Annotated in this window: 61 protein-coding genes and 3 pseudogenes (1 of these 64 running past the window's edge); 31 read left to right on the top strand and 33 right to left on the bottom strand. The window is 59.7% G+C overall.

Going from position 1 to position 54416, the window contains the following annotated elements; all coding sequences use genetic code 11:
* The 4 genes from B7G53_RS14100 to B7G53_RS23025 form a co-directional block, all read left to right on the top strand.
* A protein-coding gene (locus B7G53_RS14100) for an AAA family ATPase (protein WP_096668725.1) crosses the window boundary here: on the top strand, positions 1–669 show its 3' portion. Its footprint begins 843 nt before the window's first position; the window shows 669 of its 1512 coding nt (coding positions 844–1512); its start codon lies beyond the left edge, outside the window; its stop codon occupies positions 667–669.
* A 179-nt stretch (positions 670–848) separates the two neighbouring features.
* Positions 849–1355, top strand: coding sequence for an HAD domain-containing protein (locus B7G53_RS14095; protein WP_096668723.1), 507 nt, complete (start codon positions 849–851; stop codon positions 1353–1355).
* Positions 1352–1690: an HAD domain-containing protein gene (locus B7G53_RS14090; protein WP_096668721.1), complete on the top strand. Its 339-nt coding sequence runs from the start codon at positions 1352–1354 to the stop codon at positions 1688–1690. The genes B7G53_RS14095 and B7G53_RS14090 overlap by 4 nt, the downstream gene beginning before the upstream one ends.
* A complete protein-coding gene (locus tag B7G53_RS23025) occupies positions 1687–2031 on the top strand; it encodes an MbcA/ParS/Xre antitoxin family protein (protein ID WP_217992618.1) in 345 nt (114 codons plus the stop codon). The genes B7G53_RS14090 and B7G53_RS23025 overlap by 4 nt, the downstream gene beginning before the upstream one ends.
* 95 nt (positions 2032–2126) lie before the next feature.
* On the opposite strand, the pseudogene B7G53_RS14080 reads toward B7G53_RS23025, so the two are convergent.
* The 3 genes and pseudogenes from B7G53_RS14080 to B7G53_RS14070 all read right to left on the bottom strand — a co-directional run.
* Positions 2127–2357: pseudogene (locus tag B7G53_RS14080) on the bottom strand (transposase); the annotation flags it as partial.
* Positions 2358–2526: 169 nt separating this feature from the next.
* Positions 2527–2772: a zf-HC2 domain-containing protein gene (locus tag B7G53_RS23385; protein ID WP_096668717.1), complete on the bottom strand. Its 246-nt coding sequence runs from the start codon at positions 2770–2772 to the stop codon at positions 2527–2529.
* A 5-nt stretch (positions 2773–2777) separates the two neighbouring features.
* A complete protein-coding gene (locus tag B7G53_RS14070; protein ID WP_141396342.1) occupies positions 2778–3416 on the bottom strand; it encodes a sigma-70 family RNA polymerase sigma factor in 639 nt (212 codons plus the stop codon).
* A gap of 203 nt (positions 3417–3619) precedes the next feature.
* Between B7G53_RS14070 and B7G53_RS14065 the strand changes: the two genes are divergently transcribed.
* Positions 3620–3964: a DUF4148 domain-containing protein gene (locus tag B7G53_RS14065; protein ID WP_369680283.1), complete on the top strand. Its 345-nt coding sequence runs from the start codon at positions 3620–3622 to the stop codon at positions 3962–3964.
* Between the two features lie 137 nt (positions 3965–4101).
* On the opposite strand, the gene B7G53_RS14060 is transcribed toward B7G53_RS14065, so the two are convergent.
* The 6 genes from B7G53_RS14060 to B7G53_RS14040 are packed head-to-tail and all read right to left on the bottom strand — an operon-like array spanning position 4102 to position 10272.
* The gene (locus B7G53_RS14060; RefSeq protein ID WP_096668711.1) at positions 4102–5217 is read right to left on the bottom strand and encodes an FAD-dependent oxidoreductase; all 1116 of its coding nucleotides are present in this window, start codon (positions 5215–5217) and stop codon (positions 4102–4104) included.
* Positions 5214–5396 (bottom strand): hypothetical protein, encoded by a 183-nt coding sequence (locus B7G53_RS22530; protein WP_141396341.1) that lies wholly within the window; start codon positions 5394–5396, stop codon positions 5214–5216. The genes B7G53_RS14060 and B7G53_RS22530 overlap by 4 nt, the downstream gene beginning before the upstream one ends.
* On the bottom strand, positions 5393–6184 hold the full coding sequence (locus B7G53_RS14055; RefSeq protein ID WP_096668709.1) for a YiiX/YebB-like N1pC/P60 family cysteine hydrolase: 792 nt from the start codon (positions 6182–6184) through the stop codon (positions 5393–5395). The genes B7G53_RS22530 and B7G53_RS14055 overlap by 4 nt, the downstream gene beginning before the upstream one ends.
* Positions 6185–6205: 21 nt before the next feature.
* Entirely contained in the window at positions 6206–7048 is an 843-nt protein-coding gene (locus B7G53_RS14050; protein ID WP_217992617.1) for a DUF547 domain-containing protein, read from the bottom strand.
* Positions 7045–8115: a hypothetical protein gene (locus tag B7G53_RS14045; protein ID WP_096668706.1), complete on the bottom strand. Its 1071-nt coding sequence runs from the start codon at positions 8113–8115 to the stop codon at positions 7045–7047. Before B7G53_RS14045 ends, B7G53_RS14050 begins: the two co-directional genes overlap by 4 nt.
* A 9-nt stretch (positions 8116–8124) precedes the next feature.
* Positions 8125–10272 (bottom strand): FAD-dependent oxidoreductase, encoded by a 2148-nt coding sequence (locus B7G53_RS14040; RefSeq protein ID WP_096668704.1) that lies wholly within the window; start codon positions 10270–10272, stop codon positions 8125–8127.
* Between the two features lie 324 nt (positions 10273–10596).
* On the opposite strand from B7G53_RS14040, the gene B7G53_RS14035 reads away from it, so the two are divergent.
* The 4 genes from B7G53_RS14035 (at position 10597) to B7G53_RS14020 (ending at position 13082) form a co-directional block, all read left to right on the top strand.
* On the top strand, positions 10597–11145 hold the full coding sequence (locus B7G53_RS14035; protein ID WP_096668702.1) for a DoxX family protein: 549 nt from the start codon (positions 10597–10599) through the stop codon (positions 11143–11145).
* A 163-nt stretch (positions 11146–11308) separates the two neighbouring features.
* A complete protein-coding gene (locus tag B7G53_RS14030; RefSeq protein ID WP_141396340.1) occupies positions 11309–11560 on the top strand; it encodes a hypothetical protein in 252 nt (83 codons plus the stop codon).
* Between the two features lie 287 nt (positions 11561–11847).
* Positions 11848–12555 (top strand): DUF6969 family protein, encoded by a 708-nt coding sequence (locus B7G53_RS14025; RefSeq protein WP_141396339.1) that lies wholly within the window; start codon positions 11848–11850, stop codon positions 12553–12555.
* Positions 12556–12782: 227 nt separating this feature from the next.
* Positions 12783–13082, top strand: coding sequence for a DUF302 domain-containing protein (locus tag B7G53_RS14020; RefSeq protein ID WP_255250017.1), 300 nt, complete (start codon positions 12783–12785; stop codon positions 13080–13082).
* Between the two features lie 141 nt (positions 13083–13223).
* Here B7G53_RS14020 and B7G53_RS14015 read toward each other — a convergent pair whose 3' ends face one another.
* The 5 genes from B7G53_RS14015 to arsS form a co-directional block, all read right to left on the bottom strand.
* Complete coding sequence (locus B7G53_RS14015) at positions 13224–13586, bottom strand: thioredoxin domain-containing protein (protein ID WP_096668694.1); 363 nt, start codon at positions 13584–13586, stop codon at positions 13224–13226.
* Positions 13587–13708: 122 nt separating this feature from the next.
* On the bottom strand, positions 13709–14410 hold the full coding sequence (locus B7G53_RS14010) for a haloacid dehalogenase type II (protein WP_176491368.1): 702 nt from the start codon (positions 14408–14410) through the stop codon (positions 13709–13711).
* Positions 14410–15390, bottom strand: coding sequence for a hypothetical protein (locus tag B7G53_RS14005; RefSeq protein ID WP_096668690.1), 981 nt, complete (start codon positions 15388–15390; stop codon positions 14410–14412). Before B7G53_RS14005 ends, B7G53_RS14010 begins: the two co-directional genes overlap by 1 nt.
* Positions 15387–16784, bottom strand: coding sequence for a hypothetical protein (locus tag B7G53_RS14000; protein WP_217992616.1), 1398 nt, complete (start codon positions 16782–16784; stop codon positions 15387–15389). The genes B7G53_RS14005 and B7G53_RS14000 overlap by 4 nt, the downstream gene beginning before the upstream one ends.
* A gap of 14 nt (positions 16785–16798) precedes the next feature.
* Positions 16799–17812: an arsenosugar biosynthesis radical SAM (seleno)protein ArsS gene (gene arsS / locus B7G53_RS13995; RefSeq protein ID WP_096668688.1), complete on the bottom strand. Its 1014-nt coding sequence runs from the start codon at positions 17810–17812 to the stop codon at positions 16799–16801.
* Positions 17813–18013: 201 nt separating this feature from the next.
* On the opposite strand from arsS, the gene B7G53_RS13990 reads away from it, so the two are divergent.
* From B7G53_RS13990 to B7G53_RS13980, 3 genes are read left to right on the top strand one after another with little or no spacing between them, the layout of a single operon-like run.
* Positions 18014–18475: a hypothetical protein gene (locus B7G53_RS13990; RefSeq protein ID WP_141396338.1), complete on the top strand. Its 462-nt coding sequence runs from the start codon at positions 18014–18016 to the stop codon at positions 18473–18475.
* A gap of 11 nt (positions 18476–18486) precedes the next feature.
* Positions 18487–18765 (top strand): nitrate/nitrite transporter NrtS, encoded by a 279-nt coding sequence (gene nrtS, locus B7G53_RS13985; RefSeq protein WP_176491367.1) that lies wholly within the window; start codon positions 18487–18489, stop codon positions 18763–18765.
* Positions 18766–19395, top strand: a complete 630-nt coding sequence (locus B7G53_RS13980) for a sigma-70 family RNA polymerase sigma factor (protein ID WP_096668684.1) — start codon at positions 18766–18768, stop codon at positions 19393–19395.
* A gap of 289 nt (positions 19396–19684) precedes the next feature.
* Here B7G53_RS13980 and B7G53_RS13970 read toward each other — a convergent pair whose 3' ends face one another.
* From B7G53_RS13970 to B7G53_RS13960, 3 genes are all read right to left on the bottom strand, one after another.
* Positions 19685–20242, bottom strand: coding sequence for a carboxymuconolactone decarboxylase family protein (locus B7G53_RS13970; RefSeq protein ID WP_096668680.1), 558 nt, complete (start codon positions 20240–20242; stop codon positions 19685–19687).
* Positions 20243–20574: 332 nt separating this feature from the next.
* The gene (locus B7G53_RS13965; RefSeq protein ID WP_255250016.1) at positions 20575–21249 is read right to left on the bottom strand and encodes a carboxymuconolactone decarboxylase family protein; all 675 of its coding nucleotides are present in this window, start codon (positions 21247–21249) and stop codon (positions 20575–20577) included.
* Positions 21250–21357: 108 nt separating this feature from the next.
* Positions 21358–22200 carry an AraC family transcriptional regulator gene (locus tag B7G53_RS13960; RefSeq protein WP_096668675.1) on the bottom strand — a complete coding sequence of 281 codons (843 nt, stop codon included), beginning with the start codon at positions 22198–22200 and terminating at the stop codon, positions 21358–21360.
* Positions 22201–22499: 299 nt separating this feature from the next.
* Between B7G53_RS13960 and B7G53_RS22525 the strand changes: the two genes are divergently transcribed.
* On the top strand, positions 22500–22967 hold the full coding sequence (locus tag B7G53_RS22525; protein WP_141396337.1) for a hypothetical protein: 468 nt from the start codon (positions 22500–22502) through the stop codon (positions 22965–22967).
* 304 nt (positions 22968–23271) lie between these two features.
* Here B7G53_RS22525 and B7G53_RS13955 read toward each other — a convergent pair whose 3' ends face one another.
* The 6 genes from B7G53_RS13955 to merR all read right to left on the bottom strand — a co-directional run bounded on the left by B7G53_RS13955 (position 23272) and on the right by merR (position 30536).
* The gene (locus B7G53_RS13955) at positions 23272–26400 is read right to left on the bottom strand and encodes an efflux RND transporter permease subunit (protein WP_096668673.1); all 3129 of its coding nucleotides are present in this window, start codon (positions 26398–26400) and stop codon (positions 23272–23274) included.
* On the bottom strand, positions 26397–28064 hold the full coding sequence (locus B7G53_RS13950) for an efflux RND transporter periplasmic adaptor subunit (protein ID WP_096668671.1): 1668 nt from the start codon (positions 28062–28064) through the stop codon (positions 26397–26399). The genes B7G53_RS13955 and B7G53_RS13950 overlap by 4 nt, the downstream gene beginning before the upstream one ends.
* Positions 28061–29347 (bottom strand): TolC family protein, encoded by a 1287-nt coding sequence (locus B7G53_RS13945; protein WP_096668669.1) that lies wholly within the window; start codon positions 29345–29347, stop codon positions 28061–28063. The genes B7G53_RS13950 and B7G53_RS13945 overlap by 4 nt, the downstream gene beginning before the upstream one ends.
* Positions 29348–29423: 76 nt before the next feature.
* Positions 29424–29822 carry a hypothetical protein gene (locus tag B7G53_RS13940; protein ID WP_096668667.1) on the bottom strand — a complete coding sequence of 133 codons (399 nt, stop codon included), beginning with the start codon at positions 29820–29822 and terminating at the stop codon, positions 29424–29426.
* Between the two features lie 46 nt (positions 29823–29868).
* Positions 29869–30015: a GDCCVxC domain-containing (seleno)protein gene (locus B7G53_RS23330; RefSeq protein ID WP_303621656.1), complete on the bottom strand. Its 147-nt coding sequence runs from the start codon at positions 30013–30015 to the stop codon at positions 29869–29871.
* Positions 30016–30083: 68 nt separating this feature from the next.
* Entirely contained in the window at positions 30084–30536 is a 453-nt protein-coding gene (gene merR / locus B7G53_RS13935) for an Hg(II)-responsive transcriptional regulator (protein WP_096668665.1), read from the bottom strand.
* A 71-nt stretch (positions 30537–30607) separates the two neighbouring features.
* Between merR and merT the strand changes: the two genes are divergently transcribed.
* From merT to merA, 4 genes are read left to right on the top strand one after another with little or no spacing between them, the layout of a single operon-like run.
* Positions 30608–30958 (top strand): mercuric ion transporter MerT, encoded by a 351-nt coding sequence (merT, locus tag B7G53_RS13930; RefSeq protein WP_096668663.1) that lies wholly within the window; start codon positions 30608–30610, stop codon positions 30956–30958.
* Between the two features lie 15 nt (positions 30959–30973).
* Positions 30974–31249: a mercury resistance system periplasmic binding protein MerP gene (merP, locus tag B7G53_RS13925; RefSeq protein WP_096668661.1), complete on the top strand. Its 276-nt coding sequence runs from the start codon at positions 30974–30976 to the stop codon at positions 31247–31249.
* 28 nt (positions 31250–31277) lie between these two features.
* On the top strand, positions 31278–31703 hold the full coding sequence (gene merC, locus B7G53_RS13920) for an organomercurial transporter MerC (protein ID WP_096668659.1): 426 nt from the start codon (positions 31278–31280) through the stop codon (positions 31701–31703).
* Between the two features lie 25 nt (positions 31704–31728).
* Entirely contained in the window at positions 31729–33375 is a 1647-nt protein-coding gene (merA, locus tag B7G53_RS13915) for a mercury(II) reductase (RefSeq protein ID WP_096668657.1), read from the top strand.
* 118 nt (positions 33376–33493) lie between these two features.
* On the opposite strand, the gene B7G53_RS13910 is transcribed toward merA, so the two are convergent.
* Genes B7G53_RS13910 through B7G53_RS13895 form a run of 4 tightly spaced genes read right to left on the bottom strand, consistent with a single transcriptional unit; the run spans position 33494 to position 35930 of the window.
* Positions 33494–33979, bottom strand: a complete 486-nt coding sequence (locus B7G53_RS13910) for a DoxX family protein (RefSeq protein WP_096668655.1) — start codon at positions 33977–33979, stop codon at positions 33494–33496.
* Positions 33980–33998: 19 nt separating this feature from the next.
* Positions 33999–34775 (bottom strand): HvfC/BufC N-terminal domain-containing protein, encoded by a 777-nt coding sequence (locus tag B7G53_RS13905; RefSeq protein ID WP_096668653.1) that lies wholly within the window; start codon positions 34773–34775, stop codon positions 33999–34001.
* The gene (gene bufB, locus B7G53_RS13900; RefSeq protein ID WP_096668651.1) at positions 34772–35614 is read right to left on the bottom strand and encodes an MNIO family bufferin maturase; all 843 of its coding nucleotides are present in this window, start codon (positions 35612–35614) and stop codon (positions 34772–34774) included. The genes B7G53_RS13905 and bufB overlap by 4 nt, the downstream gene beginning before the upstream one ends.
* Positions 35615–35642: 28 nt before the next feature.
* Entirely contained in the window at positions 35643–35930 is a 288-nt protein-coding gene (locus B7G53_RS13895) for a BufA1 family periplasmic bufferin-type metallophore (RefSeq protein WP_096668649.1), read from the bottom strand.
* Positions 35931–36078: 148 nt separating this feature from the next.
* Here B7G53_RS13895 and B7G53_RS13890 point away from each other — a divergent pair, with 148 nt between their 5' ends.
* Together B7G53_RS13890 and B7G53_RS13885 are read left to right on the top strand one after the other, a co-directional pair.
* A complete protein-coding gene (locus tag B7G53_RS13890; protein ID WP_096668647.1) occupies positions 36079–36648 on the top strand; it encodes a sigma-70 family RNA polymerase sigma factor in 570 nt (189 codons plus the stop codon).
* On the top strand, positions 36645–37286 hold the full coding sequence (locus tag B7G53_RS13885; RefSeq protein WP_096668645.1) for a DUF1109 domain-containing protein: 642 nt from the start codon (positions 36645–36647) through the stop codon (positions 37284–37286). Before B7G53_RS13890 ends, B7G53_RS13885 begins: the two co-directional genes overlap by 4 nt.
* A gap of 261 nt (positions 37287–37547) precedes the next feature.
* Here the strand turns inward: B7G53_RS13885 and B7G53_RS13880 are convergent, their stop codons facing one another.
* Complete coding sequence (locus tag B7G53_RS13880) at positions 37548–39074, bottom strand: CoA-acylating methylmalonate-semialdehyde dehydrogenase (RefSeq protein ID WP_096668643.1); 1527 nt, start codon at positions 39072–39074, stop codon at positions 37548–37550.
* A 118-nt stretch (positions 39075–39192) separates the two neighbouring features.
* Between B7G53_RS13880 and B7G53_RS13875 the strand changes: the two genes are divergently transcribed.
* Positions 39193–40134, top strand: a complete 942-nt coding sequence (locus B7G53_RS13875; protein WP_096668821.1) for a LysR family transcriptional regulator — start codon at positions 39193–39195, stop codon at positions 40132–40134.
* A gap of 265 nt (positions 40135–40399) precedes the next feature.
* Here B7G53_RS13875 and B7G53_RS13870 read toward each other — a convergent pair.
* Positions 40400–40577: pseudogene (locus B7G53_RS13870) on the bottom strand (IS1380 family transposase); the annotation flags it as partial.
* On the opposite strand from B7G53_RS13870, the gene B7G53_RS22520 reads away from it, so the two are divergent.
* The 5 genes from B7G53_RS22520 (at position 40558) to B7G53_RS13850 (ending at position 45518) form a co-directional block, all read left to right on the top strand.
* A complete protein-coding gene (locus B7G53_RS22520) occupies positions 40558–40902 on the top strand; it encodes a hypothetical protein (RefSeq protein WP_141396336.1) in 345 nt (114 codons plus the stop codon). The pseudogene B7G53_RS13870 and the gene B7G53_RS22520 sit on opposite strands and share 20 nt — an antisense overlap.
* A 423-nt stretch (positions 40903–41325) precedes the next feature.
* Positions 41326–41847 carry a TRAP transporter small permease gene (locus tag B7G53_RS13865; RefSeq protein ID WP_176491366.1) on the top strand — a complete coding sequence of 174 codons (522 nt, stop codon included), beginning with the start codon at positions 41326–41328 and terminating at the stop codon, positions 41845–41847.
* A complete protein-coding gene (locus B7G53_RS13860) occupies positions 41840–43183 on the top strand; it encodes a TRAP transporter large permease (RefSeq protein ID WP_096668819.1) in 1344 nt (447 codons plus the stop codon). Before B7G53_RS13865 ends, B7G53_RS13860 begins: the two co-directional genes overlap by 8 nt.
* Positions 43184–43211: 28 nt before the next feature.
* Positions 43212–44285 carry a C4-dicarboxylate TRAP transporter substrate-binding protein gene (locus B7G53_RS13855; RefSeq protein ID WP_096668639.1) on the top strand — a complete coding sequence of 358 codons (1074 nt, stop codon included), beginning with the start codon at positions 43212–43214 and terminating at the stop codon, positions 44283–44285.
* Between the two features lie 39 nt (positions 44286–44324).
* The gene (locus B7G53_RS13850) at positions 44325–45518 is read left to right on the top strand and encodes a hypothetical protein (protein WP_096668637.1); all 1194 of its coding nucleotides are present in this window, start codon (positions 44325–44327) and stop codon (positions 45516–45518) included.
* A gap of 60 nt (positions 45519–45578) precedes the next feature.
* Here the strand turns inward: B7G53_RS13850 and B7G53_RS13845 are convergent, their stop codons facing one another.
* From B7G53_RS13845 to B7G53_RS13835, 3 genes are read right to left on the bottom strand one after another with little or no spacing between them, the layout of a single operon-like run.
* Positions 45579–46796, bottom strand: coding sequence for an FAD binding domain-containing protein (locus tag B7G53_RS13845; protein ID WP_096668635.1), 1218 nt, complete (start codon positions 46794–46796; stop codon positions 45579–45581).
* A 9-nt stretch (positions 46797–46805) separates the two neighbouring features.
* Complete coding sequence (locus B7G53_RS13840) at positions 46806–47252, bottom strand: VOC family protein (protein ID WP_096668633.1); 447 nt, start codon at positions 47250–47252, stop codon at positions 46806–46808.
* A gap of 16 nt (positions 47253–47268) precedes the next feature.
* Positions 47269–47898, bottom strand: a complete 630-nt coding sequence (locus B7G53_RS13835) for a TetR/AcrR family transcriptional regulator (protein WP_255250015.1) — start codon at positions 47896–47898, stop codon at positions 47269–47271.
* A gap of 201 nt (positions 47899–48099) precedes the next feature.
* Between B7G53_RS13835 and B7G53_RS13830 the strand changes: the two genes are divergently transcribed.
* The 6 genes and pseudogenes from B7G53_RS13830 to B7G53_RS13805 form a co-directional block, all read left to right on the top strand.
* A complete protein-coding gene (locus B7G53_RS13830) occupies positions 48100–48756 on the top strand; it encodes a CoxG family protein (RefSeq protein WP_096668629.1) in 657 nt (218 codons plus the stop codon).
* Between the two features lie 36 nt (positions 48757–48792).
* On the top strand, positions 48793–49668 hold the full coding sequence (locus B7G53_RS13825; RefSeq protein WP_096668627.1) for an FAD binding domain-containing protein: 876 nt from the start codon (positions 48793–48795) through the stop codon (positions 49666–49668).
* Between the two features lie 32 nt (positions 49669–49700).
* Positions 49701–50201, top strand: coding sequence for a (2Fe-2S)-binding protein (locus B7G53_RS13820; protein WP_096668625.1), 501 nt, complete (start codon positions 49701–49703; stop codon positions 50199–50201).
* The gene (locus B7G53_RS13815; RefSeq protein ID WP_096668624.1) at positions 50198–52642 is read left to right on the top strand and encodes a xanthine dehydrogenase family protein molybdopterin-binding subunit; all 2445 of its coding nucleotides are present in this window, start codon (positions 50198–50200) and stop codon (positions 52640–52642) included. Before B7G53_RS13820 ends, B7G53_RS13815 begins: the two co-directional genes overlap by 4 nt.
* Before the next feature lie 120 nt (positions 52643–52762).
* Positions 52763–53404, top strand: coding sequence for a glutathione S-transferase family protein (locus B7G53_RS13810; protein ID WP_096668622.1), 642 nt, complete (start codon positions 52763–52765; stop codon positions 53402–53404).
* A gap of 57 nt (positions 53405–53461) precedes the next feature.
* Positions 53462–54268, top strand: a pseudogene (locus tag B7G53_RS13805) (IS701 family transposase); the annotation flags it as partial.
* A gap of 42 nt (positions 54269–54310) precedes the next feature.
* On the opposite strand, the gene B7G53_RS13800 reads toward B7G53_RS13805, so the two are convergent.
* Positions 54311–54416, bottom strand: a 106-nt coding sequence (locus tag B7G53_RS13800; RefSeq protein ID WP_141396335.1) for a transposase domain-containing protein, incomplete at its 5' end; no start/stop codon positions are given.

The following is a 54416-nucleotide window of genomic DNA, read 5'->3' as shown; positions in this document are numbered from 1 at the left end:
TTTTGCGAGGCCTTGGCCTCCGTGCTTCATGTTCCGGTGCGCCGACATCCCATGGACCAGGCAGAAACCTCCTCGGCGTTGCTGGGATCCGAAATTACTTGGAGCAACACCCGCTACGGGCTGGTGTTCGAGCTCCTGGCGATGGGGGATTACGCCAATCCGGTTGTGATTCTGGACGAACTAGACAAAGCCAGCCGGGGTCAAGGCTCCAGCGGAAGTATGGCTTCCCCCACTGCGGTGCTGCACTCCTTGCTGGAACCGGTTTCAGCGGTCGGGGTGCGCGACCTCAGTGTGGACATCGAACTCGACGCCAGCTTCATTACCTGGATTGCCACCGCCAACTACCCCTGGCTGATAGCTCCCACGCTCAGATCCCGGATGAAGGAGTTCCTGATCACCATGCCCACGGCGGAGCAGGCGATGCTGGTGGCCATTTCGGTGGTGGCACAGGCGATGAAAGATTCGGGAAGCGCCTGGAGAACACCACCAGACCGGCGCTTCATCGCGGCAGTGGCGCACCTCAGTGCGCGGGAGATATATCAGGCCACCGCATCGGCGGCGGCATCGGCCGTCAGGCGGGGAGGGCGCAGCGTGGACGTGATGGACTTGCCGCGAGACGTCCTGCTGGCAGACGAAGCATTGGCAACGCCACTGACTTTGTTGCACTGAAGCGATCAATTAGAAGCAGGGCAAGAAATGCAGAGCAAACATCAGAACATTCAATTATTTGTACGAAAACCTCCACGAGCATCAGTCCATATGAAAACCGACGACCTCATTCTTTTGTGCGGTGATCCGCAAGGCCCGCTCAGGCAAATTCCCAAAGCTTGGTTAAAGGATGTAGCGCCATGAACCCGGTTCTCTTCCTTGACTTCGATGGCGTGCTGCACGCCGAGCCTTCCTTGCCCAAGGAGGCCTTCACTCAATTGCCGCTTATTGAAGCCGTCCTTCGGGATTTCCCCGCTGTAGATATTGTCATTTCTTCCACCTGGCGCCTGGACTGGATGGGAGACGCCGACGCGGTCGCGGTAGCGCAACTGCGGCGCCATTTTTCTCCGGACATTGCTCCGCGAGTTGTTGGCGTAACACCATTTTTAGGGCGTCTTCAGGAAAATGGGCTTGATGCTCTTCCTTACACGCGCGAGCTCGAATGCTGCGCCTGGCTCAGGTCGAACCGACCGCCCCACACGCCCTGGCTGGCTCTGGATGATCGGGATGAATGGTTCTTGCCCGGTTGCCCAAACCTCATGAAGGTGGACGGTGGCGATGGCTTCATGCCTTCCGACGAAGATTTGTTCCGCCAACACCTGACGCGCATGACGACGGGGCGACCGAATATCGGGAAAACTGAATGACTCTTTTTCTTGACTTCGATGGTGCGCTCCATCCTCATCCCTGCGTCGTCCAGTTCAAGTTTTGCCTGTGCAACCCGATCGAAGGAATTCTGCGCGAATTTCCGCAGGTGGACATCGTGCTTTCCACAACCTGGCGTCTGCGCAACCCGATGGACGCCACAGGCGACACCCAGAAACATCATTTTCGACTGATATCGCCGAGCCCATCATGGGACTCACGCCAAATCACAAGGGCCAGGATCGAAATCAGGCTCCGGACGGCATTGATCTCTAACACGCAGCGCGCAGAAGAATACGATGGCCCGAGAAAAATATTCGAAGGAGACCAGAAGTGAGTAGCAGAAAAAGAAAACGTATCTTGGGCCAACTTTTCCACTCAAGGTTTCATCACTCCAGATTTTTCCGGCGGTCTTCTGAGGAGCAAGCATGGTTAAAAATCGCTCCAGTTGATCGCGAATTCGGAAGCCCAGACTACGGCCGCTTGATGCAGCTGGATTTCAAAGTACGCGCCCTGGCTGTTGAAGAGCTCGGAAGCATCGCGGCTGCCGAGCAGTGGTTGATGGCCCCCGCGATGGGCCTGGACCAGCGTAGGCCCGTTGATCTCATGAAAACGATAGATGGCATCGCGCAGGTTACTCAACTTTTGTCACGCATGCGTTATGGGGTCTACGCTTGAAACAGGAGCAGCTTTTGCGGCCCTTCTATTGGCAGCGTGATGGGGCTGAGCGCTATCCATCTATTTGGGAGCTTCGTTGAATTTACTGTGATTTTCTAGGCCATAGCCAAGTTCAACTTTCCACAATGAGACAGAATCCTTGCCCGGTAGTTGGTGAAGTTGCGAAGTCCGCGCACATTGGCCTTAATGAGTTGGATGGCGCTGTTGAAACCTTCTGCACAGGCTTTGCTGACTCCATGTTGGCTATAGGTCAGCAGGCCTTCCCCGTGGCTCCGGAGCATCTTGACGACCTTTTTGACCGGCTCCAACTTGCTGCGCGTTGCGTTGGGTCAAATTTCGATGGAACTCAACACGATGGCTCCACAGCTATCTTGAATCAAACCGCTGATGCATTCAAGGCAGGGCCTTTGACGTGTTCACGAACATCGATGCCAACGCGACGATGAACGCCATTTGAAGAGTGGCTTTCTTGGGACGCTTGCCGTGGATTGAACTCTATTGCGTTTCGGAACCCCGAGGCCTTCCGGCAAGATCTTTATCTTCTTCCGGAGCGTTTCCAGAAGCTTGACTTGATGAGAAGAGATCGGCAATGAGTGAATGGACTGCCGTCAACTGGTTATCTATATGGCGGCAGTTGTTGCACATGGAGAGATGTGCACGCAGACGAAGACGGTCAACCAATCCAAGAGGTTCGTCCAAGCGCTGGGACAGAAGTTCTGCCACCTTTTTGCAAGAATACATTCCGTTCATACTGCCGTCCTTTTCCCAATCCAATCGCGCTGCATGCAGTCGCGGAGTGCCATGCGCGCCCGGTGCAGAATCTTCCTGCAATTTTCTGCGCTGATGCCGGTCCGGTCACAAATTTCAGAGTTCTCAAAGCCAAGCCATTCGCGCATCATGAAAACATGGCCAGTCTGACGTGGCAGGTAGCTCACACAGCTTTCGAGCACGGTCATCATCTGGCGCTGCTCAAGCTGATTTTCTGGCTGTTGCCAGGCCGGGACCGGATCGGCATAGGACTCATTTTGGTCATAGATGGCATCGACAGAGCGTTCGAGCTCGCCATCGTCAGATGTAAATTGCACCATGCGGCGCCGATTGGGTGATCGATACCAGTCGGCAACCTTGTTTTTCAGGATTGCCGTCGCCCAGGTGATGAGGGAGGCAACTCCCCGATGACTGGCGTGCTGTTCGACGACGGCCATCAAAGTGTCCTGCACCAGGTCCTCTGCCAAGCTGGCGTCATGCAATGCGAAACGAGCATGGCGCAAGAGGCGCTGTCGCAGGACTGGCAGTTGTGTCTCCAGATCCACATCGGCGTCAGGTGCGGGAATTCCTGGGTGTGTGGGCGCCCGGGCAACCATCTCTTCTTTTAGTCGAGCCATCTTTATCTCCTGCGTCAAGGCGCTGTTGATGTTACGAACGCTGTATGGTCTGTTTGTTAGACGACAAACCTCCACCTTGCCTTACATCCGCCGACAGGATCTTCTTCTGAAGTTTCCTGAAATCCCCTGTTGTTTTAAAGGTTTTTGTCTGGTCTTGTCACGTTTTCCTGATTTGGTCCGACCAAGGTTGTGACTGTGACGCTATGAGCGCTGCAGTTCATTTAAATCTTCAGTTCAACCTCACAAAGGAAATCATCATGAAATCAAATCGCATCTTTGCAGTCGCTGCATTGGCGGTCCTCTTCTCAGCCGGGGTCCAGGCAGACGATGCCGTAGCGCCTGAATACACCAAGGCATTCCAGAGCAGCCGGGTGCGCGCTGAAGTCGTGGCCGAGGCTGCTCAAGCGATGCGCAAGCGCAGCAATGAGCCGGCTGGATCCCGCGTGTCGCCGATCCGTTCAAGTCTGGACCGTGCAGCTGTGCGAGCGCAAACCGCCCAAGCCCTTCGCCTTGGCCAAATCCCGTCCGGTGAAGCCAGCGCGATCTAAGCGCAATGGCACCCAATGTTGGCGACACACTCCGTTCGAGTGTGTCGCTGACAAAATCGGCTAGGCGTCCGGTGCTTCGGTCCTGGTCCTATTAGCGCGAAAGCGTCACCTTTTCGTTGACGCGTACTTCGCCATGTTCAGGCGTCCGTACCAAAGCGGCGCATAAAGCCCCGGTCAATTCGGTCTTTCCAGTACCAGACCCACGCACCACCCCAAGCCCAAGGACCCCACGAGGCGATGGCATATCGATTCCCTGTGCTGATGAGATAGAGCGCCCGTGTTTGAGGTGTCCAGCGGCGGGGTAACCGCCCTTCGCAAACCGCTCTCAGGTTGTCGGCCAGCACCGGGCCCGCCTTGACCGCGAACACCCCGGACTTCGGCCTGTTGTCCGCATAGGCTGCCACGTCGCCCGCGGCAAAGATCTGCGGGTGGGACACGCTTTGCAGAGTGGGCCCAACACGGATGAACCCACGCTCATTGGTGGCCAGGCCGCTAGCGCGAACCCAGGTGGGTGCAGCGGCGCCGGTAACGACAAAGCAAGCATCGAAGCCAAGCGGGAGCCCTTGTTCGAAGTTGATATGGTCAGTGGAGATTTCTACTGCCCGACGCTCCGCTTGCCATGCCACGCCACGTTGCATAAGCAAGTTGGCCGCCTGTTGACGCTGCCGCACTGGCCCCCCGTCCAACGGAAGCGCTCCCGAGCCGACGAGGGTGATACGCAGATGTGACCATCCGTCAACCATGGCGCGATACTGAATGGCGAATGCCAGTTCCACACCAGCAGCACCTGCACCCAGGATCACAAGATCGAAACGTCGGCAACGGCTGAGCATTCGGTCCACGATACCTGGCCAGGCCGACACGAATTCCTCGATAGGCCGAATCGGCAGCGCATGTTCGAGGCTGCCTGGCAACTGGTCGATGGCCGGCAGCGAACCGGTGTCGATGGACAGCAGATCGAAACGCAGGCGGGTGCCATCTGAGCACGAGATTTCGTTGATGGCTGGGGAGACTCCCGCTCCGGTGGTTTCGTGAAACGCGACGCGAGCATCTGCCGCGAGGGTGTTGAGATTGATAGCACATGACTCGATCGGGTAGTGTCCCGCCACCCAGCCCGGTAGCATGCCCGAGTAGATCTGGCGCCGATACGGTGACACAAGGTGGACATCCCATCCGACCAGTGGCCGCCTAGCCAGTTCGGCCAGCACCTTGACATGTGCGTGTCCACCACCGAGCAACACGAGCCGCTTCATACGGACGTACCTGGCTCGATGGCGCCCAAGCGTGCCAGATCGGCAGATGCATCCACCCCCCACAATGCCTGGTTGCCGCCATTCACAATTGTCTGAAGTGCGCCCCGGTTATGCAAACGCCGGGTTGGCGATTCGGCTTCATCGAGCACCGATACGATGATGCAAAGCGTCAGTCTCATGCGAACTCCTTGTTCGCGTCTTCGTTCCACGTCAGCTGACGATGATCAAAATTCATCGCCAGCATGGGCTTGATCACGCAGAAGTATGGCGAGACGTCGAAATCACGCGGCACGAACAGGCTGTGGTGGCGTACCCACAGGATTTCGTCCATGCAGCCGAGGCACGTCGGATCTTTGGACGGCACGGTTTCGATGAGCGGCAGAATGGGGTAGCGCACGGACTGGAAGGCTTGGGCAATCAGAGTAGAGCAGATGGCCCGAGTGGGATCCCCGCTGCCAAGTGCCAGCATGCGGCGGCGCCATCGCACCGGAACGGGCGGCGTCGGCAAGAGATAGCGCGCCAAGTCAAACACATTCTTCAGATCGTAGCGGTGGCCCAGGCGAGCCAGCACGAAGTGAATCAAGGCATTGATCTCAACGTCATTCAGTCCAATTGGCCGGCACACACGGCAATGCAAACCTGTGAATTCCGCCACGCTGACGACCCGCACACCTTCGCGGATGTCCGCCTCCAGAAAGCAGCGAGGCTGACCCAGTCCATCGACGAGCCCGCTGGCGTTGCCTACGTACAGTGCGGCGTGCGACCAAGTCGACTGGGTCAGGTACTTGATCGCAACGCTGACGCGGGTCTGCCCTTCGATCAGCACAACGTCACCTGGTTTCAGGCAGGCCATCAGCATGACCGGATCTGTAGGCACGGCCAAGCTTCGCGTAGGATGGGTTTGGCTCAGGTAGCGACTTAGCCGGTCGCCGATCCACCCGAAAATGCTGTCGATGATGGCTGTCATGGGTGTTCGTTCCGTTTACGCTCAGCGAACATCATTGAGCGCCCAGTCGTAGTTTAGAAAGGCCAGCTTATAGCGGCCCGCGCGAACGTCGCCCTGTGTTTGCGGTGTGTTGGCCAGTGAATCAGCGTGCCGGGCGAACACCGCCTGCAGTGAATCGTAACCCTTGTGTCCCTGCTCGAAATCCCTGCGGTACCAGTCGAAGATCTTCGAAACAGCGAGCGTGCCGGTGGTACCATCGAAGCGGTTGCGGGAACGATCGGACAGAAAGCGCCGCAAGGCATCGTCAAGCTGGGCGTCAAGCCGTTCGGCCACAAACGCCTCATTGCGCAGCATCGGGCAGCCGATCGAGGCGCAGACCATGGCCGCGTGAATGCGCGGGTCGTCAAAAATGCCTGGCGCGCGAATCATCCCATGCTCGAGCTCATCGAGTGATCGCTCCTGTTCCAACAAGCGGAAAAACTTCTTCTTCCAGGGGCTCTGCAGCAGACCACCCAAATCCCTGATCGATTGAAGGTCTGGATACCGCGTGAGAACCAGTTCGACGGTGTAGGCGTTGTAGGCATTGGCCAGAAATGCCAGTTGTTGGGGACCAGTCCAAGCACCATATTCCCGGGTCGATACGGCAGAAAGGCTGGCCAAGTAAGCACGTAGCTCATTGCGTCGGGCTTGCAGGCCGGCATACCTCAGGGTTGATGCGTTTCCGCCGGGCGCCACCACAACATGCTGCTTGAGCAAGGCGTCCCAGTCCCGGTGGCCGTGGTCGAACGCAGCATGGACTGCCGGAGCATGGAAACCAGCCAGCAGAAGCAGAGGCAGAGCGGTGAGCAGGGCACGTCGCCCCGGTACGTTCAATCGCTTGGTCACGATTGCTCCCTTTTGATGGGAAAACCGATGAAACGGTAAAAAAATGCCCCGTCTATCAAAGGTCTTGAGCGGGTGACGTGCTCGATGAGGCCGAACTGCATCAGACGATGCAGCAGTATCCACGCATCATGTCTTGTGACGCCATGTTGTTTCACCAGAAGATCTGCCGCTTCGGCTCCGATCCAGCAACGGTGATAAGTTTTGCCCAAATAACTTCTGTCGGCCACTGGAACACCACGGGGCCCACGCAACCCGTCGAAGATCAGGCCCAGATGCAATTGATCCGCCAGCTCAGAAACAGCGAGGTGATAAAACAGGCGATCATCGAGAAAAGGGTGGTCACCCGTGACATGGGCGATCAATCCCAAAGCCAGGAGTGCCTGGCCAATCGCCAGTGCCTCTTTGCGTGATCGCTTGAATTTTTCACCTAGCCAGATGACTGCGTCAGATCCGACAAAACAATGTGAGTATGTCTTTAGATGGTAGGTCCGATCAACGATATTCAGCGACTCGCCAAGCAGTGTTGCCACATGCTCGGCGCCCAAACCCGTGAGGGACCGAATAACGGCGCGCGGTGTAGGAACACTTGTGACCTCGATCATCGGTCGCGCGTATATCACCAGTTCACCTGATGATATACGAGGCAGTGAGAATACGTTCGCAACGGCATCGACGGCTTTGCGCAGTGAACCTTTGCCGTTTTGCACCTCCAGATCGCACAGAAGATCAGCAAAACCGAGTGCTTTCGCCCATCGGACGTCGCCTTCGCTCACGTGGCCGCCAGCTAGCCGCGTGAGAAAAATTTGCTGACGGGCTAGGGTGGCCGGAAGCAAGGCCTCCAATTGGGGCAGTGTGTGCGATTGCGATTCATCCGTATGCGAAATATCGACGAAGGCCACCATGGCGGGCAGGTCAGCTAGGCTGTGGAGTGCGGCAACGTACTCGTCCTTTCCCTTCGGAAATGCGAGCGGAACCACCCGCATGGCCATCAGGGCGGTTCGTAGCGCACTGTGTCCTGCGCCGGGCGGCAGGTCAAGATAGACGGTGGGGTTTGAGGTACGGATCATGATGTGTCTTCAGGTACGTCGCCAGGCATGGAAGCGCTCGACCCAAGCCAGCAACTTTCGCGGCGCGTGGGCGCGCTTCCAGTTGCCGGCAACATACTTGTTGGCCTCGGCCAACGTCGGGTAGGTATGGATGGTGCCGAGGATCTTGTTCAGACCAATGCCATGCTTCATGGCCAGTACCCACTCGGCCAGCAGGTCGCCAGCATGCGCACCGGCTATGGTGACGCCGAGTATGCGGTCTTTGCCGGGCACGGTCAGAACTTTCACAAAGCCGTGCGCCTCATTGTCTGCAATGGCTCGATCAAGATCATCCAGGCCATAAATCGTGACCTCATATGCCACGCCTTTTTCCTTGGCCTCGAGTTCATTGAGGCCGACGCGAGCCACTTCGGGTTCGACAAAGGTAGCCCACGGAATAACGCGGTAGTCAGCCCGAAATTTCTTGAACGGATCGAACAGGGCGTTGACGGCTGCGTACCATGCCTGATGGGCGGCGGTGTGGGTGAACTGGTAGGGACCAGCCACGTCGCCGGCGGCATAGATGTTGGGGAAATTTGTCTGCAGGTAGCCATTGACCTCCACTGTGCGTCCGGTCGTGACGCCGAGCTCCTTCAGCCCATAGCCTTCGAGGTTGGCCACGCGACCCACAGCCACCAGCAGGCTGTCAAAGGGAATACGAATTTCCTCGCCGCGGTATGTCGCGACAAGTTGTTTCTCGCCGTTAAGCACTTCGACCCGTTCTGCCTTGTGTTCGACCAGCACATTGATGCCTTCCGCGTGGAAACGGGCGGTAACCAGATCCGACACTTCCGGGTCCTCGCGAAGCAGGATGCGCGCTGCCATCTCAACTTGCGTCACTTTGGAACCGAGGCGAGCGAACGTCTGTGTCAGCTCGCTGCCGATCGGACCGCCTCCCAGAACGACCAGCCGTTCGGGAAGCTGGCGCAGATTCCAGACGTTGTCGGAGGTCAACACTTCGACCAGGTCAATGCCGGGGATCTGCGGCACAAACGGCCGGGCGCCGGCCGCGATAACAATCGCGCGCGTGGTCAGACGCTGCCTTCGACCGTCAAGGTGGGTGATTTCCACCTCCCAGGGCGAAATGATTTGCGCCGACCCTTGGGCCACATCCACGCCGAGATTGGTGTAACGCTCCACCGAGTCGTGTGGTTCGATCTCCTTGATCACGCGCTGCACGCGCTCCATGACCTCGCGGAAGTCGAAGTCGGCGATGGCTGAGCGCATGCCGAACTCCCGGGCGCGCTGAACGTGGGACAGAAACTTGGCAGATCGGATTAGCGCCTTGGACGGGACACAACCGGTATTCAAACAGTCGCCGCCCATAGCGTGCTTTTCGACCAGGGTAACTTTAGCCTTGATTGCTGCGGCGATGTAAGCCGTGACAAGGCCTGCCGAGCCTCCTCCGATAACCACCAGGTTGCGGTCAAAGCTCTTAGGCCGTGGCCAATGGGCATAGACTTTTCGAGCCTGAAAGATGTCGGTCAGTTTTTTTGCGACGATTGGGAAAATCCCCAACAATGCCAACGAGCCAAGCACACCGGGCGAGACGACGCCCGAAAGCGATTCGACGCGTGCCAACTGTGTGCCGGCGTTGACGTAAACCAGCGTACCGGCAAGCATGCCGACCTGGCTGACCCAGTAGAAGGTCCAGGTGCGCAGGGCTGTAACGCCCATGGCCAGGTTGATCACAAAAAACGGCAAAACTGGCACCAGGCGCAGCGTGAACAGATAGAAGCCGCCATCTTTGGCGATTCCTGCATTGAGCGCGGCAAGGCGTTCGCCGAAGCGCGACTGTACCCAGCAGCCCAGCAGCCAGCGCGAAGCCAGGAAGGCTAGCGTCGCGCCAATCGTGGAGGCAAAGGAAACAATTAATGCGCCCCAGCCGAGGCCGAACAATGCCCCAGCAGCCAGTGTCATCACCGCAGCCCCAGGCAGCGACAGCGCCGCAGCAGTCACATAAGCCACAAAGAACAAGACCGCGGCCAGCAATGGCTGTCCGGCTCTCCAGGACTGCAGATCCGATTGGCTGGCCTTGATGGTGCTCAGGCTGAGAAAGCGTTCGAGGTCGAACGCAAAAAATAGGCTCAGCAGCAAGGCCAAAACCACCAGTAACCACCAACGCTTGTTTGGACGCATCTCAAGAGCCTTTTTTTTTGCGGCAAGACAATCGCCTATTTGCCAATGTATAGACGTATTTCGGGGGGATTTCTTACACGTAGTAACGACGGTAGTTCCTGTAAGGAACCCTGCGGTCACCCGTCTAAATCGACGTGTAAACCTCGGCGAATCCAGGAAGCCCAAATACGTATCGGGCTACCTGATTTTCCGATTTCATTGATTCCGAAGGGAATTGTTCGACTGACCTGTAAGGCCGCGGCCGCAGCCATCGTCTATTAGCCACGAGAGTCGCGATCTACTCGGTTTCTCGTAGTTACTTCATCTACCCCGGAGACTGTCCTCATGAACACCACCGCTTCACGCGCGACCTCGGCATCGGCGGGCGCTGCACAAATCAATGCCTCCTCTCTGACGCGTATCGTTGATACCGCGACAAGCGTATTCGAACGCATCCCGAATACCTTTGTCGCTTTCATCGCTCGATTTTCGATTGCCGCGGTGTTCTGGAATTCGGGGCAGACCAAGATTGAAGGGCTTGTGATCAACCTCGTCACCGGTGAGTTCTCCATTGGCTGGCCTCGACTATCGGATTCGGCCGTGGCGTTGTTCCAGGACGAATACAGGTTGCCACTCGTTCCGCCCGAACTCGCTGCACCCATGGCAGCTTTCGCAGAACACCTGCTTCCGCTGCTGATTCTGGTCGGTCTGGGTACGCGTTTTTCTGCCCTGGCGTTGCTGGGTATGACGCTGGTGATTCAGGTCTTTGTCTACCCCGGTGCCTATGCGACTCACGGGACCTGGGCCGCGGTGCTTCTTTATCTGATAGCGCGTGGTCCAGGCGCGCTTTCCCTGGACCACTGGCTGGCGTCTCGCCGGGCGCAGGCCCATTGATGGCGGCGCATCGCGCACTGCTGTTCCGTGGCTGTGCATACCCGCATGGCTGCTCCCCAACCAAGCCTCGGATCGTGCTCTGCATGAGCCGAGCTTACCCGCACCGCTGCACTCGCTCGGTGGCAGTTCTGACACGTTTTCCATCAACCCACCGGAGATATCCATGAGCAATCTTTCATCCACCCTTGGCAAAGTCTTGGCCTCGGCCGTCGTAACGGCCGCAGCCATGGGCGGCAACGTCATCGCCGCTACGTGCGCCGGCGCCAAGTGTGGGCCGAAGCAATCAGCCACGAAGTGCGGCGCCTGCAAGGCAAGCGGAGATAAAACCAAGGCGACGACCAAAGCCAAAGCCAAAGCCAAGGCGAAGTGCGGTGCATGCAAAGCAAAGTGCGGCGCCTGCGCGGCAAAAAAATAAGCAACTTTCAACACTACACGTATAGGAGCTAACCATGAAATCTCTTTCTTCGACATTGACTCGAACCCTTGCAACAGCAGTGGTGACTGCTGCCGCCCTGGGTGGCTGTGCGATGACATGCGGAGCGAAGAAGTGCGGCGCCGGCGGAATGATGCAGAAGTGCGGGGCCTGCAAAGGCAAGTGCGGCGCTTGCAAGGCCAAATGTGGGGCCTGTGCAGTCAAGAAGTAGTTGACTGTTGTCGCCTCATATTCCCGCTTGCGAGGGCAGCGATACCCGGCGTTCCCCTATGAAAGCATTCGTGTCATTCCAGCGCCATTGGAGCGGCGCTTCGGATACCCAGTTCGTCAACGCATTAAACAGCGCGCGTGACAGCGTATCGGCGTTCGCAGAGGTCACGTCGGCGTCGGGGTCCCTGCTTCAAAGCTGGATTGGGGGGCGCGAAGTTGTCGAATTTGACCACTACCCACCAGATGACGTGGTTGACCTGCGGCATGGGTCGCAGTTCTACTATCATGCCCATCGCGACGGTGACCGTGAGCATGGCCATCTGCACCTGTTCTGTCATGCGACCGCATCAGGACGGCGCCGGTATTTCCGGCCCGGGCAATCCCGCTGGACCCGCACCGCACCGACCCACCTTTTTGCCATCTCGCTTGACGCGCGCGGTCTGCCGGTGGGACTGCTCACCGTCAATCGCTGGGTCACCGACGGACACTGGTTGGACGCGCCGACCATGATGTCGTTCGTGAACCGCTTCGTGGCAGAGGCTGTTGACGGGCATGAGCAGTCGTGTCGTTGGTTGACGGGGTTCGTGCGAATGTACCTGCCGCTGATTGAGGACTTGCTCGTCAGGCGGGATCGGCGGCTTGCCCGTCGATCGGACCTTGAAAAAGCCCTCAACGACCATCAGATTGAAGTGTTGAGTCTGACGCCTATTGACTGGGCGGCCGATCTCGATACCCTGGAAGCCGAGGCGTTTGTGCGCGGTCTCTGACACGCATTGTGGGGTGCTCAGATTTGCGCAGTTTTTGGTCATCTGAGCCCACGCCACGTAAGCGTGGCAAGTAGTCAAAGCTTGCTTCCGGCATCATCATTTATAACGTTTCACACAAAAGCTGCACCATGAGGCTTCGCTCCCTACCCGTTGTGCTGGCGTGACTGTTCGCTCCATTGATCGCCGTAGCCGCTGATGGGCGGATTGCGAAACAAAAGGGCTTAAGCGTGTTTGCCCGTATTGATCACTCAAGGGGCGCGTCGAAGGTCGGGAAGACCCTGCGATCGACGGAACTGTTAATTTTCGGAAATCCCCAAGACGGAACACGATTCATCGAATGTGCGCAATCCGTCGGCATTGACCTGCCTCTGAAAGCGCTCGTATGGCAAGACGCCTCGGCGCAGGTTTGGCTCGGCTACAACGATTCAGCTTATATCGCCAAGCGGCACGGCGTGGCAACGTGTGCCGCGGCAGGGAACCTGGCGAAAGCCTTGCAGAGCATGGCCCAAGCTGCTGTGGCACCGTGAGTCCGTTTCGCCAGATAATCGAAGAGGCGGTCAAGTCGCTTCACGGGCAGCAGCCTAGGTTTCGGAATAGCTGAATGGCGTAGGGGCTGCCCAGGCTTTGCACATTCTGTGCCTGCGGCATCCGAAAATCTTGATGCTTCGTCAGCAGGTTCGTAGCCGCTCCGCGAACGCGTCTATCGCGGGGCCTGCTGCGGGCCAGCGTGCGTCTGGCGGTGCGTTGAGTATCGTGGCGCGCAACAAACTTCGCATGGCCTCAGGATGTGGAGTCAGCGGACCGGCAAAACGCACATTGTCTTGGTCCGCAATGATGATTGTTGGAAACGTTTCAACATCAACATCTCCGACGAGTTCGACTTCGTCTTCGATGTCGATCCAGTGCATCCGCAGCGCCGTGCCTTTTGAAGCGAGATCGGCTACCTCACGCTCTAGAACGAGCGCATAGGCTTCGCACAGGCGGCACCACGCCGCGCAGAGGCAGGCGAGATGGATGGTTTGCGATGTCATCGGCCGGAATGCCCACGGGGATGCCGGTGAGCTAGGCGGTATACGTCGGCAACATTTTTTCGCCCTGAGCCGACGCGAACCGGTGGCATAGTCGCTTTTCCCATGCGATCGACGGGGCCTCTCTATGAACTGGTGAGCACGCTGCGCTGCAGCGCTTCGAACCCGTCTTCGACGAAGTCATAGGCCATATTCGGCTCTGGATCGGGTGGTCCCTTGGGACCCCATTCGTCGGGTCGTCGAACGAAGGCGGTACGAAACCCGGCTTTGTGCGCCGCATTTAGATCGAAATTGTGGCAAGCAACCATCAGTATCTGCGCGGGTTCAAGTGCCATCCAACGCGCAGCCGTGGCATAAGCCTGTGCATGCGGTTTGTAGATGCCGATCATTTCGCAGGAGATCACTGCGTCCCAGACGATACCGTTGCGACGCGACACATCAACCACTAACGATGTCGGGAGCATCGTGAAAGAGACTACGGGAAACGATTTTCGCAACGCTGCCTGCGCCCCCGGAAAGTCGGGCCATGTATCTAGTTCATGCCACGTTCGCCAAAGCTGATCACGCTGGGCCTGTGTGAAGGCCTGCAAACCGAAATGCGCCAAAGTTTCGTCCAGTGTGCGGCGATGAATATCGTCCATATTGAACGTTGGCTGGGTCTGCCCGGTGATGCTTTTCATGGCGCGGCGGCGCCAGTCATTAACAATGGTATGCCAGTCCAGATTCACGTTGTGGCTCGCGCCGAGGCGAGATAAGGCTGCGACCAGTCCACCATGCCAGTCCAGCACGGTGCCACCAGTGTCGAAGGCCAGTGCCTTGATATTCATCATATGTTCCTTGCAGGGCTATGGGCGGATGTGGCTCGTTGTGTCGGAGCGATTGCCCGACAGGGGGAGAAGCTCGGTCCCTTTGTCATGCGCTCAAAATAGGAAAGCCAGGCTGGCGAGCCAGGCGGCCATTGCATGAGGAATTCGCTGATCCAGCGTTCCGCATCGAAACGCACGGGTAGCAGTGCCACAAACGCACCGGCAATTTCGATCTCATGCAGAACCGGATGCGGTGATGGCGTGGTGGATATCCGCGTGCACAGGCCTGTCAGATCGCCGGCAAAGTTCGGCATGCCGGCGGAGCCATTGTTGACCACCCAGCCCTCGCGGTTTGAAGCTATATCGAAATGCCGCATAGCCGGCAAGCAGGTATGTGTGCTCGCGAACAAGTCAACGTCGGCACTTTCGAAAGCTGATCGAATCCATGGTGAGGCGTTCGGTTCGTCCAGCGCATTGATGTCAAATCGCCAGCCCGCGAGTGAGTCGGCATCACCGTGGACGATGCCAATACGGCAGTCAGCTACCTGGTAGCGCAGGTACATCGGCAATTGTGAAATGCGCTTGAGCAACGATTTATGGCGTCCTGCCGTCGTCTTCAGTTGGCGGTGGATCTGGTTTGACCGTTCGACGATCCCAGCGTCCACGCTAGATGGATAGGCGCAGCCACAGCCAGCGTCGTCAAGCAAGGCGTCCAGTTCGGCCTCCACATTGCCCAGAATGGCATCGTTGGCCAGCACGCGCAGATTAATCTCGGAGAAATCGCGATTAGCAACGTTGAACCAGTTGAAGTCACCGTTGAAGCACAGGGTGGGTGCCGAGGTCTCCGTTGCTGTCATTGCCTCAATGGCATCAAGCGCTGGAATGTTGCCATACAGTCCGCCAATGATGTAAAGAGTTTGTGCCTTGCGTGGTTCGGCTCGAGCGATGGCATCGGCGCCATAGCGATACCGCAGCGGGCAGATGCGGCCGGGTTCGCTCATACTGCGACTCCAGCGCGGCCAAGACGATAACGTGAGATAGCGAGAGGCAAAAAGAAGGCGACCGTGCAGAGCACCAAACCATAGAGATTGGTTCCCAGCAATACGCCATACTTTCCGCTACCGATGGCCCAGGTCGGTGGAATCAGGTCCAGTACTTGAAGCACGCCAAGGCCGATACCGATCCAGAAGGACAGGTGAAACGACAGGGGCGAATAGCCAACGCGCCCTGAAAACAGGAAGATCGGTGCCAGTCCGATGACCATGGTGCCGCTGATGGTGGTGGCTTTGAGAATGTCCGTTCCCGCGATCATGGGCAGGTTTCCGAGAAATGTAAAGCTCACCATCGTCAACGAACCGATAGTCATCGCCTTGGGCGAGGGCAAGCGCCCGGCCACCAGAGGGAGTTCACGTGCCACCAGCTTGGATAGCGAGGTGAAGGTGGAGTCAAGTGTCGATCCGGCCGAAGTCACCATCACCACGATCATCGCGAAAAAACCTGCCATGCCCAAGCCGCGAGCGACCGCCGCTGGCACATTTCCGCTTGGAGAGAGACCTTCCAGGCGCGCGTGCACACCAACGAGGCTGAACGCGAAGATGGCAAGGAAGCCTAGTACACCTGCCACGATAAATGCCCGGAGCATGGTTTTCTCGCGCGTGATGAAACCACGGTCCGTCAGAACCGGGTCGTGAAACGGATAGGACAGTGCTTGTAGCAGCGCCACCAGCAACAGGTCTACGCCGGAGTCCAGCGCAAATGTCCCTTGGGACAGTAGATCGCTCGGCGCGTGAGAAGGCAGAACATAGGCCAGAACAACGCCGAGAAACAGCATGAACACGACCGCCTGGATCACGTCGCTGAAGATCGAGCTGCGCAACCCGCCCTTGAGGCTGTAGAACAACACCGCCGCGGTGAACAACAGCGCCGAGCCGATGAAGCCGGCCGAGCCGCTCTCGCCATAATAGCCGCCCACCACGGCTGTATTGCTCCAGACTTCATTGAACAGCCGTATCAGGATGGCCAGCGAAAATGCCAGCGCAGCACCGCGTCCGTATTTACTGATGAGGAAGGGCACCATGCCTGTCGCACCCTGACGGGTACGCATACGGTAAATGACGACGCCCGCAACCGGAATTGACAGCCAGTAGGCGGCATAGGCCAATCCCCCGACGATGCCATAGGTAGCGCCCAGATTGGCTGCATTGGTGACCGATTTGGCGAAGATCCAGCTGATGAAGATGCTCATCATCAACGCCCATTCGGATGCGGGACGGCCATTCGCATCATGGCCGCTGAAAAAGCCGGCTTCGTCCTTCGAACGCGGTACGACCATGTACATCACGATGCCGAATGCCAGCAAAAATCCCCAGAAGAAAAATCCTTGCAGTCCTGTCACGTCGGCGCCCTCGATTAAATTGAAGATATTTGGTTGCTGTAGTCAAGTTCCAGCGTCTTGGCCGCATCCAGGGACCCACCGCAACTGGACCCTTGGCCGGCAGTACAGCCGAAACAGTGATCCGCGACCCGGATGGACTGGCCTTTCAGCCGGTCAGCGGTGATCTCGCTCAAGTGCAGGCGGGATTTTCCGGCGTTGCGGATAGGCAAGCCAAGCTGCTGGTTGAAGTCGCAGTCATATAGATGGCCTTCCCAATCCACGCTGACAAGGCTGCGGCACATCACCTGGTCGAGGTTGTCTTCACGATGCGCGTTGCGCAGGAGAGTCATATAGCTGTTGAACAAGCCTTTGGATACCAGCGTTGAACCAAAGCGCTGGATCGGCATGTTGGCCAGAGTGAACAAGTGGTTGAAGACGACGTCGAAATGCTTGGCGAAATGCAGCTTGTAGTCCCGCTCCAGCGTCTCCTGGTCAGGCGGCAGGCTGGCGCCTTGCGGGTTGTAGACGAGGTTCAACGTCAGACCGGTGTCGATCCGGCCGTAACCCAGGGCATTGAGCCGCTGCAAGCCCCGGATGCTGGCGTCGAAGGTCCCTTTGCCCCGCTGGCGATCGACATTGTCTTCAAGATAACACGGCATCGAAGCCACGACTTCTACACCGTGGTCGGCCAAAAACTCTGCCAGCCCTTCCTGTCCGGGCTCTTCGAGAATCGTCAGGTTGCAGCGATCGATGATCCGCACGCCTTGAGCGTGGGCAGCAACAATCAATGCGCGAAAGTGGCGATTCAGCTCCGGCGCCCCGCCAGTCAAATCCAAGGTCCGGATCTCCGGGTTTGCCTTCAGAAAAGCGAGGACGGCGTTAATGTTCTCGATCGACATTTCCTCGGTACGGTTTGGACCGGCGTTGACGTGGCAATGCAGACAACTCTGGTTGCAGCGGTACCCCAGGTTGACTTGGACAGTTTCAACGACGTGGCGCTTTAGCGCGGGGAAACTGGTGCGGATGAGAAGCGGAAGGGTGGCGTGCATGGGGGGTCCGTGGTATGGCTATGTTGTTAGACAGACTTCGATTGAAATTCTTACAGCCGATCCCTGTAAGAAATTGATATGTCGCCACGTCTAATTTTATTAGGGCTGGTATTACGGCACGCCGGCCCCACGAAACTGAAGATCACAGATGAAATTTTCGTGACGTTTGGAATACTTAAGTTCATCAGGAGATTCGTTCCCATGGCTCTCGAAAAGCGCATATTGCTGGCTCGCCCTCATGCATTTATTGTCAGTGAGATGCGCCCATTTCTGGTCGAAACGGGTTATTCACCTGTACGGGTGGAAAGTCTCTCGCAACTCAGTCAGGAGTTGCGAGGCTCTCTGAATGGCGCCATTCTTTCCACAGCGGTCACGTCGTCCGTGGATGCTGACGTAGCGACAGTTTTCAGATTGATCCGCCAAGCGCATCCTCACCTGCCGGTGGTTTTCGCGGGGATGGCAAGCTTCGACACAATGAAGGTGATCACAGAACGAGCGGTTCATGGCCTCGTATCTGCGCCGACAATCTCAAGTCCGCGAGACTACCGTGCTGTGAGCGCTTCTACCAGATCATCGAGCTTTCTGGTCCTACGCAAGGAGGACCTGCAACCGGGCGATTCACATAGCGCCGCGATCAAGGCGCTGCGCGCATATTTCAGTTGATAATTTCCGACATGTCCATTAGCCAACCTACCATCGCTCCTGAGTCCACAGATCCTGGACCATCGCGTACCCCACTGGTGCGATTGTTGTCGCGGCGGAGAATTATCGTTCCCGCGCTGAAGGTCGCTCTGGTCGTGGGGGGCATCCTCAACTTGATCAACAATGGTGCGCAGCTCTGGAACCAGCACAGTATCAACCTGTGGCAGGTGGGGTTGAATTTTGTGGTGCCCTTCTGTGTGTCAAGCTATAGCGCGGCCCGCAATGAGTCGCGACGTCAGCGAGGCGATTGAATGATCCCTAGCGCGGCAATCACATCCATACAGACATCCGGATCTGTGCGTTCTATCGGCGCAGATGAGTTGCTGAAGTTACGTGCTGACATGATGCGTTTTGCGCACCTCCAATTACGCAATTCAGAGAGCGCCGAGGACTTGGTTCAGGAATCGATTGAAGCGGCCCTTCGGCACTCGGATTCATTCGCTGGCCAATCTACGCTAAAGACTTGGGTATTTGCGATCCTTCGCAATCGCATCATTGATCACCTTCGGCAGGCTGGACGGACGGTTGCCATGTCCACGCTGGTCGAAGACGGGGAGGACTGGCAAGAACGTCTGGAAACTCTATTCAACGAACGCGGGGGCTGGCGTGATGGCCCCAGGCCGATTACCTGGCCGACCCCTGAGGAGTCGATGGAGACGCGGCAGTTCTGGAAGGTGTTCGAAGCCTGCCTCGAGCACCTTCCCGCGAATACCGGTCGCGTATTTATGATGCGCGAGTTCCTGGGGTTCGAGTCTGTCGAGATTTGCTCTCAACTGGGAATTTCAACGAGCAATTGTCATGTTATTTTGCATAGAGCCCGGCTGAAGCTTCGGGGGTGCATGGACGCTGGTTGGGCACGACCGAAAGGATCATTATGCTGAGCTGCAAAGAAGTCACGGAGGTTTGTTCCCGTGAACTTGAACTCCCGCTGGAGCTAGGGGAAAAAATTTCGCTCCGGATGCACCTGATGATGTGCACAGGTTGCACGAACTATCGCAAGCAGATGAGTCTTCTGCGACGTTTTTCGAAAGCCTATGCCGATGGTAGAGCTGTGAACATCGACCCGGATCAGGATTTGGCAGCATGATTGCCTCTGCGCACGTGCGTCGTTATTGACCAAGGTGGGCATCCTGCCGGAATCGTCTTTTGAGTCGATTACTTTACAGTCGGCTATGAATTTCCTGGTGGATCAAGCATGGCGAGCAGCGGTGAATAGCCCTGACTCCAGAGCGCCTTGCCGCGCTCCACGAAGATCCCAGGCGAGCCTTTGACCCCGTGCCCCTCGACAAGGCGGTTCATAAAGTTGAAGAGGCAGACCGTCAGAATTGCATCATGCAGGTCGCGCTCTGTCCAGCCGGCTGCGAAAACCGAATCGACCAGCCGCTGCGTGGTTTTTGTTGGCGTCAGTGTCAGCACGCGCGCGTAGTCCAGAACGGGCCTGAGCTTTGGGTCCACAGGGGCGTTATTAAAGTCGGTGATCAAGGCCTTGATGAGTGATTCGGAGACGCCAAAGGCCTGTGCCGTTTCCGCGTGCACGCCGTAACAGTACTGGCATGCATTGAGCCCAGACACAAAAGCGGCAATCAATTCCTTTTCCTTGCTTGTCAGTTGAGAGTCAATGCGCAGCGCCGCACTGTGAAGCTCTAGCAAAGCGCGGCCAGCGCCGGAATTGAGTGCCAGGATATGGCGGACACCAGCGTCTTCTGGCAAAGAAGTGAAAAAGGTCATGTCGATCTCGTGGTTCGTCTATGGCGTGCTCAATCCCGTTTCCGGTGGCGTTACACGCACCTCGGTTGATTGATTCGGCGGTTCACCGGGCGTGCATTAAAGCCCGCGACTCTGGTACTCGGCACACGCCTAAACCTGACTGCGGATCCATTGTGTCGCCGAATCCCCGCATTGAAGAGCACGGGGTGCGAGGCGTGGGTGTCCATTCGAGCCATGCCTGTCAAAGTTGGTGACGTGCTGCTTTGCGTGTGAATCCAGCACGGCATTCAGTGACACAAACCGTCTCCAAGCCTGCGCTCGGGAGAGCGCAGGCTTGACCGGGGTGGCACGTCTCAATCGACACGGTAGGCGGAGAATACCGGATCAACTTCGGTGGCGAACGCGTGGTTGCTGTAGTTGCTGAGAGTCTTCACGGCAATGGCCAGGATGATGTAGAGCACATCCTTTTCGTGAAATCCCGCGGCGAGGAAGGCTTGCAAGATCTCTGCGGTTGGGCGACCCTGGGTTCTCACCATCTCCGCAGTCAACGCATACAACGCCGAAAGCCGGACATCGGCTATGGGCTGCCCGGCGCGGATGGCCTGCAGGACATCCGCGGGGACGCCCGATTTTTTGTCAGCAATCATGCTGTGTGCCGCGGTGCAGTAGGTGCAACCGTTGACCTGGCTCACAGCCAGAAAAACAACTTCCTGTTCGGCGGGCTTCAACCCCGACTCCGACCGGAACAGCGCATAGCCGTGCAGGTAGGTGCTTAGCACCGCCGGTGCGTTGACCATGTTGGCGTACATGTTGGGCAGAAAGCCAACCTGCTTTATGGCTTTGTCGAGAATTTCCCTTTGTGCTTGGTCTGCGGTTGCGGGGTCAATCGTGTGGAGGGTGTGGAGGAGGGGGGTTGCGGCCATTTGATGGGGTCCTTGCAATGGTTGACTGGTACCGGCGCGGATGTTCTGGTTGACACCGGTCTGGTTCAGCGAAGCTTCCATGCTATGTCGCAGCACAGTATTCATGGATACTGTCCGTCGCACTTTGATGTCCGTGCGTCTCAAAGAGGGAGATGTCAGTGGCGAGAGCGCCCCGCAGGGAGGCGCCCGGCGCTCCGTCCGCCGCGCAGACTTCTACGTGGCGGACAAGGAGTCTTTTTCTGCCATTCGCAGCCAGTGCGTCGGTGGCTGACCGATCTTTCTGATGAAAGCCCGTGTCAGAGCACTTGCGCTGCCGTAGCCAACCTCGATTGCCACATGCTTCAGGGGTCGGCCTGCGCGCAACATTCCTTGCGCCAGCTTGATGCGCCAAGAGGCCAAGTAGTCGGACGGTGTTTCCCCGGTTGTCTCCCGAAAATGCACTGCGAAGCGTGAGCGCGACATTCCTGCCAGAAGGGCCATTTCGGGCAGCTCCCATGCTCGCCCGGGGGCCTCATGCAGCGCGACCAGGGTCTTGGCGAGTCTCGGATCCGCCAGGCCGGCCAGCGTTCCGCCGCTGGTCAGGCCGTGGTCCATGCAGTACCTGAGCAGCTTGATCATCAGCAATTCGCACAACCGGTCCAATGCGGCCTGGCGGCCGCACTGCTCTACAAAGGCCTCTTCGTTCAGTAGCTCCAGCAGGGCATTCGCCCCCGGCAACTCGGCCAGCGGCACCAGAACCAGCGGCGGTAGCGAATCGGTGATCGGGTTATGTCCGCCGCCGCCGAACTGTATCGAGGCGCAGACCACGTCGGCGCCATCCCGGTCATCGGCGATCAGCCGGTGGGCGTCAGGCCTTGGCATGAACAACAGCGTGGGTTCAGTAATCATGAGTCCGGCGCGACGGCCACCGGTCAGTTTCACCGGGCCGCGCTTGATGAGGTGCACATGGCCGCGCTGGGTATCCCGCTCGAAGTTGTGGATACCGCAAAGTTGCCCGGTGTAAAAGACGCCGGCGCTCAGCGAAAAGCGGTGGAGAAGCAGGGAAAGTCGGTCCATGATTTGATATTTTCGGTAAAGAATAGATTAAAAATCATTCCATACGTTCCATTTTCTCCTGTCAGACGGATTGACGGATTGACGGCATGGCGGGGGCAGCAGCAGCAAGGCCTTGAGTAAATGACCACCCCGACTGAGATGCCTGCAGTTCGCCCGGAGCATTCCCGGTTTCCGCAAGCGGGCTGGAGGTGCAGGCCTGTCCGCTGGCGACGTTTGCCGGAAAACGGAAGACCAACTGCGATCCGCACCATCTGCGAAATAGTGCTTTCGCCGATGCACTGTCGGTTAGGCTATACACCATGCAAAATTCAAGCAGGTCCCGTTTTATTGACCTGAGTTCGGCAGTCGCCAGATACACGTTTGTGAGCATGGCCTTGCATCTGGTGTGGGAAGTCCTCCAATTGCCGCTTTACACGCTTTGGACGACCGGGACCCCAAGTGAGATTGCATTTGCTGTTCTTCATTGCACTATCGGTGATGCCTTGATTGCAGCCGTCAGTCTCACGGTGTCTGTGCTGATACTGTGGGCCATGGACTGGCCTAACGGAAAATTTCGTCAAGTTGCAGCAGCGACCTTCCTGATGGGTCTGGGTTATACCATCTACAGCGAGTGGCACAACACGACGGTCACTCTAAGTTGGGCGTATTCGCCAGCGATGCCAACGCTTTTTGGCATTGGTCTTTCTCCCGTTGTGCAGTGGATAGTCATTCCAGTAATTGCTTTATGGTGGGTGCTCCGCCGAACTCGAGCGAGCTGTAGTCATTGAACGGAACCGCAAGCCACGCTTCGTGTTGACCTCAGTCCAGCGTGGAGGGCTAGAACCAGCGCTGACCGTACGATATCCACGGCATTGCTGTCAGCGCGAGCCAAAGCCCGACGATCGCGGCGGCGCCAACGCGGCTAATAGGGTTGCCGTTGCCGGTGGCCAGCCCTTGAGCCGCTCGTTGTAATTGTTAGCTCCCAAGATGTGGCCGGGCCAGCCCTCGCGCTCCCCGCGTATGTCATGGTCTCGACCCTTGACCAGCCCGCTCACCGCTTTCTGAAAACGTCGGTGGCGGCCTGCATATTACTCATTTTGCAGCCGCCTTCTGCCGAATGAGCAGGTAGACCGCCGGGATCACGAACATGGACAGCAGCGGCGCGGTGATCATGCCCCCCACCATGGGCGCAGCGATCCGCTGCATGACCTCGGAACCTGTCCCCGCGCCCCACATGATGGGGAACAGGCCGGCCAGAATGACGGCCACCGTCATCGCCTTGGGCCGCACACGCAGTACCGCGCCTTCCTGAATCGCATCGAGCAAGTCGGCCGCCGTGGTCTTGCCCTGATCGAGGCGGTCCTCCCAGGCCGATTTCAGGTACAGCAGCATGATCACGCCGAACTCGGCGGAAACCCCGGCCAAGGCGATGAACCCGACGGCGCCGGCCACCGACAGGTTGTAGCTCAGCAAATACAACAACCAGATACCGCCCACCAGGGCAAACGGCAGGGTCGCCATGATCAGCAAAGCTTCATCGAAGCGCTTGAACGTCAGGTAAAGCAGCACAAAGATGATCAGCAGCGTGAATGGCACCACCACCTTGAGCTTGGCCGTGGCACGTTCCAGAAATTCGAACTGGCCGGACCAGGAGATGGAGTAGCCCGGCGGCAGCTTGACCTTCTCATTGACGGCCTTTTGCATATCCTGAACGGCCGAGCGCAGGTCCCGGCCTCGAATGTCCACATAGACCCAGCCAGACAGGCGGGCGTTTTCGCTGCGCAGCATGGGTGGACCGTCGGTGATGCGGATCTCCGCCACATCGGACAGGACCAGGCGCTGGCCGCGTTCGGTTACAAAGGGCAGGCTGCGCAGCTTTTCCAGCGAATCCCGGATTTCGCGGGGATAGCGCATATTGATCGGGAAGCGCTGCAGGCCTTCGACCGTCTCACCAATGTTCTCGCCGCCTACGGCTGTGCTGATAACCGATTGCACGTCGGCAATGTTCAGCCCGAACCGTGATGCCGCATCGCGCCTGATATTGACGTCGATGTAGCGACCGCCGGTCAGGCGCTCGGCCAGGGCACTGGTGACGCCGGGAACGTCCTTGAGCGCCCGCTCGATCTCGCCGGTCAGGCGGTCTATCGTGATCAGGTCGGTCCCCGCCACCTTGACCCCCACCGGACTCTTGATCCCCGTGGCCAGCATGTCGATGCGGTTGCGGATCGGTGGTACCCAGATATTGGACAGGCCCGGCACCTTGACGATGCGGTCCAGTTCCTCCACCAGTTTGTCCTGCGTCATGCCAGTTCGCCATTGGTCGCGGGGCTTGAACTGGATGGTGGTCTCAAACATCTCCATGGGCGCCGGGTCGGTCGCGGTTTCGGCGCGCCCGGCCTTGCCGTACACGCTGGCGACTTCGGGCACGGTCTTGATCAGCCGATCGGTCTGCTGCAGCAACTCACTGGCCTTGCCGGCCGACAGGCCTGGCAGTGCCGATGGCATGTAGAGCAAGTCGCCTTCGTCCAGCCTCGGCATGAATTCGCCGCCGATATGCTGCAGCGGCCAGAGGCTGATGACCAAAACGATGCCTGCCGCCAGCAAGGTGAGCTTGGGCGCGCGAAGTACCACCTCCAGCATTGGCCGGTAGATGGCAATCAGCAGGCGGTTCAGGGGGTTGGACTTTTCGTCGGGAATGCGGCCGCGGATCAGGTAGCCCATCAGCACGGGAATCAAGGTCACCGACAGCCCGGCCGCCGCCGCCATGGCATAGGTCTTGGTGAACGCCAGAGGGGAGAACAGCCGTCCTTCCTGGGCCTCCAGCGTGAACACCGGAATAAACGACAAGGTGATGATTAGCAGCGAGAAGAACAGCGCCGGCCCGACTTCAGCCGCCGCGTCGCCAATAACCCGCCAGCGCGCCTCGCCTTCCAACGGCCCGCCTGGATGATCGCGGCCCCAATGCTCAAGGTGTTTGTGGGCGTTTTCGATCATCACCACGGCAGCGTCCACCATGGCACCGATGGCTATCGCGATGCCGCCCAGCGACATGATGTTGGCGTTGACGCCCTGGTAGTGCATCACGATGAAGGCGGCCAGGATCCCCAGCGGCAGCGAGATGATCGCAACGAAGGCCGAGCGCAGGTGGAACAGGAAGATGAAACATACCACGGCAACCACCAAAAACTCCTCCAGCAGCTTGAAGGTCAGGTTGTCCACGGCGCGATTGATCAGGCCAGATCGGTCATAAACCGGCACGATTTCAACCCCTTTGGGCAGGCTGGTCTGCAGAGTCTGGAGCTTGGCCTTGACAGCCGCGATGGTCTCCAAGGCGTTCTTGCCGGAGCGCATGATGATCACGCCGCCGGCGGCTTCACCTTCACCGTCCAGTTCGCCAATGCCGCGGCGCATTTCGGGGCCGATCTGGATGCGCGCCACATCACCCAGGCGCACTGGGACGCCTGCTGCCGACGTCATTAGCGGAACGGAGCGGAAATCCTCCAGACTCTGCAGGTAGCCCGAGGCCCGCACCATGTATTCGGCCTCTCCAAGTTCCAGCACCGACCCGCCGGCTTCCTGGTTGGCTTTCTGGATGGCTTCGATCACCTTGGTATGCGGAATCGCATAGGCGGCCAGCTTGTCCGGGTCCAGCACGACCTGGTACTGGCGCACCATGCCGCCGACCGAGGCCACCTCGGCCACATTGGGCACAGTTTTAAGCTCGTACTTGAGGAACCAGTCCTGCAGGGCACGCAGTTGCCCGGCGTCCTGGGTGCCGCTGCGGTCAATCAGGGCGTACTGGTAGATCCAGCCCACGCCGGTGGCGTCCGGTCCCAGCGACGCCTTGGCCGCCGCCGGCAGGCGCGACTGGACCTGGTTCAGGTACTCCAGCACGCGGGAGCGTGCCCAATAGAGGTCGGTCCCATCCTCGAACAGCACGTAGACGTAGGAGTCGCCAAAGAAGGAATACCCGCGCACTGTCTTGGCCCCCGGTACCGACAGCATGGTCGTGGTCAACGGGTAGGTGACCTGGTTTTCAACAATGCGCGGTGCCTGCCCCGGGTAGGTGGTGCGGATGATGACCTGTACATCCGACAGGTCGGGCAGGGCGTCCAGCGGCGTTCTCATCACCGAGTACACGCCCCAGGCTGCGATCATCAGCGTGGCCAGTAGCACCAGGAAGCGGTTGACTATGGACCAGCGAATCAGGCGGGCGATCATCGCTGAACTCCCGACGACGGGGTTTTAGGCTTCGGCGCCGGCGAGCCAGGCTGTGGCGGAACAGGGGCAACTGGGGGAACAGGTGGCACAGGCGTGATCGAGGTCAGGGTCGGCTCGCCGTCCTTGGGCATCACAAACTCGAACTGGACCCTATCTCCTTTGGCGACATTGCGCGGCATGCCGCCGGCCGGCGCCCTGAACTCCATGGTCATGGCGCCCATGCCGGCTGTGCGCAGCGGGCCATGGGCCAGCTGGGCGCTGTCTTTGTCGATGGCAATCACCTGCGCTTCATCGGGGTGCCGGGCCAATGGCGGGGCGGGCTCGCTATTAAGCCGAGTCTCCACGCCCTTGAGGCTGGCTTCCGAGTCGATCAGGAACTGCGAGGAAACCACCACGCGCTGGCCCGCCTGCAGGCCGCTTTTGATTTCCGTCTGGCCGCCGCTTTCAATGCCGGCTTGGACATTGACGGGCCGGAAGCGGCCGTTCTCCTCGGCCAACATCACGACCGTGCGTTTGCCGGTCTGGATGACAGCTTCTGTAGGGATCAGCAAGGACTTCTCCGCCCGCATGTCCATGAACTGCATGGTCACGAACATGCCTGGTACGAGGCGAGATCCCGGGTTCGCCAATTCCAATCGAGCTTTGAGCGTGCGCGTCGCGGCATTGACGTCCGGCAAGATGGCTTGTACTTGGCCTTCGAAGGTCGTGCCTGGCACGGCCGGACTGCGGGCTTGCACCTTGGCGCCCGGGCGCAGCAGCGCCGCCTGGCTCTCGGGTACCTCGGCGTTGGCCCAGACCGTGGAAAGCCCATTGATGCGAAACAGGGTCATCCCCGCCGACACCGTCATGCCCTCGCGTGCCAGCAGCTCCACCACCACGCCGCCCAATGGCGCCGTGATCGTCGTCCGGGCCTGTGTCTTGCCGCTGGTCTCCATCTGGCGGATTTGCTCGTCGCTCATGCCGACCTGGCGCATGCGCTGGCGGGCACCGTCGACCAGCGAACCCAGATCATTGCCCTGCATGCGCTTGAGGGCCAGAAACTCTTCCTGAGCCGCCACCCAGTCTGGAACATACAGGTCCACCAAAGGCTGACCTTTGGCCACCGGATCCAGCGTGGCGCGCACATGCACGCGCTCGACATAGCCGATCGCCCGGGCCTGCACCGTGGCCTGGTCGCGTTCGTTGAACGCAATGTTGCCCACCGCCGAGACTTGAGGCGACAGCGTCCCTTCGGTGACCACTGCGGTGCGCACGCCCAGGTTCTGCTGAACCCGCGGACTGACGGTGACCTTGCCCTGGTCGGAATCGCTGTCGGCATAAACCGGCACCAGCATCATGTCCATGAACGGGGACTTGGCGGGTTTGTCGAACTTGTTGCCGGGCACCATGGGATCCTGGTAGTACAGGATCTTGCGGCCACTGACCGGATCGGTATCGCCCGCCTTGAGGCCAGTGCTGATGTGGCGACGGGTAGCTTCTTCGCCCTCGGCGATGTTTTGGGGCCCGGCGGTGGCCGCGGCCGCTGGAGTTGGCGGCGCTCCACCCGGCGGGGCGACTGCAGCCATGTTGCTGCCGTTTTTCATGCCTAGGGCGTACAGGCCATAGCCTGCGGCGCCCAGTACGGCGGCGGCGATCAGCGCGGCAATCAGGTGTTTCTTGTTCATGGCTGTTCCTTGGCTTGTGCCGGCATGCTGTGTTCGGGGATGAGGAAGTTGAGCTGGGCCCAGGAGCGCGCGGTATCCATCTCTAGCGTCAGGGCCTGCATACGGGTGTCGAGCTCATCGCGGCGCGCGGTCAATGCCACTGCCAGGTCGCTTTTGCCCGTGCGGTAGCTGGTCAGTGCGGCCTCGGTGCGCTGCCGGGCTGTGGGGATCAACTCATTGCGGTACCGGGCTAACCGATCCTTGCCTGTTTGCCAGTCGTTCAGCCAGCCACGGACCTCGGCCTCATGGTTGCGCAGCGCTTCTTCGTAACGGGCCTTGGCTTCGTCGACCAGGGCCAACTTGGCGGCCAGCTCGCGGTTCTGGCGGTTCTTCTGATCCCACTGCAATGGGATGGAGACGCCGATGGAGATCATGTTGGAGTAAGTCGGGCCGCGCTGAGCGTAGCTCGCCTCCACACTGATGTCTGGCTTCTTATTAGCCTGGGCCAGCCGGACTTCAGTTTCAGCGGAATCAATCTCGGCGCTTATTATCAGCAGATCAGGATGCCGCTTAAGGGGTTCGCTCGAAATATCGCCCTGTAGCGGCGTGCTTTGCCATGGGGGCGATCCTGAAGTGGGTCGTTCCGCAGCAGAAGCGCCCACCCACCGGGCCAGCATCAGGGCAGCGCTGCGGGACTGGCGATCAATTTGGCTGAGGCGGTCTTGCAGCATGATCACTGCGGCGCGGGCTGCGAGCACGTCAGCCTGGCTGCCCCGGTTAATGCGAAAGGCGCTGTCGGCGGCTTGAACCTGCAGTCGGGCTTCCTCAATTTGTTGCTGCAACAATTCACGCTGGGCTTGAGCGTAATAGCGATCCAGCCAGGCCAACGCCGTGTCGCGCTGCACGTTGGCCAGCGTCAGTTGACGCTGCGCCTTCACTCGCTCGGCGTCGCGTTCAAACTTTTCCGCCCTGAGTTGGCGTTTTTCGGCGCGCGGAATTTCCTGCATGACGCCAATACGGCGCTGCGTCATGAAGTCACGCGTCAGGCTGCCGCGGTCCGGGCCGTCGGCCGGCAGGTTGTCGATGCCGAACTTGAGCACCGGATCCGGGAGCTGGCCAGCCGCCACGGCCTGTTCTCGAGCAGCGGCTGTGAGCGCCCCTTGGGCGACCAATTGCTGGGACCGGCCAACGGCAATGCGCTGCGCCTCGATCAGGGTCAAAGGATCAGCGGCCCACGATGCAGACGCCATGGCCACCATCCAGGCGGCAGCCGTGATCCGATAAATCGGAAAGGAAATAGACATAAAACCTCCAGAACACGAATAACGACCTGCCGATGCACGCAAAATGCATCAGACAGGAGCTAGGTGGTCTGGGAGGTCAGAGGCGGAAGCAGCAGTTCCGGATGGCGACAGGGGGCGCGGTGGTGCGCTGCAGATGAGGCGCCTGCAGCGGCGCCTCAGAAAATACCGGGAGGGCGATCTTCAAACTGAAATCGGCAGGAAAAGCGCTGATGGCGACGGGAGAGGACAGCTGATGCTTGTCGGCTGACTGATGACCCACTTGGCAATGTGCCTGGCACAGGTTGGGTTGCTGAGCGTCCATGTTGAGCGGCATGGCTTCGGCGCAGGGCGTTCCGGCTTCGGCCATGGTGGCCGCCTCGGCGATTTTTGATTCAGAGCCGGGACAGATGTAGCCTGCCACCGCCAGCTGCATGAACAGCAGGTTGACCAGTGCGAAAAACACTGTGATCAGGCGGTGGCGACGGTTTCGGGTCATGGGCTGAGTCTAGTGGAGATGTGACCCATAGCATTGAAAAAAGTTCTCAGCTGCAGCTATTCAACAAAAGGCTTCGGTTCCGGATGGGTGGAGAAGGCATCGTTCCGGAGGAACAAAACACGCAGCAGTCCCTCGCTTTTGGATTCAGTACCGCGTGGCACTGCTCACACCGATGGCGCTCTTCGGCTGCAATGCGCTCCTGCGCTGATTTTTCCTAAATTAGCATTGGGTAATAGGAGATTGTCGAAGATGCCCCGTTGTTCACGGGGTCGCCCCGGAATTTGGAGAATAAAAAACGCCAAAAGGCGCAACACCTTGCAGCGACGCAATCAGCGGGCAGGAAACGTTCCCTTTGCGCGCATGACAAGCACATACCAACTCAGACAGCACGGCCTCCATGCGTGCCAAGTCGGTCATTCTCTCGCGCACATCCTTGAGCTTGTGCTCGGCCAGGCTACTGGCTTCCGAGCAATGGGTGCCATCCTCCAATCGCAGCAGTTCGGCAATTTCATCCAGGCTGAAACCCAGCCGCTGGGCTGATTTCACGAACCGCACCCGCGTGACATCCGCCTCGCCATAGCGGCGGATGCTGCCATAAGGCTTGTCCGGCTCTGGCAACAACCCCTTGCGCTGATAGAACCGGATGGTCTCCACGTTGACCCCGGCCGCCTTGGCAAAAACGCCGATGGTCAGATTCTCCAACTCGCTTTTCATATCGCTTGACTCCGTACATGACTACGGAAGTAAGCTTACGCCATCGCATTCAGATTTGAAAGGAAACGCACATGGCTGAACCGCAAAATGGGCGCGGGGCGCTCTTCACCGGAGGGCTGGCCGCCATCCTCGCGTCCACCTGCTGCCTCGGGCCGCTGGTGCTGATCACCTTGGGATTCAGCGGGGCGTGGATCGGCAACCTGACAGTGCTGGAACCCTACAGCCCCGTTTTCATTGGCGTGGCACTGGTGGCCATGTTTTTTGCCTGGCGGCGCATCTTCCGTCCGGCGCAAGCCTGTAAACCGGGAGACGTGTGCGCGATTCCCCAGATACGAGCGATCTACAAGTTCCTCTTTTGGGTCGTGGCCGCGTTGGTGCTGGTCGCGTTCGGATTCCCGTACATCGCACCACTTTTTTATTGACCACAGGAGCCCACCATGAAGAAGTTGTTTTCCGCCCTTGCCCTGGCTGCCGTCGTTGCGCCCGTGTGGGCCGCTACCCAGACCGTCACGCTGGCCATACCGGGCATGACTTGCGCCGCTTGTCCGATCACCGTCAAGCAGGCAATTTCCAAAGTCGATGGCGTGCAGAGGGTCGAAGTAAGCTACGAGAAACGGCAAGCCGTTGTCAGCTTCGACGATGGCCGGACCAGCGTGCAGAAGCTCACCAAGGCGACCGAGGACGCCGGCTACCCATCCAGCGTCAAGCGCTGAGCCACCCCGTCAACTCTGGCGAACCAGCATGAACCTTCTCGACTCCATAGGCAACAAGGCCGGCGGGCTGGGCTCCGTCGTGTCCGCCATGGGCTGCGGGGCCTGCTTTCCGGCGCTCGCCAGCTTCGGCAGCGCCATCGGCCTGGGCTTCCTGAGCCAGTACGAGGGCCTGTTCATCACTGTGTTGTTGCCACTTTTTGCCTCGCTGGCGCTGCTGGCCAACGCGCTGGGCTGGCTGAAACACCGCCAGTGGCACCGCAGCGTGCTGGGCATGGTCGGGCCGACTATCGTGCTCGTCGCTACATTCGCCATGGCGGAGAAGCTGCTCTACGTCGGGCTGGCCGCGATGTTCGCCGTGTCGATCTGGGATTTCGCCTCGCCCGCGAATCGGCGTTGCAGTGCCAATGGCTGCGCGCTTCCTGCCAAGCAGGCGGCGACGGATCGGGTCACTTGAACCAAGCCGAAATCGGAGGGAACTCATGACCCAATTGCAAACCAGCGGCGGGACTTGCGACGCCTGCGCCACACACGCGAAACAGGCGCTGGAAAAGGTTCCCGGCATGTGTTCGGCAAACATCTCTGATCCCCCTGGAACGGCGCAGCTGGCGATGACCGGCGACACGCCCCTGGCCGCGCTGGCCGATGTACCCACCCCGTTGATGGGCGCAAGCCTGTTGGACAAGGCTCTGGGCCTGCCGGGCGGCGGTCCCATGGCCATCGGCAAGGCGGGCGAGTTGCACGTCGCTGTCATTGGCAGTGGCGGCGGCGCGATGGCAGCGGCGCTGAAGGCGGCCGAGCAAGGCGCGCGTATCACGCTGATCGAGCGCGGCACGATGGGTGGCACCTGTGTCAACTTCGGCTGCGTGCCCTCCAAGATCATGATCCGCGCCGCCCATGTCGCGCACCTGCGCAGGGAAAGTCCATTCGACGCTGGTGTGTCCGCGTCCCGGCCCGCTATCGATCGGGGCCAGTTGCTGGCTCAGCAGCAGGCGCGCGTGAATGAATTGCGCCATGCCAAGTACGAGAAGATCCTGGAAGGCACCCCGGCCATCACCGTGCTGCACGGTGAGGCGCGCTTCAAAAGCGCCAGCAGCCTCGTCGTGCACTTGAACGATGGTAGCGAGCGCGAGCTGGCGTTTGACCGCTGCCTGATTGCCAGCGGCGCGAGCGCGGCCGTGCCGCCTATCCCGGGCTTGAAGGACACTCCCTTCTGGACTTCGACCGAAGCGCTCGCGAGCGAGAGCCTTCCGCCACGACTGGCGGTCATCGGCTCGTCGGTGGTGGCGCTGGAACTGGCGCAGGCCTTCGCCCGGCTGGGCAGCCAGGTCACGATCCTGGCGCGCAACACCTTGTTCTTCCGCGAGGACCCGGCCATCGGCGAGGCCGTCACAGCCGCGTTTCGTGCCGAGGGCATCGAGGTGCGGGAACACACGCAAGCCCGCCAAGTCGCCCATGTGAACGGCGAATTCGTGCTGACCACGGGGCAGGGCGAAGTGCGTGCCGACAAGCTGCTGGTCGCTACCGGCCGGACACCCAATACGCGCAGCCTGGCCTTGGAAACGGCGGGTGTCGCCGTCAATGCACAGGGGTCCATCGTCATCGACAAAGGCATGCACACGAACAGTCCGCTGATCTACGCTGCCGGAGATTGCACTGACCAGCCGCAATTTGTCTATGTCGCGGCAGCGGCTGGCACCCGTGCCGCCATCAACATGACCGGTGGCGACGTCGCGCTCGAACTGAGCGCTATGCCTGCGGTCGTCTTCACCGACCCGCAAGTGGCCACGGTGGGTTTGAGCGAGGCCGAGGCCCGCCAGCAGGGCATCGAGACCGACAGCCGTACGCTGAGCCTGGACAACGTGCCGCGCGCGCTGGCCAACTTTGACACCCGCGGCTTCATCAAGCTGGTGGCTGAAATTGGCTCGGGGCGGTTGATCGGCGTGCAGGCGGTCGCGCCGGATGCCGGCGAGCTGATCCAGACGGCCGTGTTGGCCATCCACTCGCGCATGACCGTGCAGGATCTGGCCAACCAGTTGTTTCCCTACCTGACGATGGTCGAGGGCTTGAAGCTCTGCGCGCAGACCTTCAACAAAGATGTGAACCAGCTGTCCTGCTGCGCCGGTTGAAGCGAGCGCCTGAAAATGGAGGTTGATGGGATCAATGGTTGAAGCCTATCAGACGGCCTGAGTGACAAGATTCGATTTTCGCAAGGCGTGCTACTCCGTAGGTTGGGTGGACATCCACTCAGTGAATGCCCAACGCCCGGTCAACCGAAAGACGTCCGGCGCCCCGGCCGACCAGATAAAGCAGCAGGGCCGCCCATGACAGGTGCGTTGGCCACGCGTCCGGATACACAAAGACCTGAATCACCAACGTCATGCCCAACAGAGCGAGCGCCGAATAGCGTGTAAACAAGCCCAACACCAACAAGAGCGGGAACAGATGCTCGGCATAGGTCGCCAAGTGCGCCGCAATCTCTGGCGGCAAGAGCGGCAGCCTGTACTCGGCGCGAAACAGTTCATAGGTGCTGTCGGTCAGCGTCAGGAAGCCCGCGACTTTGGTGCGCCCGGAATAGAAAAAAATCGCAGCAATGCCCAAACGCGTGGCCAGCGCCAGCAGATCGTGAGTCACCATGCGCGAAAGCCAAGCGGCGATCGAGTTCAAGCGAGCGCGAAGACCACTGTCGCCGGCGCCTGAAATAGTTTGGGAAACTTCAACATGGGTGCTCATGGTGTTCCTTCGCAGGGGATTAAGTCGAAGTGCCCGCAAAAGCGCCGGAGCGCAGCAGGCTCGCAAAGGTGGTTGCGAGGTCTGCCTTCGGTTCGGCCGCCAGCGCGTGTGCCGTCGCATCAGCAAGTGTTCGGCCATCAGCGCAGGCATCGAGGAAAACGCAACCGGCTTTCGTGATTTCATGCCAGACCACCGCATCGCGAGGCCGCGTCAGCAGCGCGCCTTCGCCCCGCCAGGTCAGATCTTCCTTGAGTTCGTTGAGCTCGTTGTTTCTGCGATTGCGCTCCCAGATGCTGTAAACCGGGTGTTCGTCGAACCAGGCCCAGCGTGCCGCCGGATGGGGACTTAGCACCAGGATGGCCATCTGCTCCGGCGTGTGGCCGGCGACCCATGCGGCATCAACGGCGGGGGCGTCGGGTGCGACATGGGCCTCGCGCCAGAAGGTGTCGAGCTGCGCCACGCCGGGCAGGTAGACAAGTTCGGCCGCCGGTTCAAAGCCACGCAGGAAGTCGGAAAAACCGCTGCCGTAGTACAGAAGGCGTGCGTCTTTGGGCGCTTCGGCCGCCACATAAAGCGCAGCGGCGGCACGAAACCACTCGGCCCCCACCAAGCGTGCGACCGCTGGAAAGTTCGCCTCCAGTGCGTCGATGCAGGCCTTCATCACCGTGTTGCGGTACACCGCAAAAGCAGGTTGCGTGGCGAGCAGTTGCATCTCAGGGCCGACGGCCGCGGGCTGCGCGAACAACGCCTGCGCAAAGGCCTGCTGGAATTGCCCCAGCGGCAGCGGCGTGCTCATGCAATGCTCTCCTGCGTGCCGCGTTCGAGCTCAAGCAAGGCCTGATCTCGCTCAGCCATCAGTTCGTCAAAAGCCGGCACGTTGCCGTCGCGCTCGATCAGCGTGGGCCGCGCACCAGAGCGCTCAATGAAGCGGCGATAGAGGCGCCAGACCTCAGGCGCGACGGGCGTGTCATGCGAATCGATCAAAAGGCCTTCGCCCAGGCTCGGATCGGCGGTATGGCCCGCAAGATGAATTTCGCTGACCAGCGCTTGCGGAAAGCGGTCCAGCCAGTCCTCAGCGCAGAAGCCGAGGTTGCGCGCTGAAACATGCACGTTGTTGATGTCGATCAGCAGCGAGCAGCCGGTACGCCGCGCCAGCTCACTCAGGAAATCTATTTCGTCCCATTCATGCCTGTCAAGACGCAGGTAATGCGAGGGGTTTTCGATGGCGATCACCGTATTCAGCGCGTCCTGAGTGCGCGCAATATTGGCAGCGATGCGTTGTAGCGCTGAGGTCGTGCGTGGAAAAGGCAGCAAATCGGGAAAATACTGGCCGTTCCATTGGGACCATGCCAGATGCTCGGAAATCAGCGACGGCTGGATACGCCGGGCCAGCGCCGCCAGCCGTTGAAGGTGAGTGGCATCCGGCTCCGCGTCGCCTGCGAGCGACAGGGACACGCCGTGCAGGGACACTGGATGACGGGCGCGGATGGCGTCCAGCCATCCCACCCGCGGGCCGCCCGCCGCCATATAGTTTTCGGGGTGCACCTCAAACCACAGGCCATCGGCCTGTGCTGAGAGCGCAGGCTCGAAGTGCTCAGGCTTGAGGCTGAGGCCAGCCGTGAGGACATCAATCATGGCAGCGGGATAACGACTTGTGACCGGGTCAGGACTTAATCGGTTGCAGTGAGCCGGTTCCCTTGGGTGTTTTGATCGTGATGCAAGTGCCGGCTGGCACGTTCTTCCAGGCGTTGCCCTGGTAATCGACTTTGGACGTACCGGCGCAGGTTGTGCCGGGGCCGGCGGCGCAGTCGTTCTTCCCGGCCATCGAGACGCCGTAACATTTTTCCATCTTGGCCATTTTGTCGGTCATTGGTTTGTCCTGGGCCAAGGCAGCGCCGGCGGTGAGCGCACCAAGGACGAGGGCGGAAATGACGAGGGGACGGTTAGTCATGAATAAACTCCTAAAGATGTTTGAAGCGTAACCACGCCGAATGCGTAGTTATCTGGTACTTCGTAGCCCGCATCGCTGCGGTTACAGCGCAAGGCACAATCGGGCAAGTTTTTTGCACTTTTTGTAACCAAACAAGCCGAAAGATCGAATGACAAGAAGGAGTGTTGTGGTGAGAAGCGAGGCGGAACAGGTGCTGCATGACTTGTTCATGCGCGGCCTCAATGGAGATACCGCCGCCTACCGCGCCTTCCTCCAAAAGCTCAGTACCTATTTGCGTGCTTTTTTGCGCAAACGCCTCTTCGGCTGGCCCGATGAAGTGGAAGACCTTGTCCAGGAATGCCTGCTCGCCATGCACAATCAGCGCCACACCTACCAGAGCGACCAGCCGCTGACGGCTTGGGTGCATGCGATCGCGCGCTATAAGATGATCGATCTGCTGCGGGCCAAGTCGATCCGCGAGGATCTGCATGACCCGCTGGACGACGACTTGGCGGTGTTCGCCGAGTCGGCCACGGAAGCCAGCGACGCGAGGCGCGACTTGGTTGGTCTGCTTGAGACCCTGCCCGAACGTCAGCGGCTGCCTATTGTCCACGTGAAAATAGAGGGTCTGTCGGTGGCCGAGACAGCAAGTCTGACCGGCATGTCGGAGTCGGCCGTGAAGATTGGCATTCATCGCGGCCTCAAGGCCTTGGCAGCCAGATTCAGGAGCACCCTGTGAAAACTGACGATTTTGTGGCGATGCTTGCCAATGGGGCGACTGCCGTTCCGCAAAACGCGGCCGGCCGGCGCATCAGACGGGCGCTGCTGGTCGGTGTTCCGGTGTCTCTGGCGATCTTCTTCGCAGGTTATGGATTACGTGACGACTTGAGGCTGGTCATTTCATTGCCGATGTTCTGGGCCAAGCTGTTGTTCCCGCTGTCCATTGCCGTCTCGGCCTTTGTCACCGTATTGCGTCTGGCACGACCGGGCGTCGAGGTACGGCGCGCCTGGATGGGCATGGTGGTGCCCGTGCTGTTGGTCTGGACGATGGCCGCCGTGGCATGGTTCGGAATGCCGATGGAGGAGCGCCTGCCATCGTTGCTGGGGCAGTCCTGGCGCACCTGTGCGCTCAGTATCGGCCTCCTGGCCTTGCCGGTTTTTGTGGCAACGCTGCTGGCGCTCAGGGATCTCGCTCCCACCCGGCAGACACTCGCCGGCGCGGCTGCCGGTGCGCTGGCCGGTGGCGTGGGGGCCGCGATCTATGCGCTGTACTGCGTGGAACTCACTTTTCCGTTTCTTGCTGTTTGGTATGTCATCGGCATGACGGTGCCGGTGCTTGCTGGTGCTGTATTAGGACGTTTGTTACTGCGCTGGTAGCGAGCGCTGAAGTGGATCAGTAGCGACCTCGACTTAAGGCAATGCTGATTAAGGTCCACGACAGAGGAGGCTGGAGCGTTACATGCCGATGAAACAGTATTCGTGGTGGCTCTGGCAAGTTCAGTACGGTCTTACCGGGACGCCAGTCCTCGCGCCATACGTCTTGGGAGATATCTGTTACTGGCCCTTACGGTGGCGATCCTTTACCAGTATATGTGCCACGGACCCGCTTGGGATCGGCGTTTCCGCACCCAATTCTGACTACTTCGCCGTCGGCATGACAAACTCCGCACCCTTGCCAATGCTCTCGGGCCAGCGCTGCATGATGGACTTCTGCTTGGTGTAGAAACGCACGCCTTCTTCGCCATAAGCATGCATGTCCCCGAACAGGCTCTTCTTCCAGCCGCCAAAGCCATGCCAGGCCATGGGCACCGGGATGGGCACATTGATGCCCACCATGCCCACCTGGATGCGCCGTGAAAATTCACGCGCCACATGGCCGTCCCGCGTGAAGCAGCTCACGCCATTGCCGAACTCGTGCGCATTGATCAGTTCCACCGCTTCAGCAAAGTCTTTCACCCGCACGCAGCCCAGCACCGGCCCGAAGATCTCTTCCCTGTAGATCTTCATCTCCGGCGTCACATGGTCAAACAGCGTGCCGCCCATCCAGAAACCGTTGTCGCAGCCACTGCCGGCATTCTTGCCGGTGAAGCTGCGGCCATCGACCAGCAGCTTGGCGCCTTCTTTGACGCCGTGGTCGATGTAGCCGGTGATGCGGCTGTGCGCCGCCGCTGTCACGATAGGACCCATCTCCGCATCAAGCTCGACACCGTTCTTGATGACCAGGGTTTTGGCGCGGGCTTCCAGCATGGGAACGAGCTTGTCCGCGACATTGCCCACCAGCACCGCCACCGAGATCGCCATGCAACGCTCGCCGGCCGAGCCGTAGCCGGCACCGATCAATGCATCCACGGCCTGCTCCAAGTCGGCATCGGGCATCACCACCATGTGGTTCTTGGCCCCGCCCAGGGCCTGCACGCGTTTGCCATGTCGCGCGCCAGTCTCGTAGATGTAGTTGGCAATCGGCGTGGAGCCCACGAAGGACACCGCCTTGACGTCCGGATGGACCAGCAGCGCATCGACCGCCTCCTTGTCACCCTGCACCACGTTGAACACACCGTCGGGCAGGCCGGCCTGCCGGAACAGATCGGCCATGTACAGGCTGGCGCTCGGGTCGATTGGGCTGGGCTTGAGCACAAAACAGTTGCCGGCGGCAATCGCCACCGGGAACATCCACATCGGCACCATCACCGGGAAGTTGAAGGGCGTGATGCCGGCGACCACGCCCAGTGGCTGGCGCAGCGTCCAGTTGTCGATGCCGGTGCTGACCTGGTCGGTGAAGTCGCCCTTGAGCAGCTGCGGGATGCCGCAGGCGAACTCGACAATGTCGATGCCGCGCGAGACCTCGCCCCGGGCGTCGGTGAACACCTTGCCGTGTTCGGCCGTGATCATGTGCGCCAGTTTGTCCTTGTTCTGGTTCAGCAGTTCGAGGAACTTGAACATCACGCGGGCCCGGCGTATCGGCGGCGTGTCGGCCCAGGCCGGGAAGGCCGCCTGGGCCGCGCTGACAGCAGCGTCCACCTCGGCGGCATTGGCCAGCGCCACGCGGCCGGTCACGGCGCCGGTGGCGGGGTTGAAGACGTCCTGGCTGCGTGCGGATCGGCTCGGGGCATTTCTGCCGCCGATGTGGTGCCCAATTTCGGGGATGGCTGGGGTTGGGAAATTCATGTGTGGTCCAGTGGATAGTCAAAGAGAATGGCGGCTTGGAGCCAGTTTAGGAAGGAGTGCGAGGCTTGGCTACGCCCGGGCGCTGAATTGTTTGTTCATTTTGGTGAACAATAGACAGATGATTTCCAAAAAAGTTGAATCTATGTGGTCCCATCTCCATGGGCTGACGGTGCTGGCTGAAAACGGTAGCTACACCGCCGCGGCGAAGCGGCTGGGCGTGAGCAAAGCCGCCATGAGTCAGCACATTTCCGAACTGGAGAAGGCCGTCGGGGTCCCCTTGGTGCGACGCACGACACGAAGCATGCGTTTGACCGAAGCCGGCCAGCAACTCGTCGACGAGACCCGCGGCGCGTTTGAACAAATTGCAACAAGCTTCAACAGCGCGCGCGACATCGCGGGAGAACCGGGCGGGCTGATTCGGCTGACTGCGCCAGTGGCCCTGGGGCGTCAGCAACTCGTTCACCGAATCGCCGCCTTCCTGCTGAAGCATCCTTCGGTTCGGGTCGAAATGGAGTTTTCTGACCGGCTCAGCTCGCTCTCTATTGAAGGATTTGACCTAGCCATCCGGCATACCGCCTCACCGCCAGAGACCCACGTTGCTTGGCTCTTGTGCAAAACTCAGTCACTGCTGGTCGCCAGTCCCGCCTATCTCCAACGAAAAGGCATGCCCGTCCGTCCCGAGTCACTTACCGGGCACGACTGCCTGCACTATCCCAGGGGCCAGGAGTCTAACGTCTGGTCCATGGAGCCTAGGTCCGGACGTGTGAAGTCCCACGGGAGGGTCACGGTGCCGACCAGCGGGCCGTTCGGTGCCAACAACAGCGAGGCTTTGCGTGAAGCCTCCCAGGCGGGATTGGGCATCGCCTTGCTGCCGGACTTCAGTGTGCAGGGCGCCATTGGGGACGGCAGCCTGGTCGAAGTCCTCCCGGGCTGGCGACCCGTGGGCACGTTTGCGGACAGGATATTCGCGATCCGCCCGTATTCGCTGCATGTATCCCGCGCCGTCACCTTGCTCGTCCAGCACCTTCGGGTAAGCTTCACTAACGGCTTCCCGATCTAGACCTGAGCCTGCCCTCCAATGGGCAGGGGTCATGCGCCTAAGCCTGTGGGCTGGTTAGGACAGCGAGGAAGCGGACCGCGCAGCCTGCTCATAAAAGCCGCTCATCCGACCCAGGAAACGCGCAAGCTCGGTCATTTGGGGATTTAGGATGCCCTGTCCTCGGTCTTCGCACCCGTTTGCGAAAGAATTACGGCGGCGGCTGCGGCCGGGGTGTTGAGTTGCGCTGAAGCCTGACCCAGTGGATCAGTTTTCGGTCGGCGGCAACAATCTGCTCAAGCCGCGCATTGCGCGCCTGGCCCACGATATGGTGCACCCCGGCCCGCTCGCAATAGTTGATGATGCGTTGCCTGCAAAAGCCCGAGTCGCTGGCGCGGCCGCGTGACCAGCAGCTTGAAGATGGCAGCGGCGTATTTGGCCCGATCGATGCGACTGAGCCGCAGGTACAGGGAGGTCTGCTACTCGGGTACGCGCGGGCCAGGCAAGACCGACGCCATACTCGTAGCCTTTGCCCATCACTGCAACATCGACTACTGGGTGTTCTGGCCCGGCGTGATCTTTCGCCGCGAGTACAAGCATCTGGACGACATGATCAACAAGTCCAAGCGCTGGTTCAACCAGCTCACGCCGCAGTTTTGTCCGTGCTATTTATCCGGCCAAGGCGCCATGAACTGGTTCTGGCCGGGCGGCGAGGAGTTGCTGTTTCGCACCTTCAACGCCGCTGACGACTACTGGAAGTACCACGGCCATGAGTACCCCTTCATCGGCTGAAAGAAACTCACTCTCCTGGCCGAGCATCGATTGCTACTAGCCCATGATGAGCTGCGACCACACCAGCCGCCCACATCGCCGCCGTCACGCGACTTCCCACAATCACATATCCCTACACACAGGCGCACGTATTTTCCATGGCTTTTTGATGGCCAGGCTTTTCTGGCGGGCCCCAAGGGTTTGTCCGGATGTTATTGTTTACCGCTTGTTCAACAATTCAAAAATCGGTTTACATATTGGTAAATAATATCTTGCAATCAAGCTTTGTGAAGCTTGGTTCGGCTTTGATGATGTCTTTATCAAGAGTCTTTTGTTCTCGAAGGAGAAGCGTTTTGCCACAGATGGTTGAAGAGCGAGCGATCAAAGTAAAGTGCCCTTCGTTGAGCTGGGCTTTGGATGTCCTCATGTCAGAGATGTCGAGCCATGCGTGATGCCTTCAAGTCGCTGGACCGAGGTCTGGTGTCGTTCAACTATATGGCGCACATGACGGCCGCGTTCTGGTTGTTTGCGATAGCGGTTCTCATTGCGCTGGACGTCTGCTCAAGGGCATTGCTCAATGCGCCGTTTTCCGGAACGGCCGAGATCGTTGCCAATTCGGTGGTCTCGATCGTGTTTCTTCAGTTGCCCTCCGCAATTCGCAATGGCGGCATGTTGCGCGCTGAGATCCTGGATATCTACCTGTCCCGCCGTTCCATTGATCGACTTCAGGCTTTTGCCTGCATTCTTGGCGCGGTGCTCTTCCTGGCTGTCGCGTACAGCGCATGGGGACCAATGATTGAGGCATGGACCATTTCCGAATTCGCGGGCAATGTGTCCACCATCGAAATTCCTCTGGCGCCCATTCGTACCTTGCTGGTGGCCATGAGCATCATCGCGGCGGTGAACTTTCTGTTCATGAGCGCCAGTAACTTCAATCTGGCTCGCGGGGATGTCGCACATGGCTAACACTACTTTGATTCTGTTTGGTTTTGGTGTGCTGATGCTGCTGCTCACCCTGGGTGTGCCGGTGGTGGTGTCGCTCGGTCTGACCAGCGTGCTTGGCGTCGGCCTGCTCACGGGTAGCTCGGACGTGGCGATCTCCATTTTGTCGTCCACCGCCTTCGAAGCACTGCGGGACTACGTGTTCGCCGTGATTCCCCTGTTCATCCTGATGGGCGAGTTCGTGGCCCGATCTGGCGCGGCGCTGGACCTGTACAACTCGATCAACCGGTTGATGCGCCGTGTGCCCGGGCGCCTGGCGGTGGCCACGGTGCTGGGCAATGCCGTTTTCGGCGCCATCGTCGGCGTCAGTGTGGCGTCTGCGGCTGCCTTCAGTCGCATTGCCTACCCGGCCATGTGCAAGGCAGGCTACGACAAGTCAGTGTCCCTGGGTTGTATCGCCGGCAGTGCCTCGCTGGGCATGCTGATTCCGCCGTCCATTCTGATGATTGTGTGGGGGGTGCTGACCCAGCAATCCATCAGCAAGCTTTTTCTGGCAGGGGTGTTGCCCGGCATTGCCCTGGCTCTGATGTTTGCGCTGTTTTGCATTGTCTACGCAATCATCAAACCCGAGGCCTTTGGCCGCAAGCCTGAACTTGCAGGTGCAGATGCAGGGACAGCGTCCAGGGATGCCGACTTGCCGCCGCTGTCGAAATCAGAACTGATCGGCACCGGCGGCTGTCTGGTGATGATTGCCCTGGTGCTGGGCGGCATCTGGTCGGGGATGTTTACGCCGACTGAAGGTGCCGGCATTGGTGCGTTGCTGGCCCTGGTTCTGGCGCTCATCAAAGGCGTACGCTGGGAAGGATTTGTCGAGGTCATTCGCGAGACCGGCAAGGCGGCAGCGCCCATCATGTGTCTCTTGATCTTTGCCCAGATGTATTCTCGACTGCTGGCCCTCAGCGGCGTGGGGGGCACGGTTCAGACCTTTGTAACAGGTCTGAACATGGACCCTGGCATGGTGCTGCTGGCGATGGTCCTCGTCTGGTTTGTGCTGGGCATGTTCATTGACTCGGTGTCGATCATTTTGCTGACGGTGCCGATTTTTGTGCCACTGGCCAACTCCTTCGGGATTGACCCTTATGCCTTTGCGTTGATCGGAATTCTGTCGATCGAGGCGGGCATCATCACACCGCCTTTCGGGCTCGTGGTGTTCACCGTCAAGGGGTGCGTCAATGATCCTGCGGTGACCTTGGGTCAGATTTTTTGGGGCGCATCACCCTACTGGATGATGCTGCTCGTGCTGGCTCTCATCGTGTATTTCGTGCCGCCTCTTGCCACCTTGCTTCCTGCGATTCTCTGAACTTCAACTCTTACTGAGGAGACAAATCATGTTCTACAAGAAAACTTTGAGCGCATTGTGCGTTGGTGCGACGCTCTTCGCCATCCATGGCAGCGCCAGCGCTGACACGTTCAATCTGCGGATCGGCAGCGGCTTTCCCAGCGCGCCGTCACCTTATGTGTTTGAAGCCGAAAAATTCTTCGTTCCTGAAGTCATCAAGCAGGTCAAGGAGAAGACGGGACACACGATCACGTTCACCGAAGCCTATGGGGGCAGCGTGGCCAAGCCCAACGAAACGCTGGCCGCGGTCGAGACCGGATTGCTGGACATCGGCATCTGGTGCGTGTGCTTTGAGTTATCCCGAGTTCCGCTGAATAACTTCCCCTACTGGGCTCCCTTCGGTCCGGCCAAGGCCGAGGTGGCGATTCGCGCTGCACGCAAGGTGTATGACGAGTTTCCGCAGCTGACCGACAACCTGGAGAGAAAGCACAGCCAGAAGCTGCTGGGTCTGGCGGGTTTTGACAACTACCACATCGGATCCACCTTCGAGTGGGAGAAGCTGTCGGACCTCAAAGGTCGCAAAGTGGGTGCCGCTGGTCCGAACCTGCCGTGGCTGCAGGGCTCGGGTGCAGTGGGTGTGTCCACAACGCTGCCTGAGGCTTACAACGCGTTGAAGTCGGGCATTTTCGAAGGCTTCCTGATGTTTCCTTCGGCCTACAACGGTTTCAAGTTCTATGAGCCGGCACCTAACTACAAGAAGATTGACCTCGGTGCGGTGGCGGTGATGATGATGACCGTCAACACGCGGAGCCTGAACAAGCTGCCGAAGGACGTGCAAAAGATCGTCGTTGACGTGGGTCGCGAGTACGAACTACGAGTGGCCAAGTCACTCGACGTGAGCAACTCCCAGGGCCTGGAAAAGCTCAAGGCCGCCGGCGCCAAGATCACTGAAATTACACCGGCTGCCCGCAAGGACTGGGCCACTGGCATCAAGGACTGGCCGAACAAGGTAGCCAAGGACATGGACAAGACGGGTCTGCCAGCGTCCAACGTGCTCAAGGCTTACATCAAGCACCTGAAGGCCGAGGGTTGGGTGCCACCGGTCGAGTATGCCGTTCAATAAGTATTCATCGCTCTATACCCATAAGGAAAGTTGCCGCGCATGATTGAGACTCTCGACAGCATTGAAGGCTCCGGCCTGCCACTGGGTTTTTGTTTTGACCGCCAAGGCCAGCGTCCCGGAATATTTGACGCGCAGGCCGGTCAGGCTACCTTGCGAGTGGATGCCAGGGCGATGGGGGCCCATCAAAAGGAGGCGCTCGTCCATGAGTCGGGCAACGGCCAGGCCTGGCGCCTGGTCAGCGACGAAGGCCCTTACCTCAAGGGCAGCGACATGGCACCATTTCCGCTGGGGTTCTTCAATGCGGGCCTGCAGGCCGATCTGCTCGGTCAGATCAGCCGGCTCGCCAACCGTCAGGGCACGCGGATTGCTTCGGTGGATCTTGAACTGGACAATGTGTTTTCTTTCAGCGGCTCCTTCTTCAAGGGCGACGGCAAGGGAAGCGCCGAGTCGGCACAGGTTCGCCTGACGCTCAATGGCGATGCGCCGGCTGCTGAAGTCGCATCGCTGGTCAAGCAGGCCGTTCAAGCGTCGCCAGCCCTGGCGGCCATGACGACGCCGCTGGACTGCACCTTTGCGCTGTATGTCAATGGCATCCGGCGCGACGTGCTCCAGGCTCTGCCATCGGTCGCCTATGCCCGTGATCCGCTCAAAGCCTACAGCTGCGCACCAGCGCCATTGGCTGATGGCGCAGACCGGGCGGGCATCATCACCAAGGTGCCTCAGCCACCCGTCGAGACCGAGGTCATGCCGTCGGCCGGTGCCAAATTCGACCTGCGGGTGATGGGACAGTCACGACTGAGCGACATCGCCAGGGGACTGGTCGATGTGCAGACCTGGTTGAAGGCGCCGGCCGGAAGCCACTTTGGCTTTCAGACCGACGAGCTGAGCATGACGGGCGCCAGCGCCCCATCTGGTCTTGCGCTGCTGTCGGCGGGCGTATCGTTTTGCTACATGACGCAGTTGCTGCGTTATGCCGAATACCTTAAGTACAAGGTGCGGTCAATTCGCATGGTGCAGTACAACCCGTTTGGCGTTCGCCATGATGCGCAAGGCGCCACGGTGGGCATGGCGGCACCTGCTGACACGCACCTGTTCCTCAACGGCGACGAACCGGACGAGGTGATGCAACGCCTGCTGGTGATGGGTGCTCAGACGTGCTACTTGCATGCCGCGCTGAAGGCGGCGCTGCCACCGGTGGTGCAGGTGACTTACAACGGTCAGCCGCTGTCCTGATGGGATGATGGCCACGGGGCGGTGAATGCGACAGCGCATTCACCGTCCATTTTTTTTGGTTCAAACCATTGTGGCAGCAGGAAAATCGAGGTCGATGGCAGTCTCTGACATCACTTTGGCAGCTGCGCGAGGAGGCAACGTTGATCCTTCAAGCGCTGAGCTTTGCATGTAGGCGCCAAGGTGACGGCCGCGATCCACGAGTTGGCGATTGATCGAAGTCCTCGCTTCGGAATAGGCGACTAACGCTGCTGACGTTGCGCCGTGCTCGCTGAAAGCGGCTTCCAGCGCAAGCGCATCCTGCATCGCCTTGGTGACGCCCATGCCAACATGGGGCCTTGCCACGTAAGCGGCGTCACCCAGCAGGGCCACGCGACCCTGAACCATCTGCGGCGTTGCCAGATCACTGATGGGTTGCAAAAAGGGTTCCAGGGTCTTCTCAACAATCTCTGCGAACACAGGTGCAAGCAGGTTCCTTGCGTCATTTCGCATCCGCTCGACTTGCTGGCGGGACACCTTGTGCGGCGCGATGCCCTCGGGATGGTGCTGGCCGTTGTCGTCGGTCAGCAGCGTCTCCAACTGACGGCCGGTTGCGGCTGCGCGGTACCAGACAAAGTTCCAGGCGCGCTGACCCGCGGCACATTGGTTGCCCGGTCCTGCAACCGGATAGCCAATCAGCTGTTCACCGGCTGGCAGGCAAAAACCGAACCGCTCAAACACGGTATTCAGGCACTCGTGTGACAACAAGCTCTCGGGGCACACACCACGCCAGGCCACGTAGCCCGCATAGACTGGCGAGCTTGCAGGCCAGAGTTGTCGCCGGATCGACGAGCGCAGGCCATCGCAACCGATCAGCAGGTCGCCGGTGCTGTCGCCGGTGCTGGTTTGCAGATTGACGCCCGTGCCGGTCTCAGTGAATCCGTAGACGACAACCCCGCGATGCAGCGTGGCCCTGGGCGCTTCATGCAAGAGCCCGTGCAGGATCTGGTAGAGCCGGCTCCAGGAGGTCAACACCTGCGGCATATTCAGCTCGCCCAGAACATCGCCCTGCTGCCCGAGGGTGATGCGCGACGGGACAGAGACGCCTAACTCGGTGCCCACAGGCATGCCGCACCGATACAGTCCCTGGATCAGCGCGCTGTGGGTGACGATGCCGGCGCCCCGACCATCCAGCGCGCTGGCGGCCTTTTCAAACACCGAGACCTGGTGTCCGGCTCGCGCGAGCAGGTTGGCGCACATGAGTCCGCCGAGGGACCCGCCTGCAATGAGAACGTGTGCCATGCAGCGCGTTCAGGCTGCAGCGCTGAGTTTTTCGCTGGCCGGGTAGTTAAGCTCTACCACGACGCCATTGGGGTCGTCCAGGAATACCTGGTGCAGTCCCAGGCTGGGAACAGTGCGTTCACGCACTTCAATGTCCAGGTGTGCGAGGTGTTTGAGCATGACGTCCAGCCCGGTGGCGCTGAATGCCACGTGATCGATGCAGCCCGTGCCGTGCAGGGTCGAACTGTTCCGGTCGCCCAGGTAATTGGCAAGCCCCGCTGTGTCTGAGGGATCGATGCCAATGACGTGCACTACCGCATTGGCGATGTCGCCATGGTCGCCGCTGTACATCCACACCCCGGGAAACGGGAACTCAGGTCGTGGTCCGACAGTCAGGCTCAGCACCTGCTCATAGAACTGCTGTGTGGCCTGCAGGTCGGTTGTGCGAATGGAAAAGTGGTTGATGGCCAGGTTCATAGGGGTGGTGGTGGTGTCAGGTGTCTTCGCTTGCGCGGGGTTCGAGTTCAAGACTCGCTTGCAGATAGCTGCGCACACGGTCGGTAATGATGGTTTCGTCGTCCATCGCCGGACTGTCGTCGTGCATGGCCTGGCCATAGACGAACCGGCGCAAACCGCCGTAGAAAATGCCGCCGTGCAGCCCCATCAGCAGTTCGTGTTCACGCACCGTGGTCTTGCTGCGACTCTTGCAGCCGCGATGGCGTCGGGTCTCGCGAATGATGCGGGGAAACAGCTTGTCGCCCAGCATCTTAAAAAAGCGGTCGGTGATGCTGCGGTCGGTCAGGCCCGAAAAAATCAGGATGCGGACGAACTCCCGCGCCAGCACCGTGCGCGCGTAGTCGACGTAGAACTGGATCAGCTTTTCCTCGGCGCTCAGGCTCTTGGCGTTCAGCAGGTCCTCCCACTCGGGCTTCCAGCGACCGACGAACACTTCAATATAAACCCGGTCGATCAGGGCCTGTTTGGTCGGAAAGTAGTGGTAGACCAGCGTGTGGGTCACGCCGATGGCCGTGGCCAGCTCGCGCATCTGCGCGTCAAAGCCATGTTCAGAGAAGAAGGTGATGGCGCCGTCCACGATGTGGCGCTCGCGATCTTCCACCGACATTCGCCGCCTTTTGGCAGGCGCAGGGACCTCATTGGCGGCCACATCGCTCAAATCTGTCGCGGTTTCAGGGTTACCACGGGTGCTTTTTCTATTTACCAAATTGTCAATCATGGATATCATTGTTTAACGGTTGGTTAATACGGCCATCAGTGCAAACCCGCAAGCGGGCCAGTTTTTATACACAGATTGTGCAGGCATCCCATGGAATTAGCTGGAGAAGTTGCAATTAACGCCTCGCGAGAGCGAGTCTGGTCCGCCCTCAACGATGCGCAAGTGCTCCAAGCCTGTGTCCCGGGCTGCGAGGAGGTCATCGAAGAGTCCGACACGGTTCGCAAGGCCCGGGTCATGATCAAAGTGGGCCCAGTTCGCGCTCGTTTCAGCGGCAAGGTCACCCTGTCAGAGGTCGTGCCCAACGAAGGCTGCGTCATGAGCTTTGAGGGCTCTGGTGGTGCTGCTGGCATGGCGTCCGGTCGTTCCCAGATTGCCTTGCTGGAGTCGCCGGATGGCACCCATCTGACCTACACCGTCAAGGCTTCTGTGGGTGGCAAGCTCGGTCAGATCGGTGGACGCATGATGGACGCCTCCGCCAAGCAGCTGGCGGATCAGTTTTTTGGCGCTTTGCGACTTCAACTGGAGCCGCAGGCTGAACCGGTTGCCGAGGCGCCAGTTTGCACAGATAGCGCGGTTGACGGCGCGGCCGCGGCCACCGCATCCAAGCCTGCCGTGGCAGTGAACCGGGCTTCGCCGGTCCCACTGGCCCCCACGTCCGGATTTGGCGAGTTCAGCCGGGTGCTGTGGTTCGCATTGGGCTGCGCCTCCACCTCTCTGGGCGTGTGGCTTGGCGCCCGGCTCTTTTAATCCCGGTTCACCCCACATCAGACCCGCAAGGACTCCATGAAATCTGCTCAATTTGACTATGTGAAGGTGGACAGTGTCGCTGCCGCCCTGGCGCTGCTAGGCGAGCATGGCGACGATGCCCGCATTCTGGCCGGTGGCCAGACCTTGCTGGCGACGCTCAACATGCGTTTGTCAGAGCCGACCCTTCTGATTGACATCGCCGGCATTGATGCGCTGCGTCGTATCGAGGTGCGTGGTGACCGTTTGCATATCGGTGCGCTGGTCACCCACAGCAGCATCGAGTCGTCGGACCTCGTGGCCGAGCATGCGCCCATGCTGAGCGCTGCCGCGCCACACATCGCTCACCGGGCGATCCGCAACGCCGGTACGTGGGGCGGCTCCATTGCTTATGGTGACCCCGCAGCGGAATGGCCCTGTTGCCTGGTTGCGCTCGACGGTGTGGTGGTGGTGCAGGGACCCAAGGGCCAGCGGCGCATCGGAGCGAAGGATTTTTTCAGGGATTTGTACACCACCGATCTTCAGCCCGACGAAATCATTGTCAGCGCGGATGTGCCTGTCACGAGTACCGCCGACTGGTTCGGGTTTGACGAACTGGCGCGTCGACACGGTGATTACGCCATCGCAGGCCTGGCCATCGCGGCCCGCTTCGACGGCAGCACCCTGACGCGAATTCGCCTGAGCTTTCTGGGTCTCGGCGCTACCCCGTTGCGTGCTCCTGCGACCGAGGCCTTGCTTGAGGGTGGGCAACTTAACGACGCCGCGCTGGCTTCGGTTGTCGTTTCGCTCAAGCAAGAGCTGGATCCGATGGCTGATCTGCACAACGAGGGTGGCACCAAGCTGCACCTTGCCACCGTGCTGGTCACCCGGCTGCTTACGGCCGCTCACCACAGTCGCATGGCGCTCCGCGCCTGATCCACACACACCACAGACTTTAGGAAACTCCCATGGCTGATCTTCAGACGATTGACCTGACCGTGAATGGCCAGGCCCACAGGTGCAGTGTCCAACCGCGCCAGCATCTGGTTGACTTCGTGCGCAATGAACTCGGACTCAAGGGGTCGCACCTGGGCTGTGAGCACGGGGTTTGCGGTGCCTGCACTGTTGAGGTCGAAGGGAAGATCGTGCGCGGTTGCCTGACCCTGGCGGTACAGGCCAACGGTTGCAAGGTCAGAACCATTGAAGGCCTGAGCCAGGACGGTGACGTGCAGGACCTGCAAGAGGCCTTTGTGCGGCACAACGCCTTGCAGTGCGGTTTTTGCACATCAGGCATGGTCATGGCCGCCAAAGAGCTGCTGGAGAGCAAGCCTGATGCCACACGGTCTGAAGTGCGCGAGTGGATCAGCGGCAACTATTGCCGTTGTACGGGTTACCACTCCATAGTGGATGCCATTTGTGAAACGCTTGCCATCCGAGCCGGTCGTGTGACCGCAGGGAGCGTCGCATGAGCACGACGACCATCCATCCGCAGGCTGTCAACGCCGTCGAGACCCGCGAACGTCCCACCAAAGTGGCTGATCTTCTCCGCCCGGTGACCACTGATCAACGCTACATCGGTGCGAGCTCCGAGCGTCCTGGCATTCGCCGCCTGGTTCAGGGGCAGGGGACCTATGTCGATGACATCGTGCTACCCCGCATGGCCCACGTGGTGTTCTGGCGCAGTCCGGTGGCGCACTGCCGCATACTCTCCATCGATGCCGAGGCGGCCAAATCCATGCCCGGCGTGATCATGGTGGCCGATGGCAATGACATTGCCAAAGTCTGCAAGCCCTGGGTGGCTACCCTGGAACATCTGAAAGGCATGAAATCCGCGCCGCAGTACCCACTGGCGATTGAACGCGCTTGCTGGCAGGGCGAAGCGGTCGTGGCCATCGTCGCCGAGACGCGTGAGCAGGCCGAAGACGCATTGCAGTTCGTGATGGTCGACTTCGAGCGCCTGCCGCCCGTGGTCAACATCGAGACAGCCCTGAGGCCGGATGAGCCGCTGATTCATGACGAGTTGGGGGATAACCTGTGTTTTTCGCGCAGCCTGGACACCGGCGGCGTGGATGAAGCCTTCGCGCGGGCAGACGAGGTGGTGGACATCACCTTCGAGTTCGGGCGTCATACTGGTGTGACCCTGGAGCCACGCAGTCAGATCGCCGATTGGAACAGTGCGGACCAGCGTCTGACCGTCTACCACTCCTGCCAGGCTCCGCACATGATGCAGGACCTGTATGCCCGGCAGTTCTCCTTGTCCGAGACCGCGGTGCGCGTGCTGTGCAAGGATGTCGGCGGTTCGTTCGGCATTAAGGTGCATGCCTATCCGGATGATTTTGCAACCGTGGCTCTTTCGATGATGTGCCGCAGGCCCGTGAAATTTGTTGCTGACCGCCTGGAGTCGTTTACCAGCGATATCCATGCGCGCCATCATCGCGTCAAGGCTCGTCTGGCCGCCACGCGTGATGGGGATATTCTGGCGTTCGACATGGAAGACCTGACAGGGGTCGGCCCCTATTCGATGTTCCCGCGTACCAGTGCGATTGAAGGCAATCAGGTCGTCAATCTGGTAGGCGGCCCTTACAAGCATCAGCACTACCGCGCCAAGCTGGATGTGGTGTTCCAGAACAAGACGCCGACCTGTCAGTACCGTGGTGTGGGTCATCCGATCGCCTGTGCTGTGACTGAGGGGCTGGTGGACCTGGCGGCGCAGCGCATTGGCATGGACCCGCTGGCATTTCGCCGTCGGAACGTGATTCCTGATGATGCATTTCCGGCCACGGGCGCCAGCGGTATCCGGATGGAAGTGCTGTCGCATCAGGCCTGTCTCGACAAAATTGAATCGCTGATGGACTACCCGGCGCTGCGGGCCGAACAGGCCGCTTTGCGCGAGCGCGGAATCTACCGCGGCATCGGCTTTGCGACGCTGATCGAGTTGACCAACCCCAGCGCGTCTTTTTATGGTGTTGGTGGCGCACGTATTGCTTCGCAGGACGGGGCGACCACGCGCCTTGATCCGTCCGGCACCGTAACGGTGCTGGTGAGCGTCGGAGAACAGGGGCAAGGCACCGAAGGCATTTACCGGCAGGTTACGGCAGACGCGGTCGGCGTGGACCTGACCAAGGTTCGTGTGGTCACGGGCGACACGGATGTTACGCCCTACGGCGGTGGCACTTGGGCATCACGCGGCGCGGGCATTGGTGGCGAGGCTGTGCTGCAGTCTGGCAAGGCCCTGCGCGCAAACATCCTGAAGGTGGCAGCCGTTATTCTCAAGCGCGACGCGATTGAACTGGACGTACGTCGCGGCGAAGTGATCGATGCGAGCAGCAAGGCCAGCCTGCTGTCGCTGGCCGAACTTGGACGCATTGCCTATTACCGCTCTGATCTGCTGCCACCAGAGTTCACGCCGGAGTTGGTGGTCACCCGTCACTATGCCCAACGCGCTTACCCGTTCATTTTTACCAACGGCGTGCAGGCGTCCTATGTCGAGGTCGATCCTGAGACGGGCTTTGTCAAGCTGCTCAAGCATTGGGCGGTTGAGGACTGTGGTCGTGTCATCAACCCCAAGCTGGTGGACGAGCAGATCCGCGGTGCCATCGTTCAGGGCATTGGTGGCGCATTGCTTGAAGAGTGCCTCTACGACGACGAAGGCCTGATGCGCAATGCCAGTATGGCCGACTACCTGGTGCCGATGAGCGCCGAGATGCCCGACATCGAAGTGGCCCACGTACAAACGCCAACGCAAAGCAGTCAGCTCGGTGCGAAAGGCGCTGGAGAAGCTGGCACCGCTGGTGCTCCAGCCGCAGTGATGAATGCAATCAACGATGCTATTGCACCTTTTGATGCGCACGTCTGGTCCCAACCCATCACGCCAGAAAAGGTGCTGCGTGCTTTAGGAAAGGTGGATTGAAGCTCAGTCAACCTCATCATCGCAATTTACTCTGCGCGGCGGCCCGGATAACGACACTTGCAAGCCGCAGCTTGGGTGTACTGAATTAATTTTTCTTTTTCGCAACTTGTAAGGAACGCCATGAAACTCACTCTCGCCTTCAGTCCCGTCGTCTGCTCCCTGGTCCCCTACGTCCTACTCACCGAAGCCGGTGCCGAGTTCGATACCCTCAATATCGACATGAGTCGTGACGAGCACCACAGCCCAGAGTATTTGCGCCTCAACCCCAAGGGAAAGGTGCCTACGTTAATCATCGACGGTTATCCGTTGACTGAAAACGTGGCCATCCAGATCTGGATTTCCCGCACGTTCCCGCAGGCTGGATTGCTACCACAAGACCCGCTCGAGCAGGCCAAGGCCATTTCAATCATGTCGTGGTGTGCAGCTGGCTTGCATCCCAAGATTACTCAGCAGGCACGTCCGGAGCGATATTGTTCGATTGAAGGTACGGCCGACAATGTCAAGGCGTTGGGGTCCGAGTCGCTGTTTGAAATGCTGGCGATTGCCGATGACATGCTTGCCGGACGCGAGTGGTTCCTGGACCAATTCAGTTGCGCTGATGTGTATTTCTACTGGGTCATGCGTCGTAGCGGCTTTCTCAAGCCCGATTTGTCGCGATTCACCCATTGCATAGCTCACATGCAGCGAGTGGAAATGCGTCCCAGCGTTCAAAAACTGCTGGGTTTCGAAGCCGAGGTCAAGGCCCAATTCGCCCAACGTTAATCTTACTGTGTCATAAATGTTACGATGTGATCCTCTCGACTTCGTGCCGGAGGATCGATGAATACAGCCGAGCGCTTTGATCTCTACCTTGACCACCTGAGTAAAGGCTTGGGTCACGCGGACCGGCACGCCGGCCTTCGTGGTTACTGCACGGGCCTGATGCTCCCGCTGTCGCGCAAGAGCGTGGAGCCGATGGCCGCGCGGGTGGACCCGATGCACGCGAGCGCCCGACACCAAGCGCTGCACCACTTTGTGGCCAAAGCCGAGTGGTCCCATGAAGAGATGCTTCGGCGGGTGTGCCAGTGGGTGATACCGAAGATGGACTGCAGCCAGGGCGGCTGGTGGATCATCGACGACACCGGATTCCCGAAGAAGGGCCGCCATTCGGTCGGTGTAGCCCGCCAGTACTGCGGGATGCTGGGCAAGCAGGACAACTGCCAGGTGGCCGTCAGCATCTCTTTGGCAAGCACCCAGGGCAGCCTGCCCGTGGCCTGGCAGCTGTATCTGCCCGAAGACTGGGCTGCCGATACTGAACGCCGCGCCAAGGCCGGCGTGCCCGATGAGGTGCGCTTCGCCACGAAGACGCAGATCGCCCTTGAGCGGCTGCGCACTTTGCTGGCCGAAGGCGCGCCGCGCCACTGCGTGCTGGCTGATGCCGGCTACGGCGTGGACAACGCATTCCGTCAGGCCCTCAGCGACATGGGCTTGCTCTATGCGGTGGGGGTCACGTCCGCCGTCGTGGTCTGGCCCCCCGGGGTCAAGCCACTGCCACCCGAGCCCTACAGCGGTATGGGCCGCCCGCCCGTGATGCCCAGACGCACGCCAGCGCTTCAGCCGATGAGCGTCAGGGCGCTGGCGATGTCCCGTAAGCGCGCGGTGATCCCGTCTTGACGACGGCCGACAGGGTCAAGTAGTGGAGAGAGGGGCCTGCCAGCGATGCGGCAGCAGCTCTTGGACGCGACTGGCCGGCTGCGTGGGCAGCCGCTCGAGGATGTCCTTCAGGTATGCGTAC

Origin of the sequence: Polaromonas sp. AET17H-212 (genome assembly GCF_002379085.1) — a bacterium.
Classification (GTDB): domain Bacteria; phylum Pseudomonadota; class Gammaproteobacteria; order Burkholderiales; family Burkholderiaceae_C; genus Polaromonas.
This window is presented reverse-complemented; position numbering and strand designations above follow the sequence as displayed.

Bases quoted from the DNA above. Each gene is read 5' to 3' on its own strand.
- B7G53_RS14095 (WP_096668723.1), top strand. From the start codon at position 849: ATGAACCCGGTTCTCTTCCTTGACTTCGATGGCGTGCTGCACGCCGAG.
- B7G53_RS14090 (WP_096668721.1), top strand. From the start codon at position 1,352: ATGACTCTTTTTCTTGACTTCGATGGTGCGCTCCATCCTCATCCCTGC.
- B7G53_RS23385 (WP_096668717.1), bottom strand. From the start codon at position 2,772: ATGTATTCTTGCAAAAAGGTGGCAGAACTTCTGTCCCAGCGCTTGGAC.
- B7G53_RS14070 (WP_141396342.1), bottom strand. From the start codon at position 3,416: ATGGCTCGACTAAAAGAAGAGATGGTTGCCCGGGCGCCCACACACCCA.
- B7G53_RS14065 (WP_369680283.1), top strand. From the start codon at position 3,620: ATGAGCGCTGCAGTTCATTTAAATCTTCAGTTCAACCTCACAAAGGAA.
- B7G53_RS14060 (WP_096668711.1), bottom strand. From the start codon at position 5,217: ATGAAGCGGCTCGTGTTGCTCGGTGGTGGACACGCACATGTCAAGGTG.
- B7G53_RS22530 (WP_141396341.1), bottom strand. From the start codon at position 5,396: ATGAGACTGACGCTTTGCATCATCGTATCGGTGCTCGATGAAGCCGAA.
- B7G53_RS14055 (WP_096668709.1), bottom strand. From the start codon at position 6,184: ATGACAGCCATCATCGACAGCATTTTCGGGTGGATCGGCGACCGGCTA.
- B7G53_RS14045 (WP_096668706.1), bottom strand. From the start codon at position 8,115: ATGATCCGTACCTCAAACCCCACCGTCTATCTTGACCTGCCGCCCGGC.
- B7G53_RS14040 (WP_096668704.1), bottom strand. From the start codon at position 10,272: ATGCGTCCAAACAAGCGTTGGTGGTTACTGGTGGTTTTGGCCTTGCTG.
- B7G53_RS14035 (WP_096668702.1), top strand. From the start codon at position 10,597: ATGAACACCACCGCTTCACGCGCGACCTCGGCATCGGCGGGCGCTGCA.
- B7G53_RS14030 (WP_141396340.1), top strand. From the start codon at position 11,309: ATGAGCAATCTTTCATCCACCCTTGGCAAAGTCTTGGCCTCGGCCGTC.
- B7G53_RS14025 (WP_141396339.1), top strand. From the start codon at position 11,848: ATGAAAGCATTCGTGTCATTCCAGCGCCATTGGAGCGGCGCTTCGGAT.
- B7G53_RS14015 (WP_096668694.1), bottom strand. From the start codon at position 13,586: ATGACATCGCAAACCATCCATCTCGCCTGCCTCTGCGCGGCGTGGTGC.
- B7G53_RS14010 (WP_176491368.1), bottom strand. From the start codon at position 14,410: ATGAATATCAAGGCACTGGCCTTCGACACTGGTGGCACCGTGCTGGAC.
- B7G53_RS14005 (WP_096668690.1), bottom strand. From the start codon at position 15,390: ATGAGCGAACCCGGCCGCATCTGCCCGCTGCGGTATCGCTATGGCGCC.
- arsS (WP_096668688.1), bottom strand. From the start codon at position 17,812: ATGCACGCCACCCTTCCGCTTCTCATCCGCACCAGTTTCCCCGCGCTA.
- B7G53_RS13990 (WP_141396338.1), top strand. From the start codon at position 18,014: ATGGCTCTCGAAAAGCGCATATTGCTGGCTCGCCCTCATGCATTTATT.
- nrtS (WP_176491367.1), top strand. From the start codon at position 18,487: ATGTCCATTAGCCAACCTACCATCGCTCCTGAGTCCACAGATCCTGGA.
- B7G53_RS13980 (WP_096668684.1), top strand. From the start codon at position 18,766: ATGATCCCTAGCGCGGCAATCACATCCATACAGACATCCGGATCTGTG.
- B7G53_RS13970 (WP_096668680.1), bottom strand. From the start codon at position 20,242: ATGACCTTTTTCACTTCTTTGCCAGAAGACGCTGGTGTCCGCCATATC.
- B7G53_RS13965 (WP_255250016.1), bottom strand. From the start codon at position 21,249: ATGAATACTGTGCTGCGACATAGCATGGAAGCTTCGCTGAACCAGACC.
- B7G53_RS13960 (WP_096668675.1), bottom strand. From the start codon at position 22,200: ATGGACCGACTTTCCCTGCTTCTCCACCGCTTTTCGCTGAGCGCCGGC.
- B7G53_RS22525 (WP_141396337.1), top strand. From the start codon at position 22,500: ATGCAAAATTCAAGCAGGTCCCGTTTTATTGACCTGAGTTCGGCAGTC.
- B7G53_RS13955 (WP_096668673.1), bottom strand. From the start codon at position 26,400: ATGATCGCCCGCCTGATTCGCTGGTCCATAGTCAACCGCTTCCTGGTG.
- B7G53_RS13950 (WP_096668671.1), bottom strand. From the start codon at position 28,064: ATGAACAAGAAACACCTGATTGCCGCGCTGATCGCCGCCGCCGTACTG.
- B7G53_RS13945 (WP_096668669.1), bottom strand. From the start codon at position 29,347: ATGTCTATTTCCTTTCCGATTTATCGGATCACGGCTGCCGCCTGGATG.
- B7G53_RS13940 (WP_096668667.1), bottom strand. From the start codon at position 29,822: ATGACCCGAAACCGTCGCCACCGCCTGATCACAGTGTTTTTCGCACTG.
- merR (WP_096668665.1), bottom strand. From the start codon at position 30,536: ATGAAAAGCGAGTTGGAGAATCTGACCATCGGCGTTTTTGCCAAGGCG.
- merT (WP_096668663.1), top strand. From the start codon at position 30,608: ATGGCTGAACCGCAAAATGGGCGCGGGGCGCTCTTCACCGGAGGGCTG.
- merP (WP_096668661.1), top strand. From the start codon at position 30,974: ATGAAGAAGTTGTTTTCCGCCCTTGCCCTGGCTGCCGTCGTTGCGCCC.
- merC (WP_096668659.1), top strand. From the start codon at position 31,278: ATGAACCTTCTCGACTCCATAGGCAACAAGGCCGGCGGGCTGGGCTCC.
- merA (WP_096668657.1), top strand. From the start codon at position 31,729: ATGACCCAATTGCAAACCAGCGGCGGGACTTGCGACGCCTGCGCCACA.
- B7G53_RS13910 (WP_096668655.1), bottom strand. From the start codon at position 33,979: ATGAGCACCCATGTTGAAGTTTCCCAAACTATTTCAGGCGCCGGCGAC.
- B7G53_RS13905 (WP_096668653.1), bottom strand. From the start codon at position 34,775: ATGAGCACGCCGCTGCCGCTGGGGCAATTCCAGCAGGCCTTTGCGCAG.
- bufB (WP_096668651.1), bottom strand. From the start codon at position 35,614: ATGATTGATGTCCTCACGGCTGGCCTCAGCCTCAAGCCTGAGCACTTC.
- B7G53_RS13895 (WP_096668649.1), bottom strand. From the start codon at position 35,930: ATGACTAACCGTCCCCTCGTCATTTCCGCCCTCGTCCTTGGTGCGCTC.
- B7G53_RS13890 (WP_096668647.1), top strand. From the start codon at position 36,079: ATGACAAGAAGGAGTGTTGTGGTGAGAAGCGAGGCGGAACAGGTGCTG.
- B7G53_RS13880 (WP_096668643.1), bottom strand. From the start codon at position 39,074: ATGAATTTCCCAACCCCAGCCATCCCCGAAATTGGGCACCACATCGGC.
- B7G53_RS13875 (WP_096668821.1), top strand. From the start codon at position 39,193: ATGATTTCCAAAAAAGTTGAATCTATGTGGTCCCATCTCCATGGGCTG.
- B7G53_RS22520 (WP_141396336.1), top strand. From the start codon at position 40,558: ATGCGACTGAGCCGCAGGTACAGGGAGGTCTGCTACTCGGGTACGCGC.
- B7G53_RS13865 (WP_176491366.1), top strand. From the start codon at position 41,326: ATGCGTGATGCCTTCAAGTCGCTGGACCGAGGTCTGGTGTCGTTCAAC.
- B7G53_RS13860 (WP_096668819.1), top strand. From the start codon at position 41,840: ATGGCTAACACTACTTTGATTCTGTTTGGTTTTGGTGTGCTGATGCTG.
- B7G53_RS13855 (WP_096668639.1), top strand. From the start codon at position 43,212: ATGTTCTACAAGAAAACTTTGAGCGCATTGTGCGTTGGTGCGACGCTC.
- B7G53_RS13850 (WP_096668637.1), top strand. From the start codon at position 44,325: ATGATTGAGACTCTCGACAGCATTGAAGGCTCCGGCCTGCCACTGGGT.
- B7G53_RS13845 (WP_096668635.1), bottom strand. From the start codon at position 46,796: ATGGCACACGTTCTCATTGCAGGCGGGTCCCTCGGCGGACTCATGTGC.
- B7G53_RS13840 (WP_096668633.1), bottom strand. From the start codon at position 47,252: ATGAACCTGGCCATCAACCACTTTTCCATTCGCACAACCGACCTGCAG.
- B7G53_RS13835 (WP_255250015.1), bottom strand. From the start codon at position 47,898: ATGTCGGTGGAAGATCGCGAGCGCCACATCGTGGACGGCGCCATCACC.
- B7G53_RS13830 (WP_096668629.1), top strand. From the start codon at position 48,100: ATGGAATTAGCTGGAGAAGTTGCAATTAACGCCTCGCGAGAGCGAGTC.
- B7G53_RS13825 (WP_096668627.1), top strand. From the start codon at position 48,793: ATGAAATCTGCTCAATTTGACTATGTGAAGGTGGACAGTGTCGCTGCC.
- B7G53_RS13820 (WP_096668625.1), top strand. From the start codon at position 49,701: ATGGCTGATCTTCAGACGATTGACCTGACCGTGAATGGCCAGGCCCAC.
- B7G53_RS13815 (WP_096668624.1), top strand. From the start codon at position 50,198: ATGAGCACGACGACCATCCATCCGCAGGCTGTCAACGCCGTCGAGACC.
- B7G53_RS13810 (WP_096668622.1), top strand. From the start codon at position 52,763: ATGAAACTCACTCTCGCCTTCAGTCCCGTCGTCTGCTCCCTGGTCCCC.